Raw genomic sequence first — 54,907 nt, 5'->3', positions numbered from 1 at the left:
GCCGCCTCCGGATCGGGCCACCAGCTGCCCGGCTCGGTGACCGGCTTCAAGCTGGTGGACCACGGCTTCGTGGTCAACGCCGGTCCTGCCGTGGAACTGACCCGGTTGGACGGCCACCGGGTCCGGCTGGATGACGGCCCGCTGCTCGGCAGCCGCGTGCTGGACGCGGACACCGGAGTCACCGAGGTGCCGTGCGGCAGCGCGTCGGCGCCGTTCGCGGCCGAGCCGGCGGCCGGTGGCTGCCCGAGCCCGGGCGCGAGCCCGCAGCCCGCGAAGTGACCACGCGCCGCCGGCGCACCGACCACGCGCCGCGGCCCGCCCCGACCGGTGCGGCGCCCGGCCGCCGGCCGGGGCCCCGGATTAATTCCCCCGGGCGCCCTCGGCGTGTTCGGTAGACTGGCCCGCATGGCTGTTCTCGCTCTGCATTAGCGGCGGCACCCGCCAGTGCGACCTGCCGTCCGCCGCTTTCCCGTCCCAGGAGTCCCGACCAGCCATGATTTCCGCCAACGCCCTCGAACTGCGTGCCGGTGCCCGCATCCTCATCGAGTCCGCCAGCTTCCGGGTGGCTCCCGGTGACCGGATCGGCCTGGTCGGGCGCAACGGTGCCGGCAAGACCACGCTGACCAAGGTGCTGGCCGGCGAGGGCCTGCCGGCCGCCGGCACGGTCACCCGTTCGGGCGAGATCGGGTACCTCCCGCAGGATCCGCGCACCGGCGACCTCGACGTGCTGGCCAGGGACCGGATCCTCTCCGCCCGCGGCCTGGACCTCGTGCTGAAGAAGATGCGCGAGAACGAGGAGCGGATGGCCAACGGCAAGGGCGCCACCCGCGACAACGCCATGAAGAAGTACGCCAAGCTGGAGACCGAGTTCCTCACCAAGGGCGGGTACGCCGCCGAGGCCGAGGCCGCCACCATCGCCGCCGCGCTCGGCCTGCCGGACCGGATCCTCGCGCAGCCGCTGCACACCCTCTCCGGTGGTCAGCGCCGCCGGGTCGAGCTGGCCCGGATCCTCTTCTCCGACGCCGATGTGCTGCTGCTGGACGAGCCGACCAACCACCTGGACGCCGACTCGATCGCCTGGCTGCGCGACTTCCTGGGCACCTACAAGGGCGGCTTCATCGTGATCTCCCACGATGTCGACCTGGTCGAGACGGTCGTCAACAAGGTCTTCTACCTGGACGCCAACCGGTCCTGCATCGACATCTACAACATGGGCTGGAAGCAGTACCAGCAGCAGCGGGAGGACGACGAGAAGCGCCGCAAGCGGGAGCGGGCCAACGCCGAGAAGAAGGCCGCCACCCTCAACGCCCAGGCCGAGAAGATGCGCGCCAAGGCCACCAAGACGGTCGCCGCGCAGAACATGGCCCGCCGCGCCGAGAAGCTGCTGTCGGGCCTGGACGAGGTGCGGGCCTCCGACAAGGTCGCCAAGCTGCGCTTCCCGGACCCCGCCCCGTGCGGCAAGACGCCGCTGACCGCCAGCGGCCTGTCCAAGTCGTACGGCTCGTTGGAGATCTTCACCGATGTCGACCTGGCGATCGACCGCGGCTCGCGCGTGGTGGTGCTCGGTCTGAACGGCGCCGGCAAGACCACCCTGCTGCGGATGCTGGCCGGCGTCGAGCAGCCGGACACCGGCGAGGTGATCCCCGGTCACGGGCTGAAGGTCGGCTACTACGCCCAGGAGCACGAGACCCTGGACCCCGAGCGCACCGTGCTGGAGAACATGCGCTCGTCCGCGCCGGACACCGACCTGGTGCAGATCCGCAAGATCCTCGGCTCGTTCCTGTTCTCCGGGGACGACGTCGACAAGCCGGCCGGCGTGCTCTCCGGTGGTGAGAAGACCCGGCTGGCCCTGGCCTCGCTGGTGGTCTCCTCGGCCAACGTGCTGCTGCTGGACGAGCCCACCAACAACCTGGACCCGGCCAGCCGCGAGGAGATCCTGGGCGCGCTGCGCTCCTTCACCGGTGCGGTGGTGCTGGTCACCCACGACGAGGGTGCGGTCGACGCGCTCCAGCCGGAGCGGATCATCCTGCTGCCGGACGGCGTCGAGGACCTGTGGAGCCCGGCTTACCACGACCTGGTCGCGCTGGCCTGACGTCTCGTCGACCCCCGCTGCCGCCACGCGCGGCGGGGGTCCGCCGGCTCCGCGCGCATCAGGGTCCGTTGCGCCTGCGCGCGCATCAGGGTCCGCTGCGCCTGCGCGTGCGTCGGGGTGCTTCCGCCGCCGCGCGCACCGGGGTCCTTCCGCCGCCACGCGAGCCGTGGGCCGCTGACTCCGCAGGTGTCGGAGGTCCGCTGCCTCCGCGCCTGGGCGGTCCGGCTGCCTCCGCGCGGGCGGTCCCGGCTCGGCTCCGGGACCGCCCGTATCCCTCCGGCGTCCTTCGCCGGTCACCCGATCGCCCCCCGGTGCTCACTTTCAGTAGACACGCGCTCCTGCATCCGGCCGATGTGATCTCATCAGGCGCAGCGCTCCGGGAATGAAGAGGTCCCGGATTCCGTTTTAGCCTGCTCCGCTTCCCGCTTGATCCGGGCGACCCGGCTGATCAGGACTTTCGCCGCGTGCCCCCGTTTGCCGCCGGGGCGCAAACACCCAGGGTGAGCGCCCCGATGCGCTGGCGGTACGCCCCATGCGCGCTCCTTTCCCCGGACAGACCTTGTCGAATGGGTGGCCAGGACGCAGGGGATGGGTGATCATGGGAATCTGACCGAGCACAGCTACGAGGAGGCACGGGTGGCCGAGACTCTGAAAAAGGGCAGCCGGGTGACTGGTGCCGCGCGTGAGAAGCTCGCGGCCGAGTTGAAGAAGAAGTACGACTCCGGGGCGAGCATTCGCGCTCTGGCGGAGGAGACCGGTCGCTCGTACGGCTTCGTGCACCGCATGCTGAGCGAGACCGGGGTGAACCTCCGGGGTCGCGGTGGTGCCACGCGCGGCAAGGCCAAAACGACTGCGGCAGCGGGATCCTGACGGCGCGTCAGTTTAGATGGGCCGGCTTCCGAGGATGCGGACGACCCTCCGGGCGGCACACTGGATCCGACGACCCGTCAGTTCCGCGACGCATCGGCGACCGTGACAGACGTCTCCGCCATCGGCGGGAGCGTCTGCATCCGGCCGCCGATCGTCATGTTCGCTCGACTGCTCCCATTGACTGGCCGCAGGTCGATCGGCCGACCGTTCGTTCCCCTGGCTCGGGCGGGGTACAGAAGCCCGCACCAATAAGTTACTCTCCGGTAGAACCGTGGGCAGCGCGTCCTGGCCTGCCCTGAACTCGCCGGAGGTGCCCATGACCGCGCCCGTTCCCAACCCTGCCAGCCCCGCCGACTGGGAGGCGGCCGGCGTCCGGCTGGAGGTCGAGGGCGAACTCGCCGTGGTCGCCCTCTGCCACCCCCAGCGCCGCAACGCCCAGACCCCCGCGATGTGGCGCGCCCTGGCCGCGGTCGGTCGGGAGCTGCCCGCCACCGTCCGGGTGGTGCTGCTGCGCGCCGAGGGCGTCTCCTTCTCGGCCGGCCTGGACCGCGCCATGTTCACCCCGGAAGGCATCCCCGGCGAGCCCAACTTCCTTGCCCTGGCTGGCTCCAGCGACCAGGAACTGGACGCCGCGATCGCCGGCTACCAGGACGCCTTCAGCTGGTGGCGCCGACCCGACGTGATCACCATCGCGGCGGTGCAGGGCCACGCGGTCGGCGCCGGCTTCCAGTTGGCGCTCGCCTGCGACCTGCGGGTCTGCGCCGAGGACGTGCAGTTCGCGATGCGGGAGACCTCGCTCGGCCTGGTGCCCGACCTGACCGGCACCAAGCCGCTCACCGACCTGGTCGGCTACGCGCGGGCGCTGGAGATCTGCGCCACCGGCCGCTGGGTGTTCGGCAAGGAGGCCGCCGAACTGGGCCTGGCCAACCTGGTGGTGCCCGCCACCGAACTGGAGGCGGCCGCCCGCGACCTGGCCGCCGCCCTGTTGGCCGCCCCGCGCAACGCGGTGATCGAGACCAAGGCGCTGCTCCAGGGCGCCGCCGACCGCGACTACCAGGAGCAGATCGCCGCCGAGCGCGCGGCCCAGGCACGCCGCCTGCGCGACCTGGCCGGGATCGGCGACTGACTCGGAGGTGAGCCGCCCCGAGTCCGGGTCGGTGACCGGCTCTGGGCCGGGGACGGTGACCGGCGCCGGAGCGACGCCCGGGCCGCTCCCGGCTAGGGTTTCACCCGTGCGGCCCGGGCCTCCAGGTACCGCTGCTCGGCGACGCCGGCGGTGGCCCTCGCGGCCCGCCGGTAGTGCCGGTACGCGCCGGCCCGGTCGCCGGCCCTCTCCAGCAGATGCGCCCGCACCGACAGCAGCCGGTGGTGCCCGGCCATCCGCGCGTCGCCGTCCAGTGTCGACAGCAGGGCCAGCCCGACTGCCGGGCCCTCGGTCTCGGCGAGTGCGATCGCCCGGTTGAGGGTGACCATCGGGTTCGGTGCGATCCGCTCCAGGACCAGGTAGAGGGCGTGCACCTGCGACCAGTCGGTCTCCTTGGCGGTGGCCGCAGCGGCGTGCGTGGCGGCGATCGCCGCCTGCAGCTGGTAGGGCCCCAGCACCGGCTGGGCCAGCGACTCCTTGACCAGCGCCATGCCCTCCTCGATCAGGGTGTGGTCCCAACTGGTGCGGTCCTGCTCGTCCAGCGGCACCAGACCGCCGGCCGCCGTGGTCCGGGCCGCCCGGCGGGCGTGGGTCAGCAGCATCAGGGCGAGCAACCCGGCGACCTCGCCGTCCTCCGGCAGCTGCGCCTGCACCATCCGGGTCAGCCGGATCGCCTCCCGAGCGAGGTCGGCGCGTTCCAACTCCCGGCCGGATGAGGCGGTGTAGCCCTCATTGAAGATCAGGTAGAGCACTTGCAGCACGACTCGGAGCCGCTCCTCGCGCTCCGCGCCGGCCGGCAGGCCGAACGAGCTGCTGGCCGCCTTGATCCGCTGCTTGGCCCGGCTGATCCGGGCCGCCACGGTGCCCTCCGGCACCAGGAACGCACGGGCGATCTCGGCCGTGGTCAGACCGCCGACCGCCCGCAGCGTCAGCGCGGTCTGGGAGGCCGCGGTCGGCGTCGGATGGCAGCACAGGAACAGCAGCACGAGGGTGTCGTCGGTGCCCGGCACGTCGTCGGGCGGCACCTCGGCGGCCATCGCCGACTCCCGCTCCCGGCGGGCGCGATCGCTGCGCAGCTGGTCGATGAGCCGTCGGGACGCGACGGTGACCAGCCAGCCGCGCGGATTGTCCGGCACGCCCTCCGCAGCGAGCCGGTTCGGCGGCAGCGGTGTCGGAGACGGGCAACTACTTCGGCGGCTCGTTGGGCTTCGCACTCCTGGGCCTCCTGGCGGCGGTGGTTTACCGGCACCGGACGCACGGCACCTCCGACTCGCCGGCCGGCGCGGTCGGCGCCGCCCACCGCCTGCCGGCCGACCAGGGCGCGGCGCTGCTGCAGACCGCACGGGCGGCCTCCACCGCCGGCCTGCACGTCGTCGGCCTGGTCGCCGCGGTGTTCTTCGCCGGGCCGGCCCTGCTCGTCCTGACCATGCGTCCGGAGGTCCGGAGTGCGCCGAGCGCCGTCCCGGAGTACGAGGAGGTCCGCTGACGGGGAGGCTGTTCGTGTGCGCGTGGTCCGCTTCCAGGGGCACGTTCCGTGGCGAAATGTCAGAGTTGGTGCTGATTACGGTATAGCTGGAGCGACACCGCCGGAGGCACCCTCATGCCCGAGACCCCCAAGCCGTCCGATCTGATCACCAAACCGCACGCGCCGCACGGCAGCCCGACCGAGGCCGAGCAGCGCGGTCGGACGGTGATGGCCGACGGTGTCGTCGGGAAGATCGCCGGCATGGCAGCTCGTGAGGTGCCCGGGATCCACGCGCTCGGCTCGGGTCTGGCCCGCACCCTCGGCGCGATGTGGGACCGGGGCTCGGGCGGCCGGAGCAGCGTCTCGCGCGGCATCAAGGCCGAGGTGGGCGAGCGGCAGGCCGCGATCGACATCGCCCTGGTCGTCGAGTACGGAGCGGTGATCCCCGAGCTGGCGGCCGCGGTGCGGCGCAACATCATCAGCGCGGTGGAACGGCTCACCGGCCTCGAAGTGGTCGAGGTCAACATCGCGGTCAACGACGTCCACCTGCCGGACGAGCCGGAAGAGGAGGAGGAGCTGATCTCCCCCTCCCCACGGCGGGGCCGGGTCCAGTAACTGCCACACCATCCAGAGCGCTCGGGAGTACCTGATGAATCTCGCCCACCTCGGCCTGCTGATCGGCATGGCCCTGGGGTTCGCCGGCTACTTCGGCGGTTTCGCCGCCTTCCTGCTGGTCCTCGCCCTCGGAGCCGTCGGCTTCGTGGTCGGGCGGCTGATGGAGAGCGACCTCGACATGGGCGACCTCGGCGACCTGCTGCGCAGCCACGACCGGCGCCGCTGATGGCGGCGGCGGACCACCCGCTGCCGGCCGGGCGGGAGCGGCGCACCGGCGCGGGCACCCCACCCGCACGGCGCGGCCGGCTGCGGATCGCCGACCGGGTGCTGCAGCGGATCGCCGAGCGCGCCGCCCAGGAGGCGCTCGGGCCCGATCCGGTCGGCGGCCGCCCGAGGGTCTCGGTGACCGTGGTCGGGCGAGGCGCCCGGGTGTGGATCCGGCTGGACCTGCCGTTCCCCGGTGACCTGGCGGCCTGGGTCGAGGCGGTGCGGGCGCGGGTGGCCGAGCGGGTGGGCCGGATGGCCGGGATCGAGGTGCGGGAGGTGGACGTGACGGTGGAGCACCTGGTGCCGGTCGGACTGTTCGATGGGGAGTGAGGCGCAGGCCCCGCCGCACCGGCGGCTCCGGTCGCCGCGCACCCGGGCGTCGGCGCTGGTCGCACTGGCGGTGCTGGCCGCGTCGGGAGTGCTGCTCTATGACGCGGTGTCGGAGTGGACCGGCCACCACCCCGGCAGCTGGCGCCACTGGCTCGCCGACCAACTGGCCACCCGTCACCTGGACTCGGCCTGGGTGCTCGCCGGGGCGGCGGTGGTGGCCTCGCTCGGGGTGTGGCTGCTGGTACTGGCCCTGGGGCCGGGCGAGCGGCGCTGGCTGCCGCTGCGCCAGGCGCCCGACACAGTGGTCGACCGGCTCGGCGTCGCCGCGCTGCTGGAGTGGCGGGTCTGCGCCGAGCCGATGGTGGCGTCCGCCCGGGTCCGGGTCGGCCGACGGCGGGCCCGGGTCACCGTGCACGGCAGCGCCGACTTCGACCGGGCGGGCGTGGTGCTGAACGAGGAGCTCGACCGGATCGGCCTGGTGCGGCGACCCGATCTCAAGGTGCGCGGGCGGCGGGCCCGGCACCGGCCGCACAGGCAGTGACCGGCCCGTCGGAGGAGGTTGCTGGTGAATCGGACCACGGTGAACCGGGTGCTGCTCGCGGTGATCGGGGCGGTGCTGCTGATCGGAGCGCTGCTGGTGCTGGTGGGGGGCTTCGACGTCTACCACCGGCTGGCGGTCACGCCGCCGTCCTGGTGGCCGCTCATCTCACCGCACCAGCCGGTGCTCAGCACCGCCTCGCGCACCCGGTGGCGCGACCGCGGCTGGTGGTGGCCGGCGGTGGTGGCGGGGTTCGCGCTACTGGTGGTGCTGTCGGTGTGCTGGTTGGCCGCGCAGCTGCGGCGCCCCGAACCGGCCGAGATCGAACTGCCCACGCACGGCACACCGGGCCTGCGGCTGCGCCTGCGGGGCCCGGCGCTCAGCCGTGCGGTGCAGGAGGCGGCGCTCCACCTGCCCGAGGTGACGGCGGCCCGGGTCCGCCTGCTCGGGCACCCGCACCTGGCTCGCCGGCGGGCCAGGCTGAGGGCGCAACTGCTGCTGAAGCCGGGCAGCGACCCGTCGGCGGCCGTGGTGGCCTTCCAGCGCGGCCCGCTGACCTACGCGTACGGCGCGGTGGGCGGTGAGCTGCCGCTGGAACTGCGCCTCCAGGTGGCGTCCTCGGCCGGGGAGCCCCCGGCGCTGGAACGCCGTGCGCGCCGGCGGCGGGCGAAGGAGCGCAGGCGCGAGCCGCGGGTGGTGTGAGGGGCGGGGGAGAGGGGGAGACGGGCGGGACGCCGGGGAATGGGATCGGTACTGCTGGCGCGATCTCCTCGGCTGGCGGGGCAGTTGGTCAGCTGGCGGGGGCGCCGGCGTCGGCGCCGGTGTCTGGGGAGTCCTGGGCGGGCTCTTCGGCGGGGGTCTCTTCGGTGACCGCTTCGGTCGTGGTGTCGGGGTTGGCGCCGCCGCCGGTCCAGTCGGGCATGGTGGTTCTCCTCGGTGGGGGTCGGTGAGGGACAGGGATGGTCTCATGTTCCGTGTCCGGCGCGCTCTGTCAAGGAGTTGGGACGATCCCGACGACTTCGGACAGCCCGTCAGCCCGGGGAACCGGGTGATCATCACCGCACAGCGTGTGGTGGAACGGGCGCAGGCCAGGGCGTGGGTCAAGGAGAACATCCAGGGCGACTTCGTCGCCGAGGACTGAGATGAGAGGCAGCGGGGCAACTCCGAGGGATTCTACCGGAGTTGCCCCGTCCACTGCGGTCAGCGCAGGGTGAGTGCGGTCTCCGTCGTGACCCGGGTCAGCTTCTCCGGGTTGCGAACGTAGTACAGGCCGCTGATGAGGTCGCCGTCGATCCGGATCGCCAGCACCCCGTCGAGCTCGCCGTCCAGGTGCAGGGCGAGCGCGGGGCTGCCGTTGATCGTGGTCAGCGAAGTACTGAGCAGGCCGAGGGCAGCTAGGAGTTCGAGGATGCCGAGGGCATTCACGAAGCCGACACCCGCTTGCCCGGTCCACTCCCCGCCAGGGGCCTTGGCCAGATTCGCCTTGGGCACGAGGGTCTTGTTGACGCCGCCGGTCAGGGCGACAAGGGCGAGCAGGCCGGCGGCGATCCACAGTGCGAGGTTCATGAGCGCTCCTTCGTTCCATGAGGTCGACCTCAGGACACCGCGCCAGCGCGCAATGTGACGCCGTGTGGCGCAGATCACCTGTGGCTGCTCCGAGAACCGCTGGACGCCCAGTGCTGATCAGAAGTCAGTGCCCGTGTCGTAGTCGCCGTCGTCGATGCCGGGGCCGACCCAGGTGCCGTTGTGCGTACCTGGCCCCGGGGTCGACGCCGCCCGCGTGAACAGTGGGCGCGTCGCGGCACCCGGCCGGTGTGCCGGACGCCGCAACGGCGCGCACGTCAGGCCGGCGAGGTGGCCGGCCGGCCGAAGTGCCGGGCGAAGAAGTGGACCGCGCTGTCGGCCTCGAAGCGGGGCAGCTCCTTGTGCTTGCCCGAGTTGGCGTGCAGCGTCTTCTCCGTCGAGGCGAAGGCGTCGAACAGCTGGAGGCTGTCCTCGCGGGAGATGTGCTCGTCGTCCCACTGCATGTCGAACTCGATCGGGATGGTGATCTGCTTCGCCTTGTCGACCAGGACATCGGGCCAGTGCTGGCCGAAGACCGCGGCCTTGATCCGGGGCTCGATCGCCACCAGCGGCACCCCGATCGCGGTGCCCATGTTGATGCCGAAGAAGCCGACCGGGCCGTTGGCGCCGATCTCCGGGAGCTGCTGGAGGGCGTCCAGGGTCGCCCGCCACTCGGGCACGGCGAGCTCCGCCAGGTGGGCGTTGTAGCGCACCACGATCGGGCCCTCCGGCTCGCCCGCAGCCCGCGCCGCGAACAGCGCGGCGACCTCTGCCTCGTCGTGCGCCGTGACCGGCCGATCGCCGTGACCGGGCGTGTCGATGACGGCGACGTGGAAGCCGCAGCCGGTCACGAAGCGCTGCGCCCGGCCCGACATCGCCGGGTGCTTCTTGTGGTTGCCGCCGCCGTGGCACATCAGGATCAACGGCGCGGGGTCACCGCCGGATGCGGGGGACCAGAGGACGCCCGGGACGTCGCCCAGGGTGAAGTCGCGCTCGATCATGCCGTTCGACGACGACTCATTGGTGAACCGGAGAGGAGACATGGCTGTGGCCTTTCGGAAGTGCCTTGGTGTCGAGGCGCTCCCGGCGATGCCTACGTCATTCGCCCGACCGTGACGACAGGGGGAGCACCCACATGGTTGTGGCGTTCATCTGGGTCTCACCTCCTCGGGCGGTGTCGCGGTCGACTGAGAAGCTATCAGTGCGGTGACCATCCTTCCAACCTTTTTCGACGACGGTCACCACTCAGGGGTTGGTGGTGGCGTCGAAGGCGCCGGCGATGTCGGCGCTGGTGCGGCCCTGGGCGAGCAGGACGTGCAGGAGCAGCCGGGCCTTGTAGGGGTCGAGGTGGCCGGCCCGGATCAGGCCGCGTCGCAGGAGGTCCTTCTCCGAACCCGGGAAGCTGTAAGTCGCCTCCAGGACCGGCCCGTTGCCGATGCGGCTGGCGAGGACCACCGGGATGCGGGCCGCGGTGCGCTGCAGGACGGCGACGAAGTCCCGCGGAACGTGGCCGACGCCGAAGGCGGCGATGACGAGCCCGTCGCAGGCGTCGGCCATGGCGGCGAGGAGGGTGCCGTCGTCGCCGAGGGTGGCGGTGTAGAGGCCGACGCGCGGCGCCGGCTCCCTCAACTCTCCCGGGGTGCGGAGACGTTGCCCGGGAAGAGGGGTGTGGAGGTGGACGCGGCCCTCGTACACGCGTCCCAATGGTCCGGTGGCCGGGGAGGTGAACGCGGCCGGGCTGACGCTGTGGGACTTGCGGACGGCGCGAGCCGCGTGGATCTCGTCGTTGAGCACCACCACGGCGCCGGCGCCCCGAAGTCGGGGCGAGGCGGCGGCGATGACGGCTGCGTGGAGGTTGGCCGGGCCGTCCGCACCGGGCTGGGTGGGGTTGCGCATGGCGCCGGTGACGACGATGGGGGAGTCGGCGTTCGGATGGAGGAGGTCGAGGAGGTAGGCCGTCTCCTCGATGGTGTCGGTTCCTTGAGTGACCACCGCGCCGACACAGCCGGCCTGGAAGGCGGTTGCGATGGCGGCGCAGAGGGCGGTGACGTCGTCGAAGGTGAGGGAGGCGCCGGGGAGGCGTCGGAAGTCGTGGACGCGGAGGCCGAGGGGGAGGTCCTGGAGAGCGGGCACGGCGTCGAGCAGTTCCTGCGCGGAGAGCGCGGGCACCACACCCCCGGTGGCCGGGTCGGTGGTCATGGCGATGGTGCCGCCGAGGGAGAAGACCGCGACTGTCGGATCGGGCACGGGGTTGGTCTCCCTCGGTGGGTGCGCTGGGCGGACCTGGTCACGATCGCGTCGCCGTTCTCGGCAGCGCTCCCGAAGAACGATACGAGAACCCGGCGGATGAGCCCGTGCACGCGCGACGCCTCGGACGGCGGGAACGGTCGAGACCGCACTGGCCCACGGGCCCGGCTCCTGGATCGCACCCGAGGGACCCGTGCGACCGCTGCCGCGTCACGGCCCGGGTGTCGAACGGCGTCGTGGACCGTGTCGTGGTGCCCCGTCGCCTACCAGGGCAGCCGGCCCGCCGCGTCGAAGTAGCCGCCGGTCGGACCGTCCGGCCCCAGCTGAGCCATCCGAACGATGATCTCCGCGCCCTGCTCGACGGTCTGCGTGCCCGCGTGCCGGTTGAGGTCCGTCGCGGTGTAGCCGGGCTCCACGGCGTTGATCCGCATCAGCGGGAACGCGTTGGCGAACTGCACGGTGAGCATGTTGACGGCGGTCTTGGAAGCCGGGTAGGCGGCCCCCGGGTAGCCCTGGCCGGCCCGGGCCAGCGAGGCCAGGCCGCTGCTGACGTTCACCACCACCGGGGCGGCGGAGCGCTCCAGCAGCGGCAGGAAGGCGTGGGTCACCCGGACCAGGCCGAAGACGTTGGTCTCGAACACCTCCCGCAGCACGTCGGCGGTCAGCTCCGCGGCGCCGATGATGCCGCCCTCGGGTGACCGCACCTCGATGCCGGCGTTGTTGACCAGAACGTCCAGGCCGCCCTCGGCATCAATGACGGCGACGGCTGACGCGACCGACGCGTCGTTGGTGACATCGAGTTGAACGAACCGGGCGCCCAGCTCGGCCGCGGCCGTCGCGCCCCGCTCGGCGTTGCGCGCCCCCAGGTAGACGGTGTGGCCCGCGGCGATCAGGCGGCGGGCGGTCTCGTAACCGAGTCCCTTGTTGGCCCCGGTGATCAAGGTTGTCGTCATGGGGCCCAGCTTCCCCCGGGGCGATGTGATCGGCCAGTGGTTTACGGACGGGCCCCAAAGCAGTTGCCAGGCGATAGCTCTGACGCCCAATCAGATGGGCGAAGGCGCGCGAGCGGTGGCACCACCGGGCGATCAGCGCGCCACGGAGCGCGCGATGCGGAACCCCACATCGTCGACCCGGAAGCTCGGGTGGCTGCGGCGCCGGACGGACGCCCGGCAGCTCCAGTGCTCGTCGAACCAACCACCGCCGCGCAGTACGCGGTAACTGCCGTAGACATCGGCGTCATAGACGTCCCAGCACCACTCCCAGACGTTGCCGAGCATGTCGTGAAAGCCCCATGCGTTGGGCCGCTTGCGGCGTACTTCGTGGATCTGCTCGTGCGAGTTGCCTCGGTACCAGGCGACCTCGTCGAGGGGGCCGTAGCGCGGTCCAGCGGTGCCGGCGCGGCAGGCGTGTTCCCACTCCGCCTCGGTAGGCAGCCGGTACCCATCGGCGGACGCGTCCCACTCGATGCCTTCTCCGTCAGCCTGGAAACGGTAGGCGGGCGAGAATCCGTCACGCTGGGACAGGGTGTTGCAGAACCGTACGGTGTCCCACCAGGACACGCCCTCCACGGGGAGCCGCTCCCCGGGGGCGGCGCTCGGCCGCCGGTCGGTGATCCGGGCGTACAACCCTTCGGTGATCGGGTACGCCGCCAACTGGTAGGGCGACAGCTCAACCGCCCAGCTGTGCCGCGTCCGCCGGTCCGACAGGACGACCCGCCCCGCAGGGACATCGATCATCTCGAACTCTGAACTCGCATCCATGAGTCGATGACGCTACCGGACCCGCCTGGAGCCGCATTCCGGCGGAGCCGCCCGGGAGACGCCGCACCCGGGTATGTTGCGAAGGAACGAGGGAGAAGGGATGAAGCGTCCAGGGTTCGCCATCGCGGTCGTGCTCGACATCGTGCTGCTGATCGGGCTGTTGCAGGGCTGGCTGCCCACCAGCTCCGAGGGGTTCCGAGGGTTCCTGATCGTCTTCACCGCCATGATCCTGGCACTCGTCGTCGTCTCCGTCATCGGGCCGAACCGACGCGACTGACGCCGCCGGGCGCTGGTCAGACCATCGCGCAATCGGTGCCAGGCGAACGTCGGTTGTTCAGGACAGAGTCGCAGTTTGTCCGTCTAAGCCCCAGGCAACAAAAGAGTATGACGTGACGTCAGCTCGTTTTTCGGTTGTGGGAGTGCTGGCAGCCGCCCGAGACTGACCGGATGTTCTCAGACGCCGACGCCGCCGCGCTCTACGACCTGCTGAACCCCTGGGACCCGGACCGAGGGGCCGACGACGCCTTCTACTTCCCGCTGGTGATGGGCGCCGAGTCCGTGCTGGACCTCGGCTGCGGCACCGGCAGCATGCTCCACCTGGCCCGGCGCAAGGGTCACACCGGCCGCCTCGTCGGCCTCGACCCGGACCGCTCCGCGCTGGACCGAGCCCGGCGACGCGAGGACGTCGTGTGGGTGGAGGCTGTCGCGGCGCAGGCCGAGCAGGGCGCCGACTTCGAGCTCGCCACGATGACCGGCCACGCCTTCCAGAACCTGCTCACCGACGAGGACGTGCGCCTCTCGCTCGCCGCCATCCACGGCGCGCTCCGCCCCGGCGGCCGCTTCGCGTTCGAGACCCGCCATCCGCAGGCACGCGCCTGGGAGGGCTGGAGCCGCACCAACCCGGAGGACGAGTCCGAGATCACCGACGCCTCGGGCCGCCCGCTTCTTTACTGGCACGACGTCGACTCCATCGAGGGTGACATCGTCAACATCACCGGCACGGTGGCCGAGCGGGACCGCACGGTGCTCCGGGTCTTCACCGAGAGCCTGCGCTTCCTCGGCGTCGCCGCCCTCAACGCCTTCCTGGCCGAGGCCAGCTTCGAGATCGAGGCGCAGTACGGAAACTGGGACCGGACCCCGATCACCGCCGACAGCCGCGAGATCATCACGATTGCGCGCCGAGCGTGAGCCTGCCGACCGGGTTTCAGGTCTGCTGGAGCTGATCCGGAGGACCATTCGGCCGTCGCGTCGTCGGCGGTTCGACGCAGCCGTTCTGTCCAGTCCGAGTGAGAATTACGCTTACCTGGCTGGTCCGATCACCGAACTGGACTTCGCACAGATGGATACGGGTCATGGCGGCCAACTCTTAGACGCCCTGGCTCACCTGGCGAGGTTCCGAGCCCTCATTGCTCAGATGGAGTCCAGTGCTCTCGCTGAAGGGGAGTCGCGGGACCTCATCCGGTACGTCAAGGACGAAGTGGAAAGCAAGAATGCATAGCTCACCGTGGCAAAAGTCCAGCTACTCCGCCAACCACGACAACTGTGTGGAGGTGCGTACGGCCGACGGTCTGGTCGAGCTCCGCGAGTCGAACGATGGCGAGGTCATCGTCCGTACCACCCCGTTGAAGTTCGCCAAGTTCCTGCAGGGTGTCAAGGCCGGCGAATTCGACCACCTCGCCGACTTCACCAGCTGACCCCGCGGCGGCTCCTCGCTACCGCGCGCAGCGAGGAGCCGCCGCAAGCTTGTGGACGACACGGATTGCCATGGATGTGGCCCGCTTGTGCGGGTGCCGAGCACCCTTGACGGGTGACACCCCGGCGAGCCGGACGCACAAGGCGTGACACCCCCGCCCAGCACAGGGAAACACCGTCCCGAGGAACTGACAGGGCGTTCTGCACGCCTCTTGCAGGATCCCGGCCGAGGAAGCCGCGGGCGGCTACTCGCCGAGGTAGAACGCGAGGGTCTCGTCGGCGTCCTTGGCGATCACGGCGGGGTCGGCGATCCGCTGCCGGTTGAGCACGTCGGCCCAGGCGCGGACCGACTCCCGGGTGAACTGTCGGGCCTCGGCAGACTCGAACCACCACTGCTTGTCGAGGAGTTCGTCCGCGAGGTGCTGCCCGAGTGCGACCAGGGCCGGATCCCACCCCGCGCCCACCGCCAGCACGAACTCGGACACCCCGTCGCCCGCCACGGGCGCCGCATGCTCCAACTCAAGCGTGGTCCGGCCGTCTTCAGCGGGCGAGAGGGTCACCACGACCTCATTGGCCGGTGCGTCCCCGAAGACCCACGTCAGGCGCAGTCGCCGCCGCGGCGTGCACTCCACGATGTCGCCGCCCGCGTGGCCTTCCAGTTGGAACGTGCCGCCCTGCCGCAAGTCACCGGAGACCGGCAGGAACCACTGTGCGACCCCTTCCGGTGTGGCGACCGCCGCCCACACCTCTTCGGCACCCGCCGCATACGTGCGCCGCGCCACGGCGGCGTACCCCGGGCCGCCCGACAGCGGCCGGGACTTCACCTCACGGGTGGTCCCAGCGATCCAGTCACTGATACTCACGGTCGACCTCGCACATTTGGGGACACTGCACCCCGTACTATCCCTCAGCAACGCGAAACCGCCACTCCGGGGCCGCTCCGGCCATGAAGAAGTCACCCGCCTGGCAGCCGAGGTGGCGGTTGGGTGCGGAGCGCCCTCGACCCGGCCGGGGTGAACCACTGCGTCGGCTTCGCTCGTACACCGGTGATGTGACACGGCTCACAGGAAAAGGGTGACACTACGCTGTCGCGGACGATTGCGACCATCGGTGCATGACGATCACTGATGAGGACTGCCTCGCCGAAACCCTGGCGTTCAACGCCCAGTTCGAAGCTGTTGCCGCGAGCCGCGCAGCTCGTGGGCAAGTGCCCGACGCAGACGTGCTGGCGCTGCTGCGGCGCAACCGGCTCGGCGGTGACACGCCACCGGTGCGACTGGCGCAGGGCCAGGACCGCGTGGTCACGGGCGGGGTGACGGTCCGGACCTTCGTGCCGGACCAGGTCGAAGGCGTGTACCTGCACATCCACGGCGGTGGTTGGGCGATCGGCTCCGCCGACGGGCAGGACGAGAAGCTGTGGCGGCTCGCCGAGCAGGCGCGACTGGCCGTGGTGAGCGTGGAGTACCGGCTGGCGCCGGAGCACCCGTTCCCCGCCGGACCCGACGACTGCGAAGCGGCCGCCCGGTGGCTGGTGGACCACGCCGCGGCGGAGTTCGGGACCGAGCGGCTGCTGATCGGAGGCGAATCGGCCGGTGCACACCTGACCGTCCTGACGCTGCTGCGGCTCCGCGACCGGCACGGCGTCACCGGCGCCTTCCGGGCGGCCAACCTGCTCTTCGGCCCGTACGACCTGTCGATGACACCGAGTCAGCGACTGTTCGGTTCCCGGCGGCTGCTGAGCAACACCGACTCGATCCGGGCGAGTCGTGAACGCTTCACGCCGGGGATGACGGAGGAGCAGCGCCGCGACCAGGAGATCTCGCCGCTGTTCGCCGATCTGACCGGTCTGCCGCCCGCTCGGATGGTCGTCGGTACCGAGGATCCGCTGCTGGACGACTCGCTGTTCCTGGCCGCCAGGTGGCGGGCGGCGGGGGCGCCCGTGCAACTCGGAATCGTCGCCGGGGCGATGCACGGCTTCACCCTGTTCCCGCTGACCATCACCGAGCGGGAACAGCAGCGGGAGCTGGACTTCCTGGTCGGCGCGGGACGGTAGCGTCGGCCTCGTGAACCGCACTACTCGGCTCTATGCCCTGGTGGAGGAGTTGCGCGCGGCGGCGCCTCGGCCGTTGACGGTCGCGGCGCTCGCCGCGCGGTTCGAGATCAGCGCCCGCACGGTGCAGCGCGACCTCCAGGCGCTGATGGAGGCCGGTGTCCCGGTGCGCGCCACTACCGGGCGTGGCGGGGGCTGGTCGATCGACCCTGCGATGACTCTCGCCCCGATCCGCTTCACCGCCGAGGAGGCCTCGGCGTTGGTCGCCGCGCTCGCGATGGCCGACGCCGCGGCCCCCTACGCCGGGGCGGTCCGCACGGCGACCCAGAAGATCGCGGCCTCGATGACCGGTCCCGCCTCGCTGGCGGCCCAGGAATTCGCCGCACGGATCGTCACGCTGCCGGCCCCGGTCGCGGAGTCGGTCCGGAGCGCGGTGGAACGGGCCCTCGCCGACAGCACGGTGCTGCGACTGTCCTACGTCGACGCGGCAGGACGGCAGAGCGAGCGCCTGGTGGAACCGGCCGGACTGCTCACCGCCGACGGCAAGTGGTACCTCATCGCCTGGTGCCGCACCCGGCGGGCCGGTCGAGGCTTCCGACTGGACCGCATCACGGCGGCGACGCCGACCGGTGAGCAGGCGCGAGCCCATGATCTGACCGGCCTGCTGCTCGGCTCCGCCGCCGCCGGCGCGGTGCAGCCCACCGTGCTGGCGTCACTCATGTCCCCCCAGGGCGAACGGAGTTAGTGCTGCCGGCGGTCAGCGGCCCGGATCGGCAGCCGGCTCGGGGGAGAAGCCTCACGCCGCACAGCGCGTGTGCGTATGATTCGCGGTTGTCAGCGGCCCGCGATGGCCTGCGCTTCGGCGGCGTAGAGCTGGGCCGGGTCGAATCCCATGCCGGTGAACTGGCCGGCGAGTTCGAGGGAGAGCACGCCGTGGAGGCGGGTCCAGAAGGTCAGGGCGCGCTGCAACGCCGGTGCCCCGGCCGGGTGTTGGCCGGTCCAGGCCTGATGGTCGGCCAGGTGCGCCTGGAGCGGTGACTGCGGCAGGGCGGGGAGCCCGTCGGCACCGCAGGCGTCGAGGATGACGGACATGACCTCGTCCGCGGTGCGGGCGGTGTCCTCGGGCGCCTGGTAGCCGGGCACGGGGGTGCCGTAGAGCAGCAGGTAGCGCTGGGGGTCGGCCAGGGCCCAGGTGCGCAGGGTGCGGGCCAGGTCACCGAGGTCGGCACCGGCGGCCGCACGGGCGCGGAAGGTTTCGGACAGGCTGCGGTAGGCGTCCCTGATCAGCTCGGTGATCAGCTCGTCGCGGTTGGCGAAGTACCGGTACAGGGCGGGCCCGCTCATGCCCATCTGCTTCGCGATGGCGTTCAGGGACAGGGCGGAGGCCCCGGCGGTGGCGATCTGCTGCCAAGCGTGCTTCTTGACTTCCTCCCGCACCTGGGCGCGGTAGCGCTGCCTGGGCGTTGCCGCCTCCGACTCGTTCACGATCCCCTCCGCCTTCCCTCGACAGGTTCAGTTAGAAGGTATCACCAATGCGATTGCCGGTCACCGGCGCTAGGTGTTATAACTTCTAACGCAAGCAAGACCTTCTAGGGAATGAGGGACTGCCATGACCGACCACGCCTTCGTCCAGGTGGTTCTGCCGGGCGTTGTGGAACCGGAGGAACTGCAGGTCAGGCACGCCTCCGTGCCCCAGCCCGGCCCCGGGACGATCCTGATCGCCATGGAGGCGACCGGCGTCTCCTTCGCCGAGCAGCAGATGCGCCGCGGGCGGTACTACGACCAGCCCCCGTTCCCGTTCGTGCCCGGCTACGACCTGGTGGGCCGGGTCCAGTCGACCGGTGCGGGAGTCGACCCGGGCCTGGTGGGACGCCGGGTGGCCGCACTGGTCAAGGTGGGCGGCTGGGCCAGCCACGTGCTCGTCGACGCCCGGGACGCGGTCGAGGTGCCCGAGGGGCCGACCGCGGAGCAGGCCGAGACCGTCGTGGTCAACGGCGTCACCGCCTGGCAGATGCTGCACCGCACGGCTCGGGTCCGGGCCGGCCAGACCGTACTGGTGCACGGCGCCGGCGGTGGTGTGGGCCTGATCCTGGTCCAACTCGCCCGCGCGGCAGGCGTGAAGGTGATCGGCACGGCCTCCGCCCGGCACCACGACGCGCTGCGCGCCCTGGACGTCACTCCGGTCGACTACCGCACCGGTGACGTGCCGGCCCGGATTCGGGAGCTGGCTCCCGGCGGGGTGGACGCCGTGTTCGACCACGTCGGCGGGCGCAGCGTGATCGACTCCTGGCACCTGCTCGCCCCCGGCGGCACCCTGGTCGCCTACGGCAGCGCCTCGACCCGCGACGACACCGGCTCGAAGCAGTGGCCCGTGCTGAAGATCCTCGCCCGCACCTGGCTGTGGAACGCCCTGCCCAATGGTCGCCGGGCCCACTTCTACAACATCTGGGCCGGGAAGAAGCTCCAGCAGAGCCGGTTCCGTGCCCGGCTGCGCGCCGACCTTGCCGAGGTCCTCGCGGCCCTGCGCCGCGGCGAGATCAGCGCCCCCGTCGCGGCCCGGCTGCCGCTCGCCAGGGCCGGCGAGGCGCTGCGCCTGGCGGAGTCCGGAACCGTCACCGGCAAGATCATCCTGACCCCCTGACCCCTGCCGCCACCGGTCGCCCTGCCTCCACCGGCCCCCTGGCCCCTGGCCCCCTGCTCCCGCCGGTCCCCGGGTCGCACCGGGGCCGGGCGTGGGAGCGGCAGGGAGGTTACAGGGCCGTAAGGGCGCCGCCGTCGACGGGGATCATCACGCCGGTGAGGTAGGAAGCGGCCGGGGAGAGGGCGAAGGCGGCGACCTTGCCGAACTCCTCGGGGGTGCCGTAGCGGCCGAGCGGGATCGCGGCGCTGGCGGCGGCCCGGGCGGCGGCCGGGTCCGGGGCGAGGGCGTCCAGTTCGCGCACCCGGTCGGTGTCGATGCGGGCGGGCAGCAGACCGAGGACCCGGATGCCGCGCGGGCCCAGCTCGTTGGCGAGCGACTTGGCGGCCATCGCCAGGCCCGGGCGCAGGCCGTTGGAGATGCCCAGGCCGGGGATCGGCTGGCGGACCGAGCTGGAGAGCACGAAGCCGATCACCCCGCCGGCGGTGAGGGACTCGGCGGCGGTGCGGGCCAGGCGAAGGGCGCCGAGGAAGACCGATTCGAAGGCGCTGCGCCAGTCGTCCTCGGCGGCGGTGAGGACGGGGCCGGCGGCGGGGCCGCCGACGCTGATCAGGATCCCGTCGAAGCGTCCGAACCGGTCGGTGGCGGCGGCGACCACCTGCTCCGCGCCGGCCGGGTCGGCGTTGTCCGCCGCGACGCCGTGGGCGTGGTCGGGGCCGCCCAGTGCGGAGACGGCGGCGTCGAGGCGTTCCTCGTGTCGTCCCGTCAGCACCACCCGGGCGCCGTCGGCCACCAGTTCGCGGGCGGCGGCGAAGCCGAGGCCGCGGCTGGCGCCGGTGAGCACGTACACCTTGTCCTGCAGTCCGAGATCCATGGTGCCCATCCTGCCGCAGCGGGCGGGGTGCGCGGGGGGACGGCCGTCAGCGGGTGCGGGCCGGTGAGCCTGCCGGTGCCGGGACGGGCCCGGCGGTCAGGGCCGGGGCGCCGGGCGGGACCCGCCTGTGGTGGTGGGGGCGGCCCGGCGTGAGGCACCTGCGCATGGGTCACCTGGGCATGGGGCACCTGCGCATGGGGCACCTGCGCGTGAGGCGCCTGCGCGTGAGGGCCCGTCGCACGGGCGGGCGCACCCTCATCGCCGGACGGCGCCCGGGTCCGGGTGCGGCGCGACGTCGGCCAGCAACTGCAGGAAGGCGTCCTCGCCGATGACCGGAGTGCCGACCTCGCGGGCCTTGCGGGCCTTGCCGCTCCAACTGCCGGGCTCGTTGGTGACCAGCAGGCTGGTGAGCCGGCTCACCGAGCCCGCGATGTGCAGCCCGGCGGCGATCGCCCGGTCCTCCAGGAGTTCGCGATCGGTGGCGGTGTCGCCGGTGATGGCCACCCGCATGCCCTGGATCAGCGGCCCGCCCTCCTGCCAGCGCCCCGGGTTGGGGTACGGGCACGGCGGCCGCTTGCGGGTCTGGCGGTAGGAGGACGACCAGGAGCCGCGGGCCGGAGCGAGCGGCGCCGCGGCGGTGTCCTCGCCGAGGTCGGTGACGGCCACACAGGTGGTCAGCGGGAGCGCCACGCGGCCGCTGCGGGCCAACTGCAGGCTAGGGCGGAAGGCCTCGGCGAGCACCCGGGCGTCGTCCAGCGCGTTGTGCGCCTGGCGCTGCTGCACTCCGAAGTACTCGGCGAGGGTGGCGAGTCGGCCGTTGGGCAGCGGCAGGCCGAGGTCCCGGGAGAGCACCATGGTGCAGATCCGCTGCTCCACCGGCGCGCGCGACCCGGCGCGGGCGAACTCACGCGAGATCATGTTCCAGTCGAAGAGCGCGTTGTGCGCCACCATCACCCGCCCGCGCAACCGCTGCGCGAACTCCTCGGCGATCTCCGGGAAGGTCGGGGCGTCGGCCAGCATCGCGCTGGTCAGGCCGTGGATCCAGACCGGGCCCGGGTCGCGCTGCGGGTTGACCAGGGTGTACCAGTGGTCGATCTCGTTGCCGTCGGCGTCCAGCCGGTAGAGCCCGATGGAGATCACCCGGTCGGTGCGGCCCAGACCGGTGGTCTCGACGTCGACCACCACGAACCCACCGGAGGCGTGATCGCCGGCCGGCTCGGAATCGTCCGAGGGTGTGCCGACCGCCGCTCCGGCGGCCTCGGCCGTGCCGGTGCGCTGGGACGGGATCGGGCCGGCCGGCGGCGGGAGCGCGTGCATGGTGCACCAGCTTAAGGGGCGGCGTCGGCAGCCTCGGGAATAAGGTGACGAATGGGATTGGTCGTACAACCGGCACAATCCATATGTCGATGTGAGGAACAGCACTTATGCGCGCCACCGTGATCCACGGACCCCAGGACATCCGGATCGAGGAGGTCCCCGACCCCGTCGTCCAGCAGCCCACCGATGCGGTGGTACGGGTGGTCAACGCCTGTATCTGCGGCAGCGACCTGTGGGCCTACCGGGGGGTCGCGGCCCGCGAGGCGGGCCAGCGGATCGGACACGAGTTCCTCGGGATCGTCGAGGCGGTCGGTGCCGGGGTGACCGGCGTCAAGCCGGGCGACTTCGTGGTTGCCCCCTTCGTGTGGTCCGACGGCGTCTGCGACTACTGCCGCGAGGGCCTGCAGACCTCCTGCCCGCACGGTGGCTTCTGGGGGAGCGTCGGCTCGGACGGCGGCCAGGGCGAGGCGGTCCGGGTGCCGTTCGCCGATGGCACGCTGGTGCGGCTGCCCAAGGAGGCGGCCACGGACCAGGCGCTGCTGCCGAGCCTGCTGGCGCTCTCCGACGTGATGGCCACCGGCCACCACGCGGCGGTGGCGGCCAAGGTGCGCCCGGGGGCCACGGTCGCCGTGGTGGGTGACGGCGCGGTGGGGCTGTGCGGCGTGCTGGCGGCGCAGCGGCTGGGCGCGGAGCGGATCATCGCGCTGGGTCGGCACGAGGTGCGCACCGCGATCGCCCGGCGGTTCGGAGCCACCGATGTGGTGGCCGAGCGCGGTGAGGCGGCCATCGAGGCGGTGCGCGAGCTGACCGGCGGTCAGGGTGCGCATGCGGTGCTGGAGGCCGTCGGGACGGAGGAGTCGATGCGGACGGCGATCTCGATCGCCCGGGACGGCGGCGCGGTCGGCTATGTCGGGGTGCCGCATGGCGGCAGCGCCGGTGTCGACATCGGCCAGATGTTCGGGCGGAACGTTTCGCTCGGCGGAGGTGTCGCACCGGCCCGCGCGTACATCCCGGAGCTGCTCACCGACGTCCTGAACGGTCGGATCGAGCCCGGCCTGGTCTTCGACCGCACGGTCGACCTGGATGGCGTGCCGGACGGATACCGGGCGATGGACGACCGCTCGGCGCTCAAGGTGCGCATCGCGTTCTGACGGCCCGCGCTCCGACGGATCGCCGTTCGGGGTGCGTTCTTCCGGGCCGTGTTCCTCCGGAGCGTGTGCGAAAGTCGCCCGGATTCGAAATTCCATCCGCATCAGGAAAAGGAGTTCGATTCCTGATCCCTCCTAATGCCCATTATTAAACGCAACGTCAGGCGGTCTGACGTGCGGTGAACCCCTTACCGCGGGCGGTGTCGTGCATCGGCATCGCTCGCGCGGACTTTTCGTGCAGTGAATTCGCCGAGCGATGTATTTCGGCCAGAGTCTGGGTACATCGATGTGAAGAACCGATTGGATGAATCACGACGTCAGGAGAGATGGAGTGGACCATCCCCTTCAACCCGGCCCCTCGGCCGGCGGTGACCACACCGCGACCGCTCCCGGTCCCGTGGACCACCTCATCCAGGACCCCGCCCTCCGCACCCTGCGCAGCACCACGCGCGGCTTCGCCTTCCCGGTGACCGTGGGCTTCCTGCTCTGGTACCTGCTGTACGTCCTGCTCTCCAGCTACGCGCACGGCTTCATGGCCGAGACGCTGTTCGGCAGTGTCAACGTGGCGTTGCTGATGGGCTTGCTGCAGTTCGTCAGCACGTTCGCCATCGCGGCCTGGTACGCGCGGTTCGCGCACCGCCGGATGGACCCGATCGCCGAGGAGCTGCGGCTGCGCCACGCCGCGTCCGCCGCAGCCGAGCAGGTGGCCCGGAGCGCGACCCCGCAGGAGGCCGGCGAATGACCACCTGGATCCAGCCGGCAGCGGCCCACCCGGCTGTGACCGCCCTCGCGGCCCACCCGGCTGCGACCGCCCTCGCGGCCAGCCAGGCCGCCGGCCACCGCGACCTGACCCTGGCGCTGTTCGCGTTCTTCGTCCTGGTCACCCTGGGCATCACCGTCTGGGCCGGCCGCCAGACCAGGACCGCCACCGACTTCTACGCCGGCGGCCGCGGCTTCTCCGGCCTGCAGAACGGCCTGGCGATCTCCGGCGACTACATGTCGGCGGCCTCCTTCCTGGGGATCGCCGGCGCCATCGCCCTCGCCGGTTACGACGGCTTCCTCTACTCGATCGGCTTCCTGGTGGCCTGGCTGGTCGCCCTGCTGCTGATCGCCGAGCCGCTGCGCAACTCCGGCCGCTACACCATGGCCGACGTGCTGGCCTTCCGGATGCGCCAGCGGCCGGTCCGCACCGCCGCCGGGCTCTCCACCATCGTGGTCTCGGTCTTCTACCTGCTGGCCCAGATGGTCGGCGCCGGCTCCCTGGTCGCGCTGCTGCTCGGCATCGAGGGCAGCGCCGCCAAGGCCTGGACGGTGGTGGTGGTCGGCGCGCTGATGGTGCTCTACGTCACCGTCGGCGGCATGAAGGGCACCACCTGGGTGCAGATCGTCAAGGCGGTGCTGCTGATCCTGGGCGCCGCGCTGATGACCGTCCTGGTGCTGGCCAAGTACCACTTCAACCCGTCCACCCTGCTGGGCGCCGCCGCACACGCCAGCGGCAAGGGCGCCGCCTTCCTGCAGCCGGGCCTCAAGTACGGCGAGAGCGGCACCACCAAGCTGGACTTCATCAGCCTGGGCCTGGCGCTGGTGCTCGGCACGGCCGGTCTGCCGCACATCCTGGTGCGCTTCTACACCGTGCCGACCGCCAAGGCGGCCCGGAAGTCGGTGCTCTGGGCGATCGGGATCATCGGCGTCTTCTACCTGATGACGCTGGCGCTCGGCTTCGGCGCGGCGGCCCTGGTCGGCCCGAAGACCGTCAAGGCGTCCAACGCGGCCGGCAACACCGCCGCCCCGCTGCTCGCCCAGTCGCTCGGCGGCGGCGCCGGCTCCACCGGCGGTGCGATCCTGTTGGCGGTGATCTCGGCAGTGGCGTTCGCCACCATCCTGGCCGTGGTCGCCGGGCTCACGCTGGCCTCCTCCGCCTCGTTCGCCCATGACCTCTACGCCAACGTCATCCGCCGCGGCAAGGTCGGTGAACGCGAGGAGGTGCGCTCGGCCAAGCTGGCCGCCGTGGCGATCGGTGCGATCGCCATCGGCCTGAGCATCTACGCCGACAAGCTGAACACCGCCGCCCTGGTGGCGCTGGCCTTCGCGGTCGCCGCCTCGGCCAATCTGCCCACCATGCTCTACTCGCTCTACTGGAAGCGGTTCACCACCGCCGGGGCGGTCAGCTCGATCTACGCGGGGCTGGTCAGCTCGGTGGTGCTGGTGGTGTTCTCGCCGGTGGTCTCCGGCGAGGCCACCTCGCTCTTCCCGCACGCCGACTTCCACTGGTTCCCGCTGGAGAACCCCGGGCTGGTCTCGATCCCGGTGGGCTTCCTGGCCGGCTGGCTGGGCACCGTCTTCTCCCGGCGCCCGGCCGACCAGGGGAAGTACGCTGAACTGGAGGTCCGTTCCCTCACCGGGATCGGTGCGCACTGACCGCGGTCCTGAGCGGCGGTCTCAAGATGCCACCGGTCCAAAGATCACGCTGGTCCGAAGGGCGGGATGGTCCAAAGCTCCAGCCGGTCTGAAGATCCACCTGGTCTAAGCTGGCGCCCGGTCCATCCCGACGGTGGGCCGGGCGCCGCTTGCGACTGGGGAAGGTGCGCACCGTGTTGCTCGACACGTTCGGCCGCCAGGCCGTGGACCTGAGGGTCTCGCTGACCGACAGGTGCAACCTGCGCTGCACCTACTGCATGCCGGAGCAGGGCCTGCAGTGGCTTGCCAAGCCGACCCTGCTGAGTGACGAGGAGATCGTCCGGCTGGTCGGCCTGGCGGTGCGCGAGCTGGGCATCCGCGAGGTGCGGTTCACCGGCGGCGAGCCGCTGCTGCGCCCCGGGCTGGTCTCCATCGTGGCCGCCTGCGCCGAACTGGAGCCGCGCCCCGAACTCTCGCTGACCACCAACGGCATCGGCCTGGCCCGCACCGCCAGCGCACTGGAGGCGGCCGGCCTGGACCGGATCAACGTCTCGCTGGACACCCTGGACGCCGAGACCTTCCACACCCTGACCCGCCGGCAGCGCCACCAGGACGTGCTCGACGGCCTGGCCGCCGCCGAGGCCGCCGGGCTCACCCCCGTGAAGATCAACACCGTGCTGATGCGCGGGGTCAACGACCACGAGGCCGCCGACCTGCTGGCCTGGAGCCTGGACCACGGCTACCAGCTGCGCTTCATCGAGCAGATGCCGCTGGACGCCCAGCACGGCTGGAGCAGGGACGGGATGGTCACGGCCACCGAGATCCTGGAGCGGCTCGGCGAACGCTTCACCCTCACTCCCGAGCCGTCCGCCGCGCGCGGCGCCGCCCCGGCCGAGCGCTGGCTGGTGGACGGCGGGCCGGGCACCGTCGGGGTGATCGCCTCGGTCACCCGGCCGTTCTGCCGGGCCTGCGACCGCACCCGGCTGACCGCCGACGGCCAGGTGCGCAACTGCCTGTTCGCGACCGGGGAGACCGATCTGCGCACGGCCCTGCGCGCCGGCGCCGACGATGCCGAGCTGGCCGCGCTGTGGCGGGTGGCGATGTGGGGCAAGAAGGCCGGGGCCGGGATCGACGACCCCGAGTTCCACCAGCCCGACCGGCCGATGTCGGCCATCGGGGGCTGACGGGCGGAAGGGCTGCTGCTCCCCAGCGAGTTGACGGCCCGTCAGTCCTCGGCAGCCGCCGTCAGCCTTTTCGGTCCTCGTCGGCCCCTCAGTCCCGATCGGTCTTCGTCAGTCCCGGTCAGTCCCCGGTCCAGTCGGCCAGCGGCACGGTGTCCCGCAGGAAGCCGCGCACGCCCAGGAACTGGCTCAGGTGCTCGCGGTGCTCCTCGCAGGCCAGCCAGGTCTTGCGGCGGTCCGGGGTGTGCAGCTTGGGGTTGTTCCAGACCAGTACCCAGTGCGCGTCGGCCCGGCAGCCCTTGGCCGAGCACTGCGGCGGTCCCTGCGGCCCTTCGGGCTGGTCGCCGAAGAAGTCGATGCTCATGATCGGCAGTCTCTCATCCGCGCCGCTCGCCCGTGGACCGTCGCAGGTGGACTATGCCAGGCGACCGTGCCGACTGACCATGGGATTTCTGGCATGATCGCGTCAATGAATGGGCAGCATCCGCCTGGAGGCATGACGACGCCGGGCGGCCACGGGGGGAGCCGCCCGGCGTCGGTCCGTCGCTCCGACGGGGGATGCGGAGCGCGTACGCAGTATGTCACGACGCATGGGGGCCTTGGCTAGGGCTTTCAAGATTTATTTGAGCTTTTCCTGAGGTTTGTGGGCGTCATAAGACCGCAAAAACGGGCGGATCGGACACCAGCATTCTGTGATGAGAATGTGGTGACCCGACCCGCCCGTCACGGAGAGTCAGTCTGACCGCCTGACAGGTTACGCTCAGAGGTCTCCGGCCCGGTCGGACTCCGGCTCCGCGGCGCCGCTCCGGCCGCCCGGGCCCAGCATCAGGTGCGTGGTGGGCGGCACGTCGAAGGTGCTCGGCAGTCCGGGCGAGCGCTCCCGGCCGGCGTTGGCGATCACCACCGCGACGTACGGCAGCAGCACCCCGCCCGCCAGCGCGGCGAACGCCAGGTAGCGCTCGACGTCCCAGAGCACCACGGCCAGCAGCACGCAGGCGGTGCGGATCAGCATCGAGATCACGTAGCGGCGCTGCCGCCCGCGGACGTCCTCCGTGAGGCTGCTCCGGGCCCCGGTGATCCGGAACACCTCACCGTCCGAGCTCCTGCCCATCTCTCCTGCCTCCGCTGGGTGCCCCGGCGGTACCGATTCCGCCCGGTCCGATTTGTTCGGGTACCAGACACCACGGTACGCCGCCGTCCGCCGCCCGGGCAGACCGGGGCGGGCGGCGCTCAGCCGATCGCGCGGCGGCTGAGGAAGGCGGGCGGCACGGCATCGGTGAGCCACACCCCGTTGGCGCTGCGGCGGAACAGGTGCCCGGCGGCGACCAGGCCCGCCGCGTCCACCCGCAGGACCACCGGGCGGCCGTGCCGGGCCCCCACCCGGGTGGCCGTCTCGACGTCCGCCGACAGGTGCACGTCCTGGCGGCGCATCGGGTGCAGCCCCTCGCGGAGGATGGCCGCCACGCTCCCCTCGGCGGTGCCGTGGTAGAGCACCGCCGGCGGTGCGGCCGGTGCCAGGCCCAGGTCCACCGGGACGGAGTGGCCCTGGCTGGCGCGGATGCGCAGGCCGTCCGCGCTGAACGCGAAGCGCTGCTTGTCGTTGGTGGCGACGACGTGGTCCAGTTGCTCGCGGGTCAGCCTGGTGCCCCGCCGGGCGAGGGCGGCGAGCAGGGTGGCCACCGGCACCCAGCCGCCCTCGTCCAGGGTGATCCCGATCGCGCCGGGGTCGTGGCGCAGCACCCGGGAGAGCAGTTTCGAGGTTCGGACGGTGCTCCTCGGGTTCAGCGGTATGGTCAAGTGCGTTGTCTCCTATGAGGCTTGGCTCACCGAGCTCATGTTGAACCCGCTGACCCGGACCGCCGGCATCGCGGTGCGGCTGAAGTAGTCGCTCCACTCACGGGGCAGGGTCTGCTCGGTGCGGCCGACCTGGGTGATCCGGGAGAGCAGGTCGACCGGGGATTCGTTGAAGCGGAAGTTGTTGACCTCGCCCACCACTTGGCCGTTCTCGACCAGGTAGACGCCGTCCCGGGTGAGGCCGGTGAGCAGCAGGGTGGCCGGGTCGACCTCGCGGATGTACCAGATGCAGGTGAGCAGCAGGGCCCGCTCGGTGGAGGCCACCAGCTCGGCGAGGCTCGGCGCGGCGGCCTGGTCGGCGGTCTCCAGCACCAGGTTGTCACCGAACGGGCGGACCGGCAGGCCGGTCAGGGCGGCCGAGTGCCGGGTGGTCGCCAGGTTGCTCAGCACGCCGTCGCGGATCCAGTCGGTGGGCGCGATCGGCAGGCCGTTGTCGAAGGCGGACTGGTCGCCGCCGGAGGAGTGGGCGAGCACGAACGGCGCGCACTCCAGGCCGGGGGCGGCCGGGTCGGAGCGCAGGGTGAGCGGGAGTTCGGTGAGCCGCTCGCCCAGCTTGGTGCCGCCGCCGGGACGGCTGAAGACGGTGCGGCCCTCGACCGCGTCCCGGCCCGAGGCGCTCCACGCCAGGTAGATCATCAGATCGGCCAGGGCGGACGGTGGCAGCAGCGTCTCGTAGCGGCCGGCCGGCAGGTCGATCTTCCGCTTGCCCCAGGCCAGCCGCTCGTCCAGCTGGGACTGCAGCGCGGCCACGTCGACCCCGCGGAAGTCCCGGGTGGCCTGGCCGACCCACGCCGAGGTTCCGGCGGCCTTGGCGTTGAACTCCACGGTGCCGGTGGGCTGGTCGTGCCGCAGCCGCAGGCCGGTGGAGCTGCCCAGGTAGGTCGAGGTCAGCTCGTGCCGGGCGAAGCCGTAGAGCGCCTGGCCGCCCGCCCTGGCCCGGGCGAAGGCGGCGCCCAGCTCCGGAGCGAAGGCGTCGAAGACGGCGATCGAGGTCTCGGCCGGCGGTGCGGTGAAGTCCGCGGACGCGGCCTCGCCGGACAGCAGCGGCTGGGCGTCCTCGGCCGGGCCGGCGTCGCGGGCGGCCGCCTCGGCCGCCCGGACCAGCTCCTCCAGGTCCGCCGCGCCGACCGCCTCCCGGGCCACCACGCCGGAGGCGGTGCCCTCGGTGCCGTCCACCGTCGCGATCACGGTGACCCGGCGGCCCCGGGTGACGCCGTTGGTGGTGAGCGCGTTGCCGGCCCAGCGCAGGTTGGCCGTGCTCTCCTCGTCCACCAGCACCAGGCAGCCGTCGGTCCTGGACAACTCCAGGGCGCGCTCGACCAGTTCGTGCGGGGCGTTGCCGCGCGTCGTCATCAGTGACCCGCCTCCTGCTGCGTGTTGAGCACGTTCACCTGCTGGAAGAGCGCCGACGGGCAGCCGTGGCTGACCGCGGCGACCTGGCCGGGCTGGGCCTTGCCGCAGTTGAAGGCGCCGCCCAGCAGATAGGTCTGCGGGCCGCCGACCGCGGTCATCGAGCCCCAGAAGTCGGTGGTGGTGGCCTGGTAGGCGAAGTCCTTGACCTGGCCCGCGAGTCGGCCGTTCTTGATGGCGTAGGCGCGCTGGCCGGTGAACTGGAAGTTGTAGCGCTGCATGTCGATCGACCAGGAGCGGTCGCCGACGATGTAGAGGCCGTTCTCCACCCCGTCGAACAGGCCCGGGGTGTCCGGCCCGTCGATGGCCGGCTGCAGTGAGACGTTGGCCATCCGCTGCACCGGCACATGCGCCGGGGAGTCGGCGAAGGCGCAGCCGTTGGACCGCCCCAGGCCCTTCAAGTGGGCCATGGTCCGGTCCAGTTGGTAACCGGTCAGGATGCCGTCGCGGATCAGGTCCCAGGACTGGGTGGCCACGCCCTCGTCGTCGAAGCCGATGGTGGCCAGGCCGTGTTCGGCGGTGCGGTCACCGGTGACGTGCATCAGCTCGGAACCGTACTTGAGCTTGCCGAGCTGGTCGAAGGTGGCGAACGAGGTGCCCGCGTAGGCGGCTTCGTAGCCGAGCGCGCGGTCCAGCTCGGTGGCGTGGCCGATCGACTCGTGGATGGTCAGCCACAGGTTGGTGGGGTCGATCACCAGGTCGTAGCGGCCGGGTTCGACGCTGGGCGCCTTCACCTTCTCGGCCAGGTAGCCGGGGATCCGGCCCAGTTCGTCCGCCCAGTCCCAGCCCTCGGCCAGGCCCGGCCCCCCGGGGGACGCCCCCGGGACCCCGGCGAGGTACTCCCAGCCGCGGCCGGCTGGCGGCGCCACGGTGCGCATCGACTCGAAGGCGCCGGTGCGCTCGTCCACCGAGATCGCCTCGAACTCCGGGTTGAGCCGGATCCGCTGCTGGGTGGTCACGGTGCCCGCGGTGTCCGCGTAGAACTTGTTCTCCTGCACGGTCAGCAGGCTCGCCGTCACGTGCGACACGCCGTCGGCGGCCAGCAGCGCGGCGCTCCAGTCGGCCAGCAGCGCGGTCTTCTCGGCGTCCGGCACGTCGAACGGGTTGATCCGGTAGGAGGAGACCCAGACGGCGTCGCGGTGCACCGGCTCCGGGGCCAGCTCCACCCGGTCGCCGCCGCCCGCGGCCGCGCTGATCCGGGCCGACAGCCGGGCCACCGCAACGGCCTGCTCGGCGACCTCGGCGGCCGCCTGCTCGGTCAGCTCCACGCCGGCCGCGAAGCCCCAGGCGCCGTCCAGCAGCACCCGGACCGCGAAGCCCAGCTGGACGGAGTCGGCGCTGCCCGCCGGCTTGGCGTCCCGCAGCCGCCAGCTGGCGCTGCGGACCCGCTCCAGGCGGAAGTCGGCGTGGCCGGCACCCAGCCGGCGGGCCCGGTCGAGGGCGGCGTCGGCCAGGCGGTGCATCGGCAGCGCGAGGAAGAGCGGGTCGACGGGGTGGGCCGGCGGCGCGCTGCTGGGTGTCGGCGGCATCGGACTCCCTGAGGGTGCGAGGACGGGGTGTCGGACCGGAACGGGTCCGACACCGCATCATGTCCCCTGCGGGCGGTGCGAGGCCAGAAGTTAACGCAGCGCGTTGACGCGGTGGAGGGGCCGCCAGGCGGTGGCCGGGCCCCATGCGGCCCGGCGGCGGGTCACGACAGGCCGATCCACCAGGCGCCCGGTTCCGGCGGGTTCGCCACCTCGACCCGCTCGCCCGGGCGCGGCACGGCCACCCGCACGTCCTGCGCCTTGGCCTCGGCCAGCAGCCGCTCCACCGGCTCGGCCCACGGGTGCAGCGCGAGGTTGAAGGTGCACCAGTGGACCGGCACCAGCAGTCCGCCCCGCAGTTCGCGGTGCGCCAGCACCGCGTCCTCCGGGTTGAGGTGGATGTCGGCCCAGGCCTCGTTGTAGGCGCCGATCGCCACCAGCGCGGCGTCGAACGGACCGTGCTGCTCGCCGATCGCCCGGTAGCCCTCGAAGTAGCCGGAGTCGCCGGTGTAGAAGACCTTGCGGGTCGGGCCGGCGATCACCCAGGAACCCCAGAGCGTGGTGTTGCGCTTGAGGGTGCGGCCGGAGAAGTGGTGCGCGGCGGTCAGGGTGACGGTCAGGTCGCCCAGGGTGCAGGTCTCCTGCCAGTCCAGCTCGATGATCCGGTGCTCCGGCACGCCCCAGCGGCGCAGGTGGCCGCCGATCCCCAGCGGCACCGCGAACGGCGCCGACTGGCTGCTCAGCAGGCCCTTCACGGTGGCCATGTCCAGGTGGTCGTAGTGGTCGTGGGAGATCAGCACCACGTCGACCGGGGGCAGGTCGGACAGCGCGACCGGCACCGGGTGCAGCCGCTTGGGGCCCAGGTTGGCCAGCGGGGAGCAGCGTTCGCTCCAGATCGGGTCCAGCAGCACCCGGCTGCCCTCGATCTCGACCAGCGCGGAGGCGTGGCCGTACCAGGTGACCGCGACGCCGTCGGCCGGTGCGGCGGCGGGCGCGGCCCGGACCAGCGGCACCGGGCGCACCGGGGCGCGGCCCTCGCTCTCGAACAGCACCTTGCGCATCGTGCCGGGGCCCGGTCGCTCGCCCGAGGGGGTGCGGGCCAGCGTGGACGGCGCGTTGTGAAAGGTGCCGTCGGCGTACTGCGGGGAGTTGCGGATCCGCTCGTCGCGGCCGTCCGGGTCGCGCCCGAACGCGCCGGGCAGGCCGCGTGCGGCCCAGGCCGCGGCGCCCGCTCCAGCGGCGGCCAGTGCGGTCAGGGTGAGCAGCCGGCCCCGGCGCCCGGCCCGGGGGAGTGCATCGCTCATCGGGATGCCGCCCTTACTAGGAGTGTCTCGGCAGTCGGTCGCGGCGCGGCAGCGCATCGCCCGTGCCGCGCCGACGGTGCAACGGGCGTCCGGCCGCTGGGGTTCCCGCCCGTCGGGTCGTCGGGCGGGCCGCCCACCTGGGGCGGGAAACGGCGGTGCGAGCGGTGCGGAGATCGTCAGCTCTATTGTCGGAAGGCGACAGTTCTGCGGCGAAGGGCCTGTCGAGGGTCGATTCGCCTGGGCGGAGAGCCGACCGATAGCGTCACAGTGCGTACGTTTCCCCCGCACAGCGGGACCACACAGGGAGAGGTGAATCGTGAGCCGGTCGGTTCTCGTTACCGGAGGCAACCGGGGCATCGGGCTCGCCATCGCCCAGGCTTTCGCCGAGGCGGGCGACAAGGTCGCCATCACCAGCCGGTCCGGCGAGGTCCCCGAGGTGCTCGCCAAGTACGACGTGCTCGCGGTGAGCTGCGACGTCACCGACGGCGCGCAGGTGGACGCCGCGCTGACCGAGGTCGAGCAGAAGCAGGGCCCGGTGGAGGTGCTGGTGGCCAACGCCGGCATCACCAAGGACACCCTGATGCTCCGGATGACCGAGGAGGACTTCGCCTCGGTGGTCGACACCAACCTGACCGGGACCTTCCGGGTGGTCAAGCGGGCCTCGGCCAAGATGCTGCGGGCCAGGCGGGGACGGATCGTGCTGATCTCGTCGGTGGTCGGCCTCACGGGCACGGCCGGACAGGCCAACTACGCGGCGTCCAAGGCCGGCCTGGTCGGCTTCGCCCGTTCGCTGGCCCGTGAGTTCGGGCCGCGCGGCATCACGGTCAACGTGGTCTCGCCCGGGTTCGTGGCGACCGACATGACCGCGGTGCTCAGCGAGGAGCGTCGCAAGGAGATCGTCTCGTCGGTGCCGCTCGGTCGCTACGCCGCGCCCGACGAGATCGCCTCCACCGTGCGGTTCCTCGCCTCCGACGAGGCCGCGTACATCACCGGAGCCGTCATTCCCGTGGACGGCGGATTGGGCATGGGTCACTGAGCAACATGAGCGGAATCCTTGAGGGCAAGAAGATCCTGATCACCGGCGTGCTGATGGAGTCCTCCATCGCCTTCCACGCCGCGAAGCTGGCCCAGGAGCAGGGTGCCGAGATCATCCTGACCGCCTTCCCCCGGCCCAGCCTGACCGAGCGGATCGCCAAGAAGCTGCCGGCCCCGGTCAAGGTGCTGGAGCTGGACGTCTCCAACGCCGAGCAGCTGGCGGGCATCGCCGACCAGGTGCGGGCCGAGCTGGGCGACCGGCTGGACGGCGTCGTGCACTCCATCGGCTTCGCGCCGCAGGACGCGCTGGGCGGCAACTTCCTGGACACCCCGTGGGAGTCGGTGGCCACCGCGATGCACGTGTCGGCGTACTCGCTGAAGTCGCTGACGATGGCGCTGCTGCCGCTGATGCAGAACGGCGGCTCGGTGGTCGGCCTGACCTTCGACGCGCAGGTCGCCTGGCAGCAGTACGACTGGATGGGCCCGGCCAAGGCCGCGCTCGAAGCCACCAACCGCTACCTGGCGCGTTACCTGGGCGAGCGGGACATCCGCTGCAACCTGGTCTCGGCCGGCCCGCTCGCGTCGATGGCGGCCAAGTCGATCCCGGGCTTCCCGCAGCTGGCCGAGGCCTGGAACACCCGCTCGGCGCTCAAGTGGGACCTCACCGACCCGGAGCCGGCCGGGCGCGGCATCGTGGCGCTGCTGTCGGACTGGTTCCCGATGACCACCGGCGAGATCATCCACGTGGACGGCGGGCTGCACGCCATCGGCGTCTGACACCGCCCGGATGCGGAGCACCGCCCCGGTCGCGCGACCCGCGCGGCCGGGGCGGCGTGCTGTCCGGCCCCGCTACTCGTGCTCGGGCCGGTTGCAGGTGTTGATCACCTCGGCGGACTCACGGGCGGCGGCCGCCGCGTCCCGCTGCCGGATCGCGGCCAGGATCCGGTCGTGGCCGACGTACTTGTCGGGCGAGAGCACCGGGCCGACGTCCCGGCGCAGCTGGGCCCGGAGCACCTCGCCAAGGTCGGCGTAGAGGTCGGCCAGCACCTCGTTGTGGGCCGCGGCCACCACCGACTGGTGGAAGGCGGCGTCGGCCTGCACGAAGACCTCGGCGTCACCGCCGAACCAGGCCTCGTCGCGACGGGCCAGTGCGGTCTCCAGCAGCCCCAGGTCGCGGTCGGTGCGGCGGTCGGCGGCCAGTGACGCCGCCGCGGCCTCCAGCAGCGAGCGCAGCTCGGCCACCTGGCTCGGCTCGGCGCCCGAGAACCGGCGGTGCATCACCCCGGCCAGTTCGCTGGTGGCCAGCACATAGGTGCCCGAGCCCTGCCGGATGTCCAGCAGCCCGTTGTGCGCCAGCGCCCGGACCGCCTCCCGCACGGTGTTCCGGGCCACCCCCAGCTCCTCCACCAGGGCGGCCTCGGTGGGGATCCGGGAGCCGACCGGCCACTCGCCCGAGGTGATCTGCGCCCGCAGCTGGGCGATCACCTGGTCGGCCAGTGGGGTGCGCCGGGGCGAGGACAGCGTCATTGGTCTCCTCTGAAGGTCGGACGGGCCTCGGGGTCGGCCCGGCGCGGTCCCAGGCCGACCCGGGGAGGTCGGGGGGCGGTCCCAGGCCGCCTCGGGGTGGTGGGGGCGGTCAGGGGAACCATCTTGCCCTTGAAACGGAGCAGCCCCGAAACGTCTTGGGTTAATTCATCCCATCATTCTATGATGTGGCCCATGCCCACGGCCGAGAAGACCACCCAGCACCCCGAAACCCCCGCACTCCCCGAGCCGGCCCGCACCGAGGGTCGCGCCCGGCTGCTCGGCACGCTGCTCGCGCTCGCCGTCGCGCTCGCCGCGGTCAACCTGCGCCCGGTGGTCACCAGCCTCGGACCGCTGCTCGGCGAGGTCCGCACCGACCTGCACATGAGCGCCACGGTGGCCGGCCTGCTCGCCGCCGTGCCCTCGCTCTGCTTCGCGCTGTTCGGCTTCGCCGCGCCGGGGCTGGCCCGGCGGTTCGGGCCGACCCTGGTGGTCACCGCCGGGATGGGAGCCGTCACCGCCGGGGTGGCGGCCCGCTCGTTCGCCGCGAGCACCGGGGCGTTCCTGCTGCTCACGGCGGTCGCACTGGCCGGAGTCGCGGTGGCCAACGTGCTCATCCCGGTGGTCATCAAGCGCTACTTCCCGCAGCGGGTCGGCCCGATGATCGGCCTCTACGCGATGGCGCTGTCGCTGGGCACCGCGCTGGCCGCCGCCGTCAGCGTGCCGTTGACCAACGCGCTGGGCGGCGGCTGGCGGCTCGGCCTGGGCAGCTGGGCGGTGCTCGGCGCGGTCGGGCTGCTGATCTGGGTGGCCACCGTGCTGCTGCGCCGGGACGGCCGGGGCGGCGAGCAGCAGGGCGCGGCGGCCGAGGGCCGGCTGCGGATCGCCCGCAGCGGCACCGCCTGGGCGCTGGCCGGCTTCTTCGGCTGCCAGGCGGGCGGCGCCTACGCCACCATGGGCTGGATCTCGCAGATATACCAGGACTCCGGGATCAGCGCCGGCGCCTCCGGGGTGCTGCTCGCCGTGGTCATGGCGGTCGGCGTGCCGGTCTCCTTCGTGCTGCCCAACCTGGCCGCGCGCCGCGCCGACCAGCGGCTGTTCGTGGTGGTGCTGGCGCTGTGCGGGATCGCCGGCTACCTCGGACTGGCGCTGGCCCCGGCCGGCGGGGCCTGGCTCTGGGCGCTGCTGGTGGGGCTGTCCAACTGCGCCTTCCCGCTCACCCTGACGATGATCGGGCTGCGGGCGCGCACCAGCGGCGGGGTGGCGCAGCTGTCCGCCTTCGCGCAGGGGGTCGGCTACCTGATCTCCATCCCGTGCCCGATCGTGGTCGGCGTCCTCTACCAGGGCACCGGCGGCTGGTACCTGCCGCTGGCCTTCATGGGCGCGCTGCTGGTGCCGCAGCTGCTGATCGGGCTGCGGGCGGCGCGCAACCGCTTCGTGGAGGACGAGGTCGCCGCGGCCTGACCGGACCTCGGGGGCGCGGGACCCGGGGAGGAGCCGGACCCCGGTGCGGGCCGAGCGGAAAAGGATGCGAGACTCTGCCCATGCCCGTTCTCGAACCCAACCCCACGAACAGCCACCGCAAGCTGCTGGGGATCCTCGGCACCTTCCTCGGTGTGGTGATCGTCGTCTCGATCATCGCCACCATCGCCCAGTCGATGGGTTGATCCGCAACAGCTGAGCCGGCGGGCCGGTTTTCTGCCAAGCTGACCCCATGACCGACGACGCGACCGCCCGCAGGATCATCGTTCTCCGCCACGCCAAGGCCGACTGGCCCCAGGTGGACGACCACGAGCGGCCGCTCGCCGAGCGCGGCCGGGCGGAGGCGCCGGTCGCGGGCGAGTGGCTCGCGGACTCCGGGATCAACCCGGACCACGTGCTCTGCTCGACCTCGGTGCGCACCCGTGAGACCTGGAAGCTGGTCTCCCACGAGCTGCCCAAGCGCCAGCGCCACACGGTCTTCGAGAAGCGGATCTACGACGCCACCGCGGGCGAGATCATCGAGGTGCTCAAGGAGACCCCGGACGACGTGGCCGACCTCCTCCTGGTCGGCCACAACCCCGGCGTGCAGAACCTCGTCGAGGTCCTCGCGGGCGACGAGAGCCTCGGCGACGCCCTCACCCAGCTCCGCCAGCGCGGCTTCCCGACGGCCGGCATCGCCGTCCTGGCCTTCGAGGGCAGCTGGGACGCGGTGGAGCCGGGCGTGGCGAAGCTGGTGTCGTACTACACGCCGGCGCGGGACTGAGGCGGGTCAGAGACCGGTGAGGTCGGCCGTGATCTCGAAGGGTGCGGTGGCCTTGACCAGCCCGGTGAAGACCTCGGTGGCGCGGTAGGCCGCGGTCTCCGGGTCGAGCTCGTAGGTGAAGACCTTGGGATCGGCGTTGGTGAACTGCTCGACCCGCCAGTAGTACTGGATGCCCGCCTTGGCGTACTGGGCGGGTTTGGTGATGCGGTCGGTGGTCTCGGAGCCCGGGGAGACCACCTCGACCAGGAGGAGGACATGCTCCGGGCGTTTCGGCGTGATCCGCTGGGCCTCCGCGCGGTAGACCACGACGTCCGGGCGTCGGTTGGTGAGCGGGATGTCGCGGACGCGGACGTCGAAGTCGGTGTCGGCGAACCACTCGGGGGTCGATGCGACATCCAGTGCGTTGGCCAGGATCCTGGCGATCCGGTTGTGCCCAGAGGTAGCACTGGGGCTCATGACGACCATCCCGTCCACGATCTCGATGTCAGCACACAGCTCCTCCGGCAGGGAGTCGTACTCCTCCGCCGTTATCGGCTGGTGCATCCAATCGGGCGCGGGGCGGTGCGAGGCGACGGTCTCGGCGGTCATGGCGGCCTCCTCGGGCTGCTCAGGGCTCCACCGCCGACCATAGCGCGGGCCGGGCAGGTCGAGCCCGGCCCGCGGGGGCGGTTCACTCCTCCGGAGTGCCGTGGAGGTCGGCGGCCTCGACTTCCTCGCGGGTGATGCCGAGCAGGTAGAGGACGGTGTCCAGGAAGGGGAAGTTGACCGCGGTGTCGGCGGCTTCGCGGACGACCGGCTTGGCGTTGAAGGCGACGCCGAGGCCGGCGGTGTTGAGCATGTCGAGGTCGTTGGCGCCGTCGCCGATGGCCACCGTCTGGGCGAGCGGGACGCGGGCCCGGTCGGCGAAGCGGGTGAGCCAGCGGGCCTTGCCGGCGCGGTCGACGATCTCGCCGCTGACCCTGCCGGTGAACTTGCCGTCCACCACCTCCAGGGTGTTGGCGGCGGCGTAGTCCAGGCCGAGCAGCTCCACCAGGTAGTCGGTGACCTGGGTGAACCCGCCGGAGACGATGCCCACCTGGTAGCCGAGCCGCTGCAGGGTGCGGATCAGGGTGCGGGCCCCCGGGGTGAGGCGCACCTCGGAGCGGACCTTGTCCACCACCGAGACGTCCAGCCCGGCCAGCAACTCGACCCGGGCCCGCAGCGACTCGGCGAAGTCCAGCTCGCCGCGCATCGCGGCGGCCGTCACCTCGGCCACCTCGGCCTCGCAGCCGGCGTGGGCGGCGAAGAGCTCGATCACCTCGTCCTGGATCAGGGTGGAGTCCACGTCCATCACCACCAGGCGCTTGGCCCGCCGCTCCAGCCCGGCCGCGACCACCGCGACGTCCACCCGCTGGGCCGCCGCCTCCAGGGCCACCGCCGGGCGGAGCAGTTCGGTGGCCACGCCGGAGACGGCCAGCTCGACCGCGGTGACCGGGTACTTGGCGAGCCGGAAGATCCGGTCGATGTTGCCGCCGCACTCGGTGATCCGGGAGGTGACCGCCGAGACGGCCGCCGCGGTGAGCGGGTGGCCGAGCACCGTGACGTGCGAACGCCCTTCGGCGCGCGGCCGGTTGTCGCCGGTGCCGGAGATGATCTCGGCCTGCAGCCGGTGGTCCTCGGCCCAGCGGTGCACGGTCGCGCGCAGCGCACCCTCGACCCCCGGGCCGATCTTGGCCGGCGGGGTGACCAGGGCGCAGAGCGTTATCCGGCCACGGGTGACGACCTGTTCGATGTCGATCACGTCGACCTCGAAGCCGGCAAGGGTGGCGAAGAGGCCGGTGGTGATGCCCGGGCGGTCCTTGCCGAAGACCTTGACCAGCAGGGTGCGCTCGTCGTCGGCGGTCCGGGGCTGCGGTGGTGTGCTGTCCATGGTGCTGCCCACGCTACCTGGCGGAGCCGGTACCGCCAGAGGTCGTCCGGCTCGTGGACGCGCACCGTTCACCTGCCCGGCACCGCCCGTCACCGGGCTGCCTTGAGAACGTTGCCAGCGGGTCACAGTCCGTGGGGCCGACTTTTCGCTGTCCGGGCCGAGCTGGAATGATTACCCCCCGTCAGACGCGATATTCCTCACCCTCCCCGATCCACACGGGGATGCCATCGGGGGACCGAGAGAGCGGGGCAGGCGGACAGTGCCGCAACTCGTACTAGAAGTCAACGGACAGCACCGGACGCTGGAACCGGGACAGTCCTACACCATCGGCCGGGACCCGCAGGCGGACTTCCCGTTCGATGACGCCAGGGTGTCATGGCGGCACGCCACCATCTCGTTCAACGGCGCCGCTTGGCAGCTGGAGGACCACGGCAGCACCAACGGCACCTGGCTCGGCGGCGGGCGGACCCTGCACGCCCAGCTGGCGCCCGGCACCGTGCTCAACCTGGGCAACGCCGAGAACGGACCCCGGCTGGTCTTCTCCGCACCGGTGGCGCAGCCCGTGGCCCAGCCGGTCGGGCAGCCCGCCGGGCAGCCGCCGGTGCACGAGGCGGACACCTACCGGCACACCCCGCCGGCCCAGCCGATGGGCTACCAGCGGCAGGGTGCCATCCCGCAGCAGCAGGGCTACCAGCAGCAGGCCGGCTACCCCCAGCAGGCCGGCTACCCGCAGCAGGCCGGCTACCCGCAGCAGCAGGGCTACCCGCAGCACGGGGGCGTTCCGCAGCAGCAGGCGCCGCAGCCCCAGCAGCAGCCGTACCCGGGGGTCCACCAGGACTTCGGCCACGGCGTCAGCGGCGGCCCGGTCGGCTACATCAGCGAGCGCAACCCCACCATGATCCGGAACCTGACCGCCGCGATGCGGATCGTGCGGATCGGTCGTGCCCTGGACAACGACATCGTCGTCTCCGACCTCCAGGTCTCCCGGCACCACGCCGAGCTGCGCCAGCTCGCCGACGGCCGCTACGAGATCGTCGACCTCGGCTCGCACAACGGCATCTACGTCAACGGCCAGCAGGTGCAGCGTCAGCTGCTCGGCCCGCAGGACCGCCTGACGGTCGGCCACTCGTCGTTCCAACTGGTCGGCGACCAGCTGCAGGAGTTCATCGACAACGGCCCGGTCTCCTTCTCCGCGCACCACCTGACCGTCGAGGTCGAGCACAAGGGCGCCAAGAAGGTGCTGCTCAACGACGTCAGCTTCGGTGTTCCGGAGAAGTCGCTGGTCGCGGTGATCGGCCCGTCCGGCTCCGGCAAGTCGACCCTGCTGCGGGCGCTGACCGGCTACCGTCCGGCCGACCGCGGCGAGGTGCTCTACGACGGCCGCAACCTCTACAAGCAGTTCGCCGAGCTGCGCCAGCGCATCGGCCTGGTGCCGCAGTCGGAGATCCTGCACAAGGAGCTGACGGTCCGCACCGGTCTGAAGTACGCGGCCCGGCTGCGCTTCCCCGGTGACACCGAGCCGTCCGAGCGCCAGCGCCGGATCGACGAGGTGCTCTACGAGCTGCGCCTGGACAAGCGCGCCGAGAACCGCATCACGGCACTCTCCGGTGGCCAGCAGAAGCGCGTCTCGGTCGCCTTGGAACTGCTCACCAAGCCCTCGCTGATCTTCCTGGACGAGCCCACCTCGGGCCTCGACCCGGGCATGGACCGCGAGGTCATGCAGATGCTGCGGACCCTGGCCGACGACGGCCGCACCATCCTGGTGGTGACCCACTCGGTGGCCGAACTCGCGCTCTGTGACCGCCTGTTGGTGATGGCGCCGGGTGGTTCGGTGGCCTACTTCGGGCCGCCGGACGAGGCGCTGCACTTCTTCGGCTACGAGACCTGGGCGGACGTCTTCCAGGCGTTCGAGAACTACCCGGACCACGACTGGGCCGGCCGCTACAAGGGCTCGGTGCACTACCAGCAGTACTCGGCGGACGTCGACGCGGTGGCGGTGCAGCACGCGCCGGCCAACCAGCAGCCGGTGCTGCCGCCCAAGCCGCAGAGCTGGGGTTCGCAGTTGTGGACGCTGATCCGCCGCTACCTGTCGGTGATCGCCTCCGACAAGGGCTTCATGGCGCTGTCGGTGGTGCTGCCCGCGGTGCTCGGTGTGGTCTCCATCGTGGTCCCGGCCACCTTCGGCCTGCGGGCCAACCCGCACGGGACCAACAACGCGGCCGGCACCATCATGCTGGTGCTGGCGATCGGGGCCTGCTTCTCCGGGGCGGCCAACTCGGTCCGTGAGCTGATCAAGGAACGGGCGATCTACGAACGGGAACGGGCGACCGGCCTGTCCCGGAGCGCGTACCTGATGTCGAAGATCATCGTGCTCGGCTTCTTCAGCCTGCTGCAGGGCACGATCATCGCCGCGGTCGGCTTCTCCACCCGCAAGCTGCCCACATCGGGCCTGATCTTCTCCGGTGCGCCGGCCGTCGAGATGGCGATCGGCATCGTCCTGCTGTCGTTCGCCTCGATGATGTTCGGCCTGGTGATCTCGGCGCTGGTGAAGACGGCGGAGAAGACCATGCCGCTGCTGGTGATGTTCGCCATCATCCAGGTGGTCTTCACCGGCTGCCTCTTCCAGCTCTTCGACAAGGCCGGCCTGGCGCAGCTGTCCTGGATCATGCCGGCCCGCTGGGGCGTCGCCACGGTCGGCACCACGCTGGACCTCGGCCACATGATGATCCTCGACCCCAACCACGTGAGCGAGCACGACGCCCTGTGGAAGCACAGCGCGCTGCAGTGGTCGATCGACGCGGGCATGCTGGTGGTGCTCTCGGTGCTGCTGGCCCTCCTGGTCCAGCGACTGCTGCGCCGTCACGAGCCCGAGGTCATGCAGAAGGGCTGACCCGGCCTCACCAGGCATGTTGCGGGCGGCATCCCCTGAAGGGGGTGCCGCCCTTAGTCATATCTCATACGTGAGATATCGTCTCGCCCATGGCAGATGACTACCTCGCGCGCATCGGCAAGCTCATCCGGGACGCCCGCAAGCACCGCGGCTGGACCCAGGCGGAACTCGGCACGGCCCTCGGCACCAGCCAGAGCGCCGTCAACCGGATCGAGAACGGCGGGCAGAACATCAGCCTTGAGATGATCGCCCGGATCAGCGAGGCGCTGGACAGCGAGATCGTCTCGCTCGGCTACGCCGGACCGATGCACCTGCGGGTGGTCGGCGGGCGGCAGCTCTCCGGCAGCATCGACGTCAAGACCAGCAAGAACGCCTGCGTCGCGCTGCTCTGCGCCTCACTGCTGACCACCGGTCGCACCACGCTGCGCCGGGTGGCCCGGATCGAGGAGGTCTACCGCCTGCTGGAGGTGCTGAGCAGCATCGGGGTGAAGACCCGCTGGATCAACGACGGCGCCGATCTGGAGATCACCCCGCCCGCCGAGCTCGACCTGGCCGCCATGGACCAGACCGCGGCCCGCCGCACCCGCTCGGTGCTGATGTTCCTCGGCCCGCTGATGCACCGGGTGGACCGCTTCAAGCTCCCCTACGCCGGCGGCTGCGACCTCGGCACCCGCACCGTCGAGCCGCACATGGCCGCGCTGCGCCGGTTCGGCCTGGAGGTCACCGCCACCACCGGCGTCTACCACGCCGAGGTGGACCGCAGCGTCAGCCCCGACCGTCCGATCGTGCTGACCGAGCGCGGCGACACCGTGACCGAGAACGCGCTGCTGGCCGCGGCGCGGCATGACGGTGTGTCGGTGATCCGCAACGCCAGCCCCAACTACATGGTCCAGGACCTCTGCTTCTTCCTGGAGAAGCTGGGCGTGCGGATCGAGGGCATCGGCACCACCACGCTCATCGTGCACGGCCTGCCCGAGATCACCTGCGACGTGGACTACGCGCCCAGCGAGGACCCGGTGGAGGCGATGAGCCTGCTGGCCGCCGCCGTGGTCACCGGCTCCGAACTGACGGTCCGCCGGGCGCCCGTGGAGTTCCTGGAGATCGAGCTCGCGGTGCTGGAGGAGATGGGCCTCGACTACGACCGCGGCCCCGAGTACTTCGCCGACAACGGCCGCACCCGGCTGGTCGACCTGACGGTCCGCCCGTCCAAGCTGCGCTCGCCGATCGACAAGATCCACCCGATGCCGTTCCCCGGCATCAACATCGACAACGTGCCGTTCTTCGCCGCCATCGCGGCAACCGCCCAGGGCTCCACGCTGATCCACGACTGGGTCTACGACAACCGGGCCATCTACCTGACCGAACTGACCCGGCTGGGCGCCAACGTGCAGCTGATGGACCCGCACCGGGTGCTGGTGGAGGGCCCGACCCGCTGGCGGGCGGCCGAGATGGTGTGCCCGCCGGCGCTGCGCCCGGCCGTGGTGGTGCTGCTGGCGATGCTGGCCACCGAGGGCACCTCGGTGCTGCGCAACGTCTACGTGATCAACCGCGGTTACGAGGACCTGGCCGACCGGCTCAACTCGGTCGGCGCCCAGATCGAGACCTTCCGCGACATCTAGGCCCGCGCGGCGGGGCCGCGGTCGGCCGCTACTCCTCGGGGAGCGCGGCGACCGCGGCCTCGATGCCGGCCAGCGCCATCTCCAGCCCCTGGTCGAACTGGCGGTTGCGGGCGGCGGAGAAGCCCTGGCGCCGGCCGTAGCCGAGTTGCTCCTCCCACTCGGTGAAGCGGGAGTCGTGGTCCGCCAGCATGTCCTGCATCTTCCGGTAGACGGTGTCCTCGTCGTCCTGCTGCTGCCGGACCCGCCGGGCCCACATGGACTCGGCCAGGGCGACCCCGTAGGCGTACTGGAAGACCAGCGCCACGGCGCCGGCCAGGGCGTCGCCGGTCAGCCCGGTGCCGGCGAGCGCGGACATCGCGCTGCTGGACATCAGCATCGCGTTCGGACCGACCGACAGGTAGCGGCCGAGCAGTTCGGCGGCCCACGGGTGCTCCAGGTAGCACCTGCGGTACTCATGGGCCATCACGTACAGGTGCCGGCGCCAGTCGCCGTGGTCCTCCAGCGGCGGCACCCGCATGGTGCCGAAGGCCGCGTCCAGGGCGAGTTCGAGCAGGTCGTCCTTGCTGTCCACGTACCAGTAGACCGACATCGGGGTGACGTCGAGCTCGGCCGCCAGCCTGCGCATCGAGAACGCGTCGACCCCCTCGCCGTCCAGCAGTGCCACCGCGGTGCCGATGATCCGCTCCCGGCTCAGCCCGGTCGGCGCGGAACCCCGCTTCTTCCGCTTGGGCGGGGTGAGCCAGACGCTCATGGCGGGGTCACGGGGCTTGTCTGCCATGCCTGCTGCCTCTGTCCTTCGGGGTTCGTGCGGGGTCTACCGGGATGACGGCACGGCCGACCGCGGGTCAGCGGACGGCCGTGCCGTGATAGTAGATCGTCGCAGGACTCAGCCGGGCTGGACCACCGGCCGGTCGCTCGGGGGCTGTTCGGCCGGGGCGGCGGGCAGCGGCGGTTCGTGCCGGCTCGCCCGCTGGATCAGCCAGCCCGCCAGCAGGCCACCCACCAGCACCGCCACCGCGCCGATCAGCTGGCTGCCGGTCAGGCTGTCCCCGAAGGCGGAGCGCACCTGGTGCTCGCCGGCCGGACCGGCGGCGGCCAGCGCCTGCGGCAGCGAACGACCCACCGAGGACGGCAGACCGGCCGGCAGCTCTCCGGTGAACCCGGCGGTGAGCACCGCGCCGAGCACCGCGACGCCGAGCGAGTTGCCCAACTCGCTGAGCGTGCCCATCAGTCCGGAGCCGACGCCGGCCTTCTCCGGCGGGATCGACGACATGATCGAACCGGCCATCGCGGGCTGCGAACACGCCGCGCCGGCGCCGATCAGCACCAGGCCGAGCAGGATGCCCGGGTAGGAGCCGTGCCGGCCGAGCTCGGCGATCGAGGCCAGACCGGCGGCCAGCAGGCCGAGCCCAAGCGCGATCGCCAGCCCCGGCTTCATCTTGGCGGTCAGCCGCATGCCGGTGCCGGTGAGGTTGAGCGCCACCACGGTCAGCGCCATCGGCGCCGTCCGCAGGCCGGCGTTCAGCGGACCGTAGCCGAGCACGAACTGCAGGTGCTGGGTGAGCAGGAAGAGCGAGCCGCCCATGCCGAAGCTGACCAGGACACCGCCGGAGACCGCGCCGCGGAACTTGCCGTTGCGGAAGAACTCCAGGTCGAGCAGCGGGTGTTCGATCCGGCTCTCGCAGAGTGCGAAGGCCGCCAGCAGCAGCAGGCCGAGGCCGCCGGAGACCAGGGTGCGGGCCGAGGTCCAGCCGGCCTCCGGACCCTGGATGATGGCGAACACCACGCCGACCATGCCGGCCGTGGAGAGCAGCACGCCGAGGACGTCGGGCCGGGCACCGCGCGGGTCCTTGGACTCCGGCACCAGCCGGGCGACCGCGATCAGGCCGAGCACCACCACCGGCAGGTTGACCGTGAAGCAGGCGCCCCACCAGAAGTACTTCAGCAGCACACCGCCGATCACCGGGCCGACCGCGAAGCCCAGCATGGCCACGGCGGACCAGGCCGCGATCGCCTTGGGCTGCTCCTGCGCGTCGAAGGTGCGCACCACGATGGCCAGGCTGGTGGCCAGCAGCAGGCTGCCGCCGACGCCCATGCCGGCCCGGGCGGCGATCAGCTGCGCCGGGTCGGAGGCGAGTGAGGCGCCCAGCGAGCCGAGCCCGAACAGGGCCAGTCCGATCAGCTGCACCTTCTTGCGGCCGTACCGGTCGGCCATGCCGCCGGCGGCGATCAGCAGGCCGGCCTGGGCCAGCGAGTAGGCGCCGATCACCCACTGGAGCTGCCCGGTGTCGGCGTGCAGACCGGTGGCCAGCGACGGCAGCGCGACGTTGAGGATGGTGTTGTCCAGGACGACGACCAGCTGCACCAGGCAGATGACGGCTAGCACCAGCCAGCGGTCCGGCCGGCGTGTTACGGCGTTTTCTGACATGGCTGAGCCCCCGGCTTGATTCCGCGCACGGCAGTGCCGCCGCACGCTCTTGTACGGTGTAGAAGTGTTCTACACCGTACAAGTGAAGGTGAGTGGGCGCCAGTCCTTTCTGACCCTCAGTCAGCTAGCGGTTGTTTGTCGACACCACCTGGCCTGGCATCAACGGCTGTCCTGCTGGGCGAGGTTGACGCGCCAATCGTTGCTGAGCATGAAACGGCCGGGCGGGTACTCGAACTCGGTCTCGCCGATCAGGGTGAACCCGGCCCGGCGGCAGACCGCGTTGGAGGCCGGGTTGTCGACCGAGGGGAAGGCGTGCAGCCAGGTGTGCCGCCCGGTGGCCGCCGCGTGCTCGGCGGCCAGCCGTGCCGCGACGGCGGCGATGCCGCGCCCCTGGAACGGGGGCAGCACGTTCCAGCCCATCTCGAAGACCTGCTCGCCGTGCCAGCGGCGGGAGTGGTAGCCGACGCTGCCCGCCTTGGCGCCCTCCGGGCCCGTGACGATGCGGAACATCTGCCCGGTGCCGAGGTGAGGGAACTCCAAGTAGCGCTGGTGGCGCACCAGCAGCGCCTCCGGACCCTCCGGACCGCCGACGTGCTTGCGCATCTCCTCGGTGTTGATCAGTTGGAGCAGGCCGAGGTCCTCCTCGGCCCAGGGCTCGATGCGGACGTCCGCTGCGGCGGCAGGTGTCATGGGTGCTTCCTCCGGGGATCGGCGGTGGTCTGCGACCCTAGCCGGTGGCAGGGGAGCCGGCAGGCGAAATACCGATGGCTGGGGTCCGCCAGGGGTGGCGGCCGCGGTGGGGCGGCGGTCGCCCCTCGCTGCTTGCCGTTTGCCGCTCGCCGCTCGCGCCTTCGCCGAAGCCTCACTGTCGGCCGGCCGGCTCGACCCGGCCGAGCTCGTCGGCAAGGTGCGGGCCGGGCGGGTCAGTTCCCCGGGCGCGGTCTGCTGACCAGTCGCCGCAGCACGCGCCCGCACCGGCGGGCATAGGCGCGTTGGAAGACGGGCACCAGGGGCCCCAGCGCGCGGGTGTACCAGAGGGCGGGGCGGCTGAACGCGGTCACCGTGAACCAGACCCGCCCGTCGGCCGCGAGTTCCACCAGGAACGCCTCCTCCCCGCACTCGGGATGTCCGGCCAGCGTCCCGTACGCGAACCCGGCCCGCCGCTCGTCCGCCACGGCCCACACCACCTGGCAGGGCGCGCTGATCGGCCCCAGTCGCACCGTCACCCGCACCCCCGGCGCCGCCCGGCCGTCGCTCGCGCTCACCCCGACCCCTACCGCCCGGTGCATCGACCACCCGAGCACCGAGTCGCCGGCGGCCGCGAACACCGCCCGCCCTGTGCCGAGTTGGCAGCGCTCCAGCAGGTGGCGGTAGCCATCCGGGAGCTCACCGGACCTGGTGGCCCCCACCCCGGGGTAGCCGAGCGCCGCCCCGCTCATCGGCGCGGCGCGGGGGCCGCGCGGTGCTTGTGCGGGGCGGCCGGCCCAGCGGAGTCGAACGTCGACGCTCGCGGCCACTTGATCGATCGATGCATGCGGGTGTCCTCGGGTGCGCCGAAGCTCTTGCCGACGCGAGAGTAGCGCAGGGCGGGCGCTGTGCTGAGACCGCTCCCGGCAAGATCATCGGCGCAGGCGCCGGCGGCTAGACTCCGCTGCGTTCGCCGACCCGACAGGAGTAGCCCGCCATGAGTGCACAGCCGCGTTTCCTCGTCCTGCCCGGCTACGAGGGTTCCGGGCCCCAGCACTGGCAGAGCCACTGGGAGGCCGCCGACCCGGCGTTCCAGCGGGTTGAGCAGGCGGACTGGGACCACCCGCGGCTTGGGGAGTGGGTCGACGTCCTGGACGCGGCGGTGGCCGCCCAGGAGCAGCCGGTGGTGCTGGTCGCGCACAGCCTCGGCTGCATCCTGGTGGCGCACTGGGCGGCGCGGCGGGCCGGGGCGGCGGTCGCGGGGGCGTTCCTGGTGGCCCCGGCGGACATCGAGGGCGCGGGCGTGGCCGAGCTGGCGGGCTTCTGCCCGATCCCGTTGAAGCCGCTGCCGTTCCCGGCCCTGGTGGTCGCCAGCTCCGACGACCCGTGGTGCTCGCTCGACCGGTCCCGCCGGTTCGCCGACGCATGGGGCGCCCGGCTCGTCGTGGCCGGCGCCCACGGTCACCTCAACTCGGCGTCGGAGCTGGGGGACTGGGAGTACGGCCGGGAGCTGCTCGGCCGGCTGCTCGACTGAGCCCGGGGCGCGCCGGCCAAGCGCCAGGGCAGTCGGGGCGGGCGTCGCGGCGCCGCAGGGTTCCCACGGCTGCGCCGCGCCCGTCGGCCGGTGGCTCAGCCCGCCGGCCTCCGCCGCCAGGGCGGCGAGCTCCCGGTCAGGCGTTCCGGGGCTGCTCGCCCCGGCCGGTCGTTCGGCTCCGGCCCACGGCTCCCGGGCGGGACGCGTCCACGTGCCGGGGAGGTGGAGAATCGGCAGCTGAACCCGGTTGCCACCCGGTACCGTCCCTAGGTATGGCACGCAGAGCTCGCTGCCGGTACGTGGAGAGAGGGAGCGGATGTCCGACGACGGGTCGTCACCCGAGGTGCGGCGGCTGATCGCGGACTGGCTGCTGGAGCCGCCGCCGGTGCTGCCCGGCGTGCCCGCGCTGGAGGTTCCCCAGGCGCCGGCCGCCGAGGTGATCGCCGCGGCACGCCGGCTGGTGGCCGGCTGTGCGACGGCCGACCGGCCCCGCCCCACCCCGTCGACCGCGCTGCTCCCACTGGCGGCGGCGCTGGTGGTCGACGAGCACCCGTCGGTGCGGAACTGGTCCCGAGCGGAACGCGCGGAGCTGCTCGACTGGGTGGCCGTGCTGATCGAGCAGCACGGCGAGGAGGGGGTTCAGGAGCTGGTCCGGCAGCTGGCGAGCGCGGCCTGACGACACCGCCAAAGCCGCGCGCGGCTGCCGCGGACCGCCGATGTCGCGCGGCTGCCGCGGGCTGACGACGCCCGCCAATGCCGCGCACGGCTGCCGCCCCGCTCGCATTGGTCCGTTCTTGGTGTCACGTTGGCGCGGCTCGGCAGGGTGGCGTCGGCGAGGTCGGGGTCTCCCCTCCCGATCTCGCCGTGGCCGCCCACACGGCCTGCCCGAGCAGCAGACCCGCCTGGACCGAAGAGGTAAGTGCGTGACCAACCGAACTGCCGCCCCGCTCCCGCCCCCGTCGGCGCGTCCCACCCTCGACCAGGAGACCCTGGCCGAGCTCTACCGCCTGCACGGCGGCTACCTGCTGCGCGCGCTGCTGCGGGTGACCAACGGCGACCGCGGAAAGGCCGAGGACATCCTGCAGGAGACCCTGCTGCGGGCCTGGCAGCATCCGGAGTCGATCTCGCGCGGTGCGGCGCTGAGCCGGCCGTGGCTCTTCACGGTGGCCCGCCGGATCGCCATCGACCACTTCCGGATGGCGGCCGCCCGGGCCCAGGAGGTGGCGGGCGAGATGCTGGAGGACCGCCCGCTGCCGGACGACCCGTACGAGGGGGTGCTGGCCGCCCGGGACATCGAGGTGGCCCTGGGAAGCCTGCAGCCGCACCACCGTGAGGTCCTGGTGGAGCTGCACCTGAAGGACCGCTCGGTGGCGGAGACCGCCGAGCGCCTCGGGGTGCCGCCGGGCACCGTCAAGTCCCGCAACTTCTACGCGATCCGGGCGCTGCGGCCGGTGTTGGCGACCCACCTCGAGTACGCGCTGACGCCGCTCCCGGCGGCCTGAACCCTGCCCTGCGGGCCTGCGCTCCCGTCAACTCTCCAGCGACTGCTCGACCTTGGCCAGCAGGTCGGTGACCGCGGCGGCCAGGTGGCCGTGCGAGCGGTGCAGCAGGATGGCGGAGCGCAGATGTTCGGCGGCTTCCGCCTCCCGGCCCAGCCCCAGCAGGAAGTTGGCGTAGGACTGCTCGGCGATCGCGTGCAGGTGCAGGAAGCCGGCCTCCCGGCAGGTGGTCAGCAGCCGGATCCAAGCCCGCTCGGAGCCCTCCTGGCAGCCGAGCGCCTGGAGCGACTGCGCCTCGGTCATCAGCGACCAGGCGTGGATGGTGGCGGCCGGATGGTCGGTGAGCAGGGTCCGGGCCTCGCGGACCCGGGCCAGCGCGGTGGTCGGGTCGCCGGCCATCGCGGACACCGCGCCGGCATAGCTCAGCACCGAGGCGAGCTGCTCGGTGCGGTCGCCGCGCCGAGCCAGTTCCAGTGCCCGGTCGACGAGTTGCTCGGCCTCGGCGGTGTTGCCCAGCACCACCTCGGCCAGCGCCAGGGTGGTTCGGGCGCGGGCGTGCGGAAAGCCGTCCGCGGCGCTGGTGCGGTTCATCGCGACGGTGCTCAACTCGACGGCCTCGGTGATCCGTTCGACGCCGATCAGGGCGTTGGCGATGGTGGACTCCAGCATCGAGACGGCCCACTGCGGGCCGGTCCGCTCGGCGGCCCGCAGGCCGGAGCGCAGGCAGCTGAGCCAGTCGATCAGCCGGCTCGCCGCGTAGTAGAGCCCGCTCGCCTGCAGGGCCAACCGCCAGGCCCGCTCCGGATCCTGGTCGGCGGCGGTCGCCACCAGCGCCCGGATGGTGGGCTCTTCGGCGATGAACCAGGTCACCGCCGCCCGGGCGTCGGCGGGTTGCGGAAGTGCCTGCGGCGGATGGGCCCGGTGGCCGTAGGCGTCCTGCCCCGGGTCCACGTGGTCGCCGCTGTGCCGGACCGCCTCCTGGTAGTAGTCCAGCAGCCGTTCGGTGCTGCGCCGGCGCACCTGGTCCGGCTGGTCGGCGAAGAGCTCCATGCCGAACAGCCTGATCAGGTCGTGCCGACTGTAACGGCCCGGGGTGCTCTCGCTCAGCAGGTGGTAGGCGGCCAGCTCGCCGAGCGCGCCGCGGGCGGTCGGCAGATCGGTGCCCAGCAGTGCCGCGCCGGCATAGGCGTCCACCTCGCGGCCCGGATGGGCGGCCAGCAGGGTGAGCAACTGGCCAGCGGTCAAGGAGAGGTGACGGTAAGTCAGCCAGAGCGCGGTGCGGATGCTCACCGCGCCGTGGGTGTCCAGGGTGAGCAACCGGGTGCGCTCGTCGGAGAGTTCGGTGACCAGGTCGGCGATCGTCCAGTTGGGGCGGGCGGCCAGCCGGGAGGCGGCGATCCGCAGGGCGAGCGGCAACTGGTCGCAGAGCGCGGTCAATCGCCGGGCGGCCGGCTCCTCGGCACGCACCCGCTCCGGCGTCAGGCTGCGCTCCAGCAGCCGCAGCGCGTCGTCACCGGGCAGGGCGGTGAGCCGCAGCAGCGCGGCGCCCTCGGTGACCACCAGGTCCTCCAGGGTGTTGCGGCTGGTCACCACGGCGGCGCCGGCCGCTCCGGCCGGCAGCAACTCCGCCACCTGCTCGGCGCTGCGGGCGTTGTCCAGCACCACCAGCAGACGGCGCGACTCGGTGGCGGCCCGGTACTGCGCCGCCCGGCCCGGTCCGTCCTGCGCGATCGCCGCCTCCGGCACCCCGAGCGCCTTGAGGAACTGGCCCAGCACCTCCACCGGGTCCACCGGCCCGGCGGGGTCGAAGCCGCGCAGATCGACGAAGAGCTGGCCGTCCGGGAATCCGTCGGCGACGGCGTGCGCCCAGCGGATCACCGTGGCGCTCTTGCCGGCCCCGGCCGGGCCGACCACCAGGGCCAGGCCGTCGCCGGTGCGCCCGGGACCGCACTCGCGGTCCAGCCACTCGGACTCGGCGCAGCGCCCCACGAACCCGGCCGGCTGCCGGGGCAACTGGCGCGGCACGGCGGGGGCCGGAACCTCGGCCGCTGACGGGCCGTCGGCGGCCGGCTGCGCAGCTCCCGCCTCCGAGGGCGGCCGGCGGCGCTGCTCGGGCACCCGGCCGTCGGCCGGCCCGCCGCCGAGCACCTCGGCCAGCGCCGCCTGCAACTGCGCCCCCGGTACCACCCCCAGCTCCGCGGCCAGCCGCTCCCTGGCGTGGTGGTAGACCGCCAAGGCGTCCGAAAGCCGCCCCGCCTGCTGGAGCGCACGCATCAGCAGCGCCACCACCGGCTCGCGCAGCCCGTTCGCCCGCACGCTCTGCTCCAGCGCGGGAATCGCCACCGCCGCACTGCCCAGGCGCAGCCGCCGCTCGGCCCAGGCGGTCAGTACCGTGGTCCGGGCCGCGTCCAACTGGCCCACCAGGGCCCGGCGGAGCTCGGTGTCCGGCAGATCGGCCAGCGCCGCCCCGCCCCACAGGCCGAGCGCCTGTTCGAGCAGCGACACCGCGGCGGCGTCGTCGGACTCCTCGCCGGCGGTCGCGGCCAGCGCCTCGAACTGCCGCACGTCGATCAGCTCGGCACCGCCGGTCAGCAGGTACCCGGGGGCGCGGGTGCGCAACTCGAACGGCGAACCGGCCAGCACCTTGCGCAGCGCCGCGACATGGCCCTGCAGCGCCGCCCTGGCCCGGGCCGGCGGCTCGTCGCCCCAGAGCAGCTCGAAGAACCTCTCGACCGGCACCACGCGCTCGGACCGCAGGGCGAGCAGCGCCAGCACCGCACGCCGCTGGGCGCCGGCCAGCTCGGCCGACCCCCCGTCCGCGGTCCGCAGCTCCACCGGTCCAAGGAGCCGGATCCCCATATGTTCCCCACCTTGCGCATGTCCCGGTGCCGGGCTGCTTCGTCCGAGCAGTGTAGACCGGCCCAGGATGCCCACCACAGGTGATCTGAACGGTCTGGTTTACGCCTGGACCTGCGGTGATGCGGTTCCAGTCATCCCCGGCAGATGATTTCGGGCGCTCGCGGCCGTATTCTTCCGTCCGGTCACCGCGGGGTGCCGTGGCAACCGATCGGCACCGACGGCCCGTCCTCCTCGTCGGCGTGGTGGTGTCGTGACGCCGTGACGGCTTCCCGTGGCCGGTTCTCGTGGCGGAGGTGCGGATGCGGATCAACCTGCTGGGACCGGTCGCCGTGCAGACCGACGACGGCACGGCGGTCACCCCGAGCGCGCCCAAGCGCCGGGCCGTGCTGAGCACCCTCGCCCTGGAACTCGGCCGCACCGTGCCGACCACCCGGCTGCTCGACACCGTCTGGGAGGGCAACCCGCCACCCACCGCACGAGCAGCACTGCACGGACACATCACCGCGCTGCGCCGACTGCTCGACCACCGCCTGACCCTGACCACCACGGACGTCGGCTACCGGCTCGACGGCGACCCCGACCAGCTCGACGTGCACCGCTTCGAACAGTGCTGCGCCCGCGCCTGCGCCGCCGGCACCGACAGTGACGCCGCCCTGCCGCAGCTGCACCGGGCACTCGAACTGTGGCGCGGGCCGGCGCTGGTCGACTGCGGCTCCGAACTGCTGCGCAGCACCGAGGCGCCGCGCCTGGTCGAGCTGTGGACACGGGCGCTGCAGGGGCTCGGTGAGCACCTCTGCCGGCTCGGCCGGGGAACCGAGGCGATCGACGAGCTCGACAGCGCACTGGCCGCCGACCCGACCAGGGAGCAGCTCGCCGCGCAGCTGATGGACTGCCTGGTGCAGGCCGGACGCCGGGAGGAGGCGCTGACGGTGCATCGGCGGACCGTCGCGCGACTGGCCGTCGAGCTGGGCGCCACCCCCGGCCCAGTGCTCCGCGCCGCCCACCAGCGGCTCACCGCCGGGGACGCCGCCCCACCGCGGCCGGCCGCCGGTGAGCTGCGCGCCGCGCCGCGCCCGGACGCCGCCCAGCCGCCCAGGGTCTCCCAACTCCCGCGCCGCAACCGACGCTTCGCCGGCCGGGCAGCGGAGCTCAGCAAGCTCGACGCGGCCATCGCCGACGCCGCGGGCACCGGCCCCGCGAGTGCCGCGGGCCCGGCGGGCGCTGCGACCGGGCGCACCGAGCGACACCCGGTGCTGGTCACCGGGCCGGCCGGGGTCGGCAAGACCAGCCTGGTGCTGCACTGGGCGCACCAGGTGGCGGAGCGGTTCCCGGACGGCCTGCTCTACGCCGACCTGCGCGGCTTCGACGAGACCGAACCCCGCGACCCGGCCGAGGTGCTGGCCGGGTTCCTCACCGCCCTCGGGATGCCCGAGGAGGAGCTGCCGGCAGCCCTGGACGACCGGTCCTGCCGCTACCGCCGACTGCTGGCCGGACGTCAGCTCCTGGTGGTGCTCGACAACGCCCGCGACTACGCCCAGCTCGCCCCGCTGCTGCCCGCCGCCGACGACACCCCGGTCACCGTGATCACCAGCCGCAACCGGCTCGGCGACCTGCTGGTCCAGGCCGGCGCGGTCCCGCTGCCGCTCGACGTGCTGCCGCTCACCGAGGCGCTCGACCTGCTGCGCCGGGCCCTCGACCCCCAGCGGATCGACGCCGAACCGCAGGCCGCCGCCGAGATCGCCGAGCGCTGCGACCGGCTGCCGCTGGCCCTGCGGCTGGCCGCCGCGCGGCTGGCCGCCCGGCCCGACTGGTCGCTGCGCCACCTGGCCGAGGAGATCTCCGACGAGCAGTCACGGCTCGCCGCGCTGAGCACCGCCGGTGGCGGGTCACTCGGCATCGCGACCACCCTCAACCTCACCCGGCGCGCCCTGGAGGCCCCTGCCGAGCGGTTCTTCGGCTACCTGGGGCTGCATCCGGGCGCGGTGATCGACCCGCACGCCGCCGCCGTGCTCGCCGACGTCCGGCTCACCGAGGCCCGCGCCCTGCTGTCCCAGCTGGACGCCGCCCACCTGGTCGAGGAGACCGCCCCGGGGCTGTTCGCCCGGCACGACCTGGTCCGCCTCTACAGCGCCAACCTGGCCGCCGAACTCGGCTGCGACCAGCGGGAGGCGGCGATGGACCGGATGCTCGACCACTACCTGGCCGCGACCGCAGCCGCCTGCGCGGGCCTGCGCATCGCCAATGTCCTCACCACCCACCCCGAACCGGTGCCCACACCCGACGCCGCTCCCGCCACCGCTCCGGCCGGCGCTCCGGCCACCGCTCCGGCTGGCGGGTCCGACGGTGGGCAGGTCGCGGCGGTCGGCCCCGCTGCCCCGGGGGCCGTCGTGCCCACG

56 protein-coding genes and 1 pseudogene (1 of these 57 cut by a window edge) are annotated in these 54,907 nt (G+C 72.4%); 32 read left to right on the top strand and 25 right to left on the bottom strand.

Annotated elements, in window-relative coordinates; translation table 11 throughout:
- From LN042_RS14430 to LN042_RS14415, 4 genes are all read left to right on the top strand, one after another.
- Positions 1-279 carry the end of a hypothetical protein gene (locus LN042_RS14430; protein ID WP_230051591.1) on the top strand. The gene continues 681 nt to the left of window position 1, outside the view, so 279 of the gene's 960 nt are visible here — the last part of the coding sequence; its start codon lies beyond the left edge, outside the window; it ends in the stop codon at positions 277-279.
- Positions 280-493: 214 nt separating this feature from the next.
- On the top strand, positions 494-2,092 hold the full coding sequence (locus LN042_RS14425; RefSeq protein WP_230051590.1) for an ABC-F family ATP-binding cassette domain-containing protein: 1,599 nt from the start codon (positions 494-496) through the stop codon (positions 2,090-2,092).
- A gap of 636 nt (positions 2,093-2,728) precedes the next feature.
- Positions 2,729-2,962 (top strand): helix-turn-helix domain-containing protein, encoded by a 234-nt coding sequence (locus tag LN042_RS14420; protein ID WP_230051589.1) that lies wholly within the window; start codon positions 2,729-2,731, stop codon positions 2,960-2,962.
- 316 nt (positions 2,963-3,278) lie between these two features.
- Positions 3,279-4,088: an enoyl-CoA hydratase/isomerase family protein gene (locus tag LN042_RS14415; protein ID WP_230051588.1), complete on the top strand. Its 810-nt coding sequence runs from the start codon at positions 3,279-3,281 to the stop codon at positions 4,086-4,088.
- Positions 4,089-4,180: 92 nt separating this feature from the next.
- On the opposite strand, the pseudogene LN042_RS14410 reads toward LN042_RS14415, so the two are convergent.
- Positions 4,181-5,251, bottom strand: a pseudogene (locus LN042_RS14410) (RNA polymerase sigma factor); the annotation flags it as partial.
- A gap of 23 nt (positions 5,252-5,274) precedes the next feature.
- Here LN042_RS14410 and LN042_RS14405 point away from each other — a divergent pair.
- From LN042_RS14405 to LN042_RS14380, 6 genes are all read left to right on the top strand, one after another.
- Positions 5,275-5,592 (top strand): hypothetical protein, encoded by a 318-nt coding sequence (locus LN042_RS14405; protein ID WP_230051586.1) that lies wholly within the window; start codon positions 5,275-5,277, stop codon positions 5,590-5,592.
- 114 nt (positions 5,593-5,706) lie between these two features.
- The gene (locus tag LN042_RS14400; RefSeq protein WP_230051585.1) at positions 5,707-6,186 is read left to right on the top strand and encodes an Asp23/Gls24 family envelope stress response protein; all 480 of its coding nucleotides are present in this window, start codon (positions 5,707-5,709) and stop codon (positions 6,184-6,186) included.
- Positions 6,187-6,220: 34 nt separating this feature from the next.
- A complete protein-coding gene (locus LN042_RS14395; protein ID WP_230051584.1) occupies positions 6,221-6,412 on the top strand; it encodes a hypothetical protein in 192 nt (63 codons plus the stop codon).
- The gene (locus tag LN042_RS14390; RefSeq protein ID WP_230051583.1) at positions 6,412-6,783 is read left to right on the top strand and encodes an Asp23/Gls24 family envelope stress response protein; all 372 of its coding nucleotides are present in this window, start codon (positions 6,412-6,414) and stop codon (positions 6,781-6,783) included. Before LN042_RS14395 ends, LN042_RS14390 begins: the two co-directional genes overlap by 1 nt.
- Positions 6,773-7,324: a DUF6286 domain-containing protein gene (locus LN042_RS14385; RefSeq protein WP_230051582.1), complete on the top strand. Its 552-nt coding sequence runs from the start codon at positions 6,773-6,775 to the stop codon at positions 7,322-7,324. Before LN042_RS14390 ends, LN042_RS14385 begins: the two co-directional genes overlap by 11 nt.
- 24 nt (positions 7,325-7,348) lie before the next feature.
- The gene (locus LN042_RS14380; RefSeq protein WP_230051581.1) at positions 7,349-8,023 is read left to right on the top strand and encodes an Asp23/Gls24 family envelope stress response protein; all 675 of its coding nucleotides are present in this window, start codon (positions 7,349-7,351) and stop codon (positions 8,021-8,023) included.
- 88 nt (positions 8,024-8,111) lie between these two features.
- Here the strand turns inward: LN042_RS14380 and LN042_RS37290 are convergent, their stop codons facing one another.
- Positions 8,112-8,243: a hypothetical protein gene (locus LN042_RS37290; RefSeq protein ID WP_283843730.1), complete on the bottom strand. Its 132-nt coding sequence runs from the start codon at positions 8,241-8,243 to the stop codon at positions 8,112-8,114.
- Positions 8,244-8,288: 45 nt separating this feature from the next.
- On the opposite strand from LN042_RS37290, the gene LN042_RS14375 reads away from it, so the two are divergent.
- Positions 8,289-8,462: a hypothetical protein gene (locus LN042_RS14375; protein ID WP_230051580.1), complete on the top strand. Its 174-nt coding sequence runs from the start codon at positions 8,289-8,291 to the stop codon at positions 8,460-8,462.
- 59 nt (positions 8,463-8,521) lie between these two features.
- Here the strand turns inward: LN042_RS14375 and LN042_RS37285 are convergent, their stop codons facing one another.
- From LN042_RS37285 to LN042_RS14345, 5 genes are all read right to left on the bottom strand, one after another.
- Positions 8,522-8,887: a DoxX family protein gene (locus LN042_RS37285; RefSeq protein WP_283843729.1), complete on the bottom strand. Its 366-nt coding sequence runs from the start codon at positions 8,885-8,887 to the stop codon at positions 8,522-8,524.
- A gap of 275 nt (positions 8,888-9,162) precedes the next feature.
- On the bottom strand, positions 9,163-9,927 hold the full coding sequence (locus tag LN042_RS14360; RefSeq protein WP_230051579.1) for an alpha/beta hydrolase family protein: 765 nt from the start codon (positions 9,925-9,927) through the stop codon (positions 9,163-9,165).
- Positions 9,928-10,129: 202 nt separating this feature from the next.
- The gene (locus LN042_RS14355; RefSeq protein WP_230051578.1) at positions 10,130-11,131 is read right to left on the bottom strand and encodes an asparaginase; all 1,002 of its coding nucleotides are present in this window, start codon (positions 11,129-11,131) and stop codon (positions 10,130-10,132) included.
- A 263-nt stretch (positions 11,132-11,394) separates the two neighbouring features.
- Positions 11,395-12,084: an SDR family NAD(P)-dependent oxidoreductase gene (locus tag LN042_RS14350; protein WP_230051577.1), complete on the bottom strand. Its 690-nt coding sequence runs from the start codon at positions 12,082-12,084 to the stop codon at positions 11,395-11,397.
- Positions 12,085-12,216: 132 nt separating this feature from the next.
- Entirely contained in the window at positions 12,217-12,891 is a 675-nt protein-coding gene (locus LN042_RS14345) for a formylglycine-generating enzyme family protein (protein WP_230051576.1), read from the bottom strand.
- A gap of 100 nt (positions 12,892-12,991) precedes the next feature.
- On the opposite strand from LN042_RS14345, the gene LN042_RS14340 reads away from it, so the two are divergent.
- The 3 genes from LN042_RS14340 to LN042_RS14330 all read left to right on the top strand — a co-directional run bounded on the left by LN042_RS14340 (position 12,992) and on the right by LN042_RS14330 (position 14,585).
- Positions 12,992-13,168 (top strand): hypothetical protein, encoded by a 177-nt coding sequence (locus LN042_RS14340; protein WP_230051575.1) that lies wholly within the window; start codon positions 12,992-12,994, stop codon positions 13,166-13,168.
- 170 nt (positions 13,169-13,338) lie between these two features.
- Complete coding sequence (locus LN042_RS14335; RefSeq protein ID WP_230051574.1) at positions 13,339-14,079, top strand: class I SAM-dependent methyltransferase; 741 nt, start codon at positions 13,339-13,341, stop codon at positions 14,077-14,079.
- A 302-nt stretch (positions 14,080-14,381) separates the two neighbouring features.
- Complete coding sequence (locus LN042_RS14330) at positions 14,382-14,585, top strand: DUF397 domain-containing protein (RefSeq protein ID WP_230051573.1); 204 nt, start codon at positions 14,382-14,384, stop codon at positions 14,583-14,585.
- A 243-nt stretch (positions 14,586-14,828) separates the two neighbouring features.
- Here the strand turns inward: LN042_RS14330 and LN042_RS14325 are convergent, their stop codons facing one another.
- Positions 14,829-15,446: an SRPBCC domain-containing protein gene (locus LN042_RS14325; RefSeq protein ID WP_230051572.1), complete on the bottom strand. Its 618-nt coding sequence runs from the start codon at positions 15,444-15,446 to the stop codon at positions 14,829-14,831.
- A 251-nt stretch (positions 15,447-15,697) separates the two neighbouring features.
- On the opposite strand from LN042_RS14325, the gene LN042_RS14320 reads away from it, so the two are divergent.
- Positions 15,698-16,636, top strand: a complete 939-nt coding sequence (locus LN042_RS14320) for an alpha/beta hydrolase (protein ID WP_230051571.1) — start codon at positions 15,698-15,700, stop codon at positions 16,634-16,636.
- 10 nt (positions 16,637-16,646) lie between these two features.
- Entirely contained in the window at positions 16,647-17,378 is a 732-nt protein-coding gene (locus LN042_RS37725; RefSeq protein ID WP_230051570.1) for a helix-turn-helix transcriptional regulator, read from the top strand.
- A gap of 89 nt (positions 17,379-17,467) precedes the next feature.
- On the opposite strand, the gene LN042_RS14310 is transcribed toward LN042_RS37725, so the two are convergent.
- Positions 17,468-18,118: a TetR/AcrR family transcriptional regulator gene (locus LN042_RS14310; RefSeq protein WP_230051569.1), complete on the bottom strand. Its 651-nt coding sequence runs from the start codon at positions 18,116-18,118 to the stop codon at positions 17,468-17,470.
- A 124-nt stretch (positions 18,119-18,242) separates the two neighbouring features.
- On the opposite strand from LN042_RS14310, the gene LN042_RS14305 reads away from it, so the two are divergent.
- Positions 18,243-19,274 (top strand): medium chain dehydrogenase/reductase family protein, encoded by a 1,032-nt coding sequence (locus LN042_RS14305; RefSeq protein WP_230051568.1) that lies wholly within the window; start codon positions 18,243-18,245, stop codon positions 19,272-19,274.
- A 109-nt stretch (positions 19,275-19,383) separates the two neighbouring features.
- On the opposite strand, the gene LN042_RS14300 is transcribed toward LN042_RS14305, so the two are convergent.
- On the bottom strand, positions 19,384-20,145 hold the full coding sequence (locus LN042_RS14300; protein WP_230051567.1) for an SDR family oxidoreductase: 762 nt from the start codon (positions 20,143-20,145) through the stop codon (positions 19,384-19,386).
- 255 nt (positions 20,146-20,400) lie between these two features.
- Positions 20,401-21,462, bottom strand: a complete 1,062-nt coding sequence (locus LN042_RS14295; RefSeq protein WP_230051566.1) for a DEDDh family exonuclease — start codon at positions 21,460-21,462, stop codon at positions 20,401-20,403.
- A gap of 107 nt (positions 21,463-21,569) precedes the next feature.
- On the opposite strand from LN042_RS14295, the gene LN042_RS14290 reads away from it, so the two are divergent.
- The 4 genes from LN042_RS14290 to moaA all read left to right on the top strand — a co-directional run bounded on the left by LN042_RS14290 (position 21,570) and on the right by moaA (position 26,191).
- Positions 21,570-22,613, top strand: coding sequence for a zinc-dependent alcohol dehydrogenase family protein (locus tag LN042_RS14290; RefSeq protein ID WP_230051565.1), 1,044 nt, complete (start codon positions 21,570-21,572; stop codon positions 22,611-22,613).
- A 328-nt stretch (positions 22,614-22,941) separates the two neighbouring features.
- Positions 22,942-23,352, top strand: coding sequence for a DUF485 domain-containing protein (locus tag LN042_RS14285; protein ID WP_230051564.1), 411 nt, complete (start codon positions 22,942-22,944; stop codon positions 23,350-23,352).
- Complete coding sequence (locus LN042_RS14280) at positions 23,349-25,028, top strand: monocarboxylic acid transporter (RefSeq protein WP_230051563.1); 1,680 nt, start codon at positions 23,349-23,351, stop codon at positions 25,026-25,028. Before LN042_RS14285 ends, LN042_RS14280 begins: the two co-directional genes overlap by 4 nt.
- A gap of 173 nt (positions 25,029-25,201) precedes the next feature.
- Positions 25,202-26,191 carry a GTP 3',8-cyclase MoaA gene (gene moaA / locus LN042_RS14275; RefSeq protein WP_230051562.1) on the top strand — a complete coding sequence of 330 codons (990 nt, stop codon included), beginning with the start codon at positions 25,202-25,204 and terminating at the stop codon, positions 26,189-26,191.
- Positions 26,192-26,309: 118 nt separating this feature from the next.
- Here the strand turns inward: moaA and LN042_RS14270 are convergent, their stop codons facing one another.
- The 6 genes from LN042_RS14270 to LN042_RS14245 form a co-directional block, all read right to left on the bottom strand.
- Positions 26,310-26,552: a hypothetical protein gene (locus LN042_RS14270; protein ID WP_101382868.1), complete on the bottom strand. Its 243-nt coding sequence runs from the start codon at positions 26,550-26,552 to the stop codon at positions 26,310-26,312.
- A 396-nt stretch (positions 26,553-26,948) separates the two neighbouring features.
- Positions 26,949-27,299 carry a DUF3099 domain-containing protein gene (locus LN042_RS14265; RefSeq protein ID WP_230051561.1) on the bottom strand — a complete coding sequence of 117 codons (351 nt, stop codon included), beginning with the start codon at positions 27,297-27,299 and terminating at the stop codon, positions 26,949-26,951.
- Positions 27,300-27,418: 119 nt separating this feature from the next.
- Positions 27,419-27,973 (bottom strand): RNA 2'-phosphotransferase, encoded by a 555-nt coding sequence (locus LN042_RS14260; RefSeq protein WP_230051671.1) that lies wholly within the window; start codon positions 27,971-27,973, stop codon positions 27,419-27,421.
- Between the two features lie 24 nt (positions 27,974-27,997).
- The gene (locus LN042_RS14255; protein ID WP_230051560.1) at positions 27,998-29,395 is read right to left on the bottom strand and encodes a metallopeptidase TldD-related protein; all 1,398 of its coding nucleotides are present in this window, start codon (positions 29,393-29,395) and stop codon (positions 27,998-28,000) included.
- The gene (locus tag LN042_RS14250; protein WP_230051559.1) at positions 29,395-30,981 is read right to left on the bottom strand and encodes a TldD/PmbA family protein; all 1,587 of its coding nucleotides are present in this window, start codon (positions 30,979-30,981) and stop codon (positions 29,395-29,397) included. Before LN042_RS14250 ends, LN042_RS14255 begins: the two co-directional genes overlap by 1 nt.
- Positions 30,982-31,142: 161 nt before the next feature.
- Positions 31,143-32,282: an MBL fold metallo-hydrolase gene (locus tag LN042_RS14245; protein ID WP_230051558.1), complete on the bottom strand. Its 1,140-nt coding sequence runs from the start codon at positions 32,280-32,282 to the stop codon at positions 31,143-31,145.
- Positions 32,283-32,598: 316 nt separating this feature from the next.
- On the opposite strand from LN042_RS14245, the gene fabG reads away from it, so the two are divergent.
- Positions 32,599-33,318: a 3-oxoacyl-[acyl-carrier-protein] reductase gene (gene fabG / locus LN042_RS14240; protein WP_230051557.1), complete on the top strand. Its 720-nt coding sequence runs from the start codon at positions 32,599-32,601 to the stop codon at positions 33,316-33,318.
- A gap of 5 nt (positions 33,319-33,323) precedes the next feature.
- On the top strand, positions 33,324-34,094 hold the full coding sequence (gene fabI, locus LN042_RS14235; protein WP_230051556.1) for an enoyl-ACP reductase FabI: 771 nt from the start codon (positions 33,324-33,326) through the stop codon (positions 34,092-34,094).
- A gap of 72 nt (positions 34,095-34,166) precedes the next feature.
- Here fabI and LN042_RS14230 read toward each other — a convergent pair whose 3' ends face one another.
- Positions 34,167-34,844: a FadR/GntR family transcriptional regulator gene (locus tag LN042_RS14230; protein WP_230051555.1), complete on the bottom strand. Its 678-nt coding sequence runs from the start codon at positions 34,842-34,844 to the stop codon at positions 34,167-34,169.
- Positions 34,845-35,036: 192 nt separating this feature from the next.
- On the opposite strand from LN042_RS14230, the gene LN042_RS14225 reads away from it, so the two are divergent.
- From LN042_RS14225 to LN042_RS14220, 3 genes are all read left to right on the top strand, one after another.
- Complete coding sequence (locus tag LN042_RS14225) at positions 35,037-36,305, top strand: MFS transporter (RefSeq protein WP_230051554.1); 1,269 nt, start codon at positions 35,037-35,039, stop codon at positions 36,303-36,305.
- A gap of 80 nt (positions 36,306-36,385) precedes the next feature.
- Positions 36,386-36,508 carry an SGM_5486 family transporter-associated protein gene (locus LN042_RS37270; protein WP_283843727.1) on the top strand — a complete coding sequence of 41 codons (123 nt, stop codon included), beginning with the start codon at positions 36,386-36,388 and terminating at the stop codon, positions 36,506-36,508.
- Positions 36,509-36,555: 47 nt separating this feature from the next.
- On the top strand, positions 36,556-37,086 hold the full coding sequence (locus LN042_RS14220) for a SixA phosphatase family protein (RefSeq protein ID WP_230051553.1): 531 nt from the start codon (positions 36,556-36,558) through the stop codon (positions 37,084-37,086).
- 6 nt (positions 37,087-37,092) lie between these two features.
- On the opposite strand, the gene LN042_RS14215 is transcribed toward LN042_RS14220, so the two are convergent.
- Positions 37,093-37,674 carry a Uma2 family endonuclease gene (locus LN042_RS14215; RefSeq protein WP_230051552.1) on the bottom strand — a complete coding sequence of 194 codons (582 nt, stop codon included), beginning with the start codon at positions 37,672-37,674 and terminating at the stop codon, positions 37,093-37,095.
- 82 nt (positions 37,675-37,756) lie between these two features.
- On the bottom strand, positions 37,757-38,995 hold the full coding sequence (gene serB / locus LN042_RS14210; protein WP_230051551.1) for a phosphoserine phosphatase SerB: 1,239 nt from the start codon (positions 38,993-38,995) through the stop codon (positions 37,757-37,759).
- A 259-nt stretch (positions 38,996-39,254) separates the two neighbouring features.
- Between serB and LN042_RS14205 the strand changes: the two genes are divergently transcribed.
- A complete protein-coding gene (locus LN042_RS14205) occupies positions 39,255-41,885 on the top strand; it encodes an FHA domain-containing protein (RefSeq protein ID WP_230051550.1) in 2,631 nt (876 codons plus the stop codon).
- 89 nt (positions 41,886-41,974) lie between these two features.
- A complete protein-coding gene (locus LN042_RS14200) occupies positions 41,975-43,504 on the top strand; it encodes a helix-turn-helix domain-containing protein (RefSeq protein ID WP_230051549.1) in 1,530 nt (509 codons plus the stop codon).
- A gap of 28 nt (positions 43,505-43,532) precedes the next feature.
- On the opposite strand, the gene LN042_RS14195 is transcribed toward LN042_RS14200, so the two are convergent.
- The 4 genes from LN042_RS14195 to LN042_RS14180 all read right to left on the bottom strand — a co-directional run bounded on the left by LN042_RS14195 (position 43,533) and on the right by LN042_RS14180 (position 47,371).
- A complete protein-coding gene (locus LN042_RS14195; protein WP_230051548.1) occupies positions 43,533-44,282 on the bottom strand; it encodes a TetR/AcrR family transcriptional regulator in 750 nt (249 codons plus the stop codon).
- 108 nt (positions 44,283-44,390) lie between these two features.
- Positions 44,391-45,932 (bottom strand): MFS transporter, encoded by a 1,542-nt coding sequence (locus LN042_RS14190; RefSeq protein WP_230051547.1) that lies wholly within the window; start codon positions 45,930-45,932, stop codon positions 44,391-44,393.
- 159 nt (positions 45,933-46,091) lie between these two features.
- Positions 46,092-46,622, bottom strand: coding sequence for a GNAT family N-acetyltransferase (locus LN042_RS14185; protein WP_230051546.1), 531 nt, complete (start codon positions 46,620-46,622; stop codon positions 46,092-46,094).
- A 233-nt stretch (positions 46,623-46,855) separates the two neighbouring features.
- Positions 46,856-47,371, bottom strand: a complete 516-nt coding sequence (locus LN042_RS14180; protein ID WP_230051670.1) for a DUF1990 domain-containing protein — start codon at positions 47,369-47,371, stop codon at positions 46,856-46,858.
- A gap of 245 nt (positions 47,372-47,616) precedes the next feature.
- Here LN042_RS14180 and LN042_RS14175 point away from each other — a divergent pair, with 245 nt between their 5' ends.
- The 3 genes from LN042_RS14175 to LN042_RS14165 all read left to right on the top strand — a co-directional run bounded on the left by LN042_RS14175 (position 47,617) and on the right by LN042_RS14165 (position 49,655).
- Positions 47,617-48,153 (top strand): RBBP9/YdeN family alpha/beta hydrolase, encoded by a 537-nt coding sequence (locus LN042_RS14175; RefSeq protein WP_230051545.1) that lies wholly within the window; start codon positions 47,617-47,619, stop codon positions 48,151-48,153.
- A 316-nt stretch (positions 48,154-48,469) separates the two neighbouring features.
- Positions 48,470-48,829, top strand: a complete 360-nt coding sequence (locus LN042_RS14170) for a hypothetical protein (protein WP_230051544.1) — start codon at positions 48,470-48,472, stop codon at positions 48,827-48,829.
- Positions 48,830-49,076: 247 nt separating this feature from the next.
- Complete coding sequence (locus LN042_RS14165; protein ID WP_230051543.1) at positions 49,077-49,655, top strand: sigma-70 family RNA polymerase sigma factor; 579 nt, start codon at positions 49,077-49,079, stop codon at positions 49,653-49,655.
- A gap of 27 nt (positions 49,656-49,682) precedes the next feature.
- Here the strand turns inward: LN042_RS14165 and LN042_RS14160 are convergent, their stop codons facing one another.
- The gene (locus LN042_RS14160) at positions 49,683-52,511 is read right to left on the bottom strand and encodes an AfsR/SARP family transcriptional regulator (RefSeq protein ID WP_230051542.1); all 2,829 of its coding nucleotides are present in this window, start codon (positions 52,509-52,511) and stop codon (positions 49,683-49,685) included.
- Positions 52,512-52,810: 299 nt separating this feature from the next.
- On the opposite strand from LN042_RS14160, the gene LN042_RS14155 reads away from it, so the two are divergent.
- Positions 52,811-54,907: AfsR/SARP family transcriptional regulator (locus tag LN042_RS14155; protein ID WP_283843726.1), on the top strand; the 2,097-nt coding region annotated here is incomplete at its 3' end.

The organism is Kitasatospora humi, from assembly GCF_020907985.1.
Taxonomy (GTDB): Bacteria; Actinomycetota; Actinomycetes; order Streptomycetales; family Streptomycetaceae; genus Kitasatospora; species Kitasatospora humi.
The sequence above is the reverse complement of the archived record's forward strand: the minus strand, read 5'-3'. Positions and strand labels throughout refer to the sequence as shown.

Excerpts from the sequence above, each read along its gene's own strand:
- LN042_RS14425 (WP_230051590.1), top strand. The coding sequence starts at position 494 with ATGATTTCCGCCAACGCCCTCGAACTGCGTGCCGGTGCCCGCATCCTC.
- LN042_RS14415 (WP_230051588.1), top strand. The coding sequence starts at position 3,279 with ATGACCGCGCCCGTTCCCAACCCTGCCAGCCCCGCCGACTGGGAGGCG.
- LN042_RS14400 (WP_230051585.1), top strand. The coding sequence starts at position 5,707 with ATGCCCGAGACCCCCAAGCCGTCCGATCTGATCACCAAACCGCACGCG.
- LN042_RS14395 (WP_230051584.1), top strand. The coding sequence starts at position 6,221 with ATGAATCTCGCCCACCTCGGCCTGCTGATCGGCATGGCCCTGGGGTTC.
- LN042_RS14390 (WP_230051583.1), top strand. The coding sequence starts at position 6,412 with ATGGCGGCGGCGGACCACCCGCTGCCGGCCGGGCGGGAGCGGCGCACC.
- LN042_RS14385 (WP_230051582.1), top strand. The coding sequence starts at position 6,773 with ATGGGGAGTGAGGCGCAGGCCCCGCCGCACCGGCGGCTCCGGTCGCCG.
- LN042_RS37290 (WP_283843730.1), bottom strand. The coding sequence starts at position 8,243 with ATGCCCGACTGGACCGGCGGCGGCGCCAACCCCGACACCACGACCGAA.
- LN042_RS14375 (WP_230051580.1), top strand. The coding sequence starts at position 8,289 with ATGTTCCGTGTCCGGCGCGCTCTGTCAAGGAGTTGGGACGATCCCGAC.
- LN042_RS37285 (WP_283843729.1), bottom strand. The coding sequence starts at position 8,887 with ATGAACCTCGCACTGTGGATCGCCGCCGGCCTGCTCGCCCTTGTCGCC.
- LN042_RS14360 (WP_230051579.1), bottom strand. The coding sequence starts at position 9,927 with ATGTCTCCTCTCCGGTTCACCAATGAGTCGTCGTCGAACGGCATGATC.
- LN042_RS14350 (WP_230051577.1), bottom strand. The coding sequence starts at position 12,084 with ATGACGACAACCTTGATCACCGGGGCCAACAAGGGACTCGGTTACGAG.
- LN042_RS14345 (WP_230051576.1), bottom strand. The coding sequence starts at position 12,891 with ATGGATGCGAGTTCAGAGTTCGAGATGATCGATGTCCCTGCGGGGCGG.
- LN042_RS14340 (WP_230051575.1), top strand. The coding sequence starts at position 12,992 with ATGAAGCGTCCAGGGTTCGCCATCGCGGTCGTGCTCGACATCGTGCTG.
- LN042_RS14335 (WP_230051574.1), top strand. The coding sequence starts at position 13,339 with ATGTTCTCAGACGCCGACGCCGCCGCGCTCTACGACCTGCTGAACCCC.
- LN042_RS14330 (WP_230051573.1), top strand. The coding sequence starts at position 14,382 with ATGCATAGCTCACCGTGGCAAAAGTCCAGCTACTCCGCCAACCACGAC.
- LN042_RS14320 (WP_230051571.1), top strand. The coding sequence starts at position 15,698 with ATGACGATCACTGATGAGGACTGCCTCGCCGAAACCCTGGCGTTCAAC.
- LN042_RS14305 (WP_230051568.1), top strand. The coding sequence starts at position 18,243 with ATGACCGACCACGCCTTCGTCCAGGTGGTTCTGCCGGGCGTTGTGGAA.
- LN042_RS14300 (WP_230051567.1), bottom strand. The coding sequence starts at position 20,145 with ATGGATCTCGGACTGCAGGACAAGGTGTACGTGCTCACCGGCGCCAGC.
- LN042_RS14295 (WP_230051566.1), bottom strand. The coding sequence starts at position 21,462 with ATGCACGCGCTCCCGCCGCCGGCCGGCCCGATCCCGTCCCAGCGCACC.
- LN042_RS14290 (WP_230051565.1), top strand. The coding sequence starts at position 21,570 with ATGCGCGCCACCGTGATCCACGGACCCCAGGACATCCGGATCGAGGAG.
- LN042_RS14280 (WP_230051563.1), top strand. The coding sequence starts at position 23,349 with ATGACCACCTGGATCCAGCCGGCAGCGGCCCACCCGGCTGTGACCGCC.
- LN042_RS14270 (WP_101382868.1), bottom strand. The coding sequence starts at position 26,552 with ATGAGCATCGACTTCTTCGGCGACCAGCCCGAAGGGCCGCAGGGACCG.
- LN042_RS14265 (WP_230051561.1), bottom strand. The coding sequence starts at position 27,299 with ATGGGCAGGAGCTCGGACGGTGAGGTGTTCCGGATCACCGGGGCCCGG.
- LN042_RS14255 (WP_230051560.1), bottom strand. The coding sequence starts at position 29,395 with ATGACGACGCGCGGCAACGCCCCGCACGAACTGGTCGAGCGCGCCCTG.
- LN042_RS14250 (WP_230051559.1), bottom strand. The coding sequence starts at position 30,981 with ATGCCGCCGACACCCAGCAGCGCGCCGCCGGCCCACCCCGTCGACCCG.
- LN042_RS14245 (WP_230051558.1), bottom strand. The coding sequence starts at position 32,282 with ATGAGCGATGCACTCCCCCGGGCCGGGCGCCGGGGCCGGCTGCTCACC.
- fabI (WP_230051556.1), top strand. The coding sequence starts at position 33,324 with ATGAGCGGAATCCTTGAGGGCAAGAAGATCCTGATCACCGGCGTGCTG.
- LN042_RS14230 (WP_230051555.1), bottom strand. The coding sequence starts at position 34,844 with ATGACGCTGTCCTCGCCCCGGCGCACCCCACTGGCCGACCAGGTGATC.
- LN042_RS14225 (WP_230051554.1), top strand. The coding sequence starts at position 35,037 with ATGCCCACGGCCGAGAAGACCACCCAGCACCCCGAAACCCCCGCACTC.
- LN042_RS37270 (WP_283843727.1), top strand. The coding sequence starts at position 36,386 with ATGCCCGTTCTCGAACCCAACCCCACGAACAGCCACCGCAAGCTGCTG.
- LN042_RS14220 (WP_230051553.1), top strand. The coding sequence starts at position 36,556 with ATGACCGACGACGCGACCGCCCGCAGGATCATCGTTCTCCGCCACGCC.
- LN042_RS14215 (WP_230051552.1), bottom strand. The coding sequence starts at position 37,674 with ATGACCGCCGAGACCGTCGCCTCGCACCGCCCCGCGCCCGATTGGATG.
- serB (WP_230051551.1), bottom strand. The coding sequence starts at position 38,995 with ATGGACAGCACACCACCGCAGCCCCGGACCGCCGACGACGAGCGCACC.
- LN042_RS14200 (WP_230051549.1), top strand. The coding sequence starts at position 41,975 with ATGGCAGATGACTACCTCGCGCGCATCGGCAAGCTCATCCGGGACGCC.
- LN042_RS14195 (WP_230051548.1), bottom strand. The coding sequence starts at position 44,282 with ATGGCAGACAAGCCCCGTGACCCCGCCATGAGCGTCTGGCTCACCCCG.
- LN042_RS14190 (WP_230051547.1), bottom strand. The coding sequence starts at position 45,932 with ATGTCAGAAAACGCCGTAACACGCCGGCCGGACCGCTGGCTGGTGCTA.
- LN042_RS14185 (WP_230051546.1), bottom strand. The coding sequence starts at position 46,622 with ATGACACCTGCCGCCGCAGCGGACGTCCGCATCGAGCCCTGGGCCGAG.
- LN042_RS14180 (WP_230051670.1), bottom strand. The coding sequence starts at position 47,371 with ATGAGCGGGGCGGCGCTCGGCTACCCCGGGGTGGGGGCCACCAGGTCC.
- LN042_RS14175 (WP_230051545.1), top strand. The coding sequence starts at position 47,617 with ATGAGTGCACAGCCGCGTTTCCTCGTCCTGCCCGGCTACGAGGGTTCC.
- LN042_RS14170 (WP_230051544.1), top strand. The coding sequence starts at position 48,470 with ATGTCCGACGACGGGTCGTCACCCGAGGTGCGGCGGCTGATCGCGGAC.
- LN042_RS14160 (WP_230051542.1), bottom strand. The coding sequence starts at position 52,511 with ATGGGGATCCGGCTCCTTGGACCGGTGGAGCTGCGGACCGCGGACGGG.